Raw genomic sequence first — 55856 nt, forward strand, 5'->3', positions numbered from 1 at the left:
CCTCCACTCCAGCCAGCATCTTGAATCACAAAACAGATAAATCTGGAATCCCCTTTGATTCCGTCAAAGGGGGAACCGCTCTAGGCTGCTTTGCCCATGCGTCGCGCCAGCAACGACACGCGGCCACGCGCCTCGGCCGGCGCCAGGTCGAAGACCCCGCGCTGAAGGCGGTCGAGCAAGGCCTTGCGGTCGCGCAGCGGCTCCAGTTCGTCCCACCCCAGCGCATCGCCCACGCGCACGTCGATCGATTTGCCGGATAGGCGCGCAAATTCACGGATGAGCAGCGATGTGCGCAGCGTCAGCGAGGCCTTGCCGACGAATTTCGCGACACGCCCGTCGCGCTCGGCCATGTTCATCGGCCCGCTGACCAGATGGAACAGCCGACCGTTCTGGCCGGAAAAATGCATCGGGATGACCGATGCCTTGGCATCCTGGACGAGACGGGCCGGAAACATCTTCCACGGCAAATCGCGCGCCCAGCCAAATCCCTTCGGCGCGGTAGCCACGCCGCCGGCCGGGAAGACAACGATGCTGACGCCCTGCTTGAGCAGCCGCACCGCTTCATGGCGGACCGCCATGTTGTTCTTCAGCGCGTCCTTGGTCTCGGAAAAGTCGATCGGCAGCGAATAGGGCTCCATCTCGCGGATCTTGAGCAGATCCTTGTGGATCATGACGCGGAACGGCCGGCCGAGTTGCTCCGCCAGCGACAGCACGGCAATACCATCGCCGATGCCGAACGGATGGTTGACAACGATCACCAGCGGCGTGTCGGGCAGGTTTGCCGGCGGCCATTGACCGGCGGTCCGCACCCGGACATCGATCAGCTCCAGCATGCGGCTGAACACGCGCTCGCCGCTCGGCACCACGTGCCGGCGCCAGAAATCATAGAGTGCCGCGAAACGATCGCGTCCAGACAGGCCTTCGACCGATTGGATGAACCAGCGCGTCAGCGCCGGCTGATGCGGACTGGCATAGGAGAGCTCTGGAAATGGTCTTTCACGCATCTTCAGCTTGAGCATGGGGCTCGCTATACAATTGGCGTGACAGGCATATGAAAATGGCGGTGGATCGCTCCACCGCCATTCATTGCTGGTCGGCTGGTTCAGGCCGCGCGGCGCTTGCGGTCGGGTGTCACCGCCTCGTCGGCAAGCAGCTTTACGGCGGCTGCGAGGCCGAGCGATTCCTGATCGCGCGACCCGAGACGGCGGACATTGACCGTTTGTTCCTCGGCCTCCCGCTTGCCGCAAACGAGGATGACCGGGACCTTGGCAAGCGAATGCTCGCGAACCTTATAGTTGATCTTCTCGTTGCGCAGGTCGGCTTCGGCGATCAGCCCGGCCGCCTTCAGCTGCGCGACGACCTTTTGCGCGTAATCGTCGGCATCGGAAGTGATTGTCGCCACCACCACCTGCAGCGGCGCGAACCACAGCGGGAAATGGCCGGAATAATTCTCGATCAGGATGCCGAGAAACCGCTCCATCGAGCCGCAGATTGCGCGATGCACCATCACCGGCTGCTTCTTTTCCGAATCCGAGCCGATGTAGAAGGCGCCGAACCGTTCCGGCAGGTTGAAATCAACCTGCGTGGTGCCGCATTGCCAGTCGCGGCCGATGGCGTCCTTCAGCACATATTCGAACTTCGGCCCGTAGAACGTGCCCTCACCCGGATTGACGCCCGTCTTGATCCGGTTGCCCGACCGCGCCGCGATCTTGTCGAGCACATCCTGCAGCACGCCCTCGGCATGATCCCACATCGCGTCGGTGCCGACCCGTTTTTCAGGGCGGGTCGCCAGCTTGACGGTGATTTCGTCGAAGCCGAAATCGGCATAGGTCGACAGGATCAGGTCGTTGATCTTGATGCACTCGTCGGCGAGTTGTTCCTCGGTGCAGAAGATGTGGGCATCGTCCTGGGTAAAGCCGCGCACGCGCATCAGCCCGTGCAGCGCGCCGGACGGCTCATAGCGATGCACATTGCCGAATTCCGCAAGTTTTACCGGGAGATCGCGGTAGGACTTCAGCCCGTGCTTGAAGATTTGGACGTGGCCGGGGCAGTTCATCGGCTTCAGCGCAAACACCCGGTCGTCGTCGGTGTCGTCGCCAGCAACCGTCACCTTGAACATGTTGTCCCGGTACCAGCCCCAGTGGCCTGACGTCTCCCACAGGCTCTTGTCGAGCACCTGTGGTGCGTTGACTTCCTGATAGCCCTGCTCGTCGAGGCGGCGACGCATGTAATTGACCAGGTTCTGGAACATCCTCCAGCCCTTGGCATGCCAGAACACGACCCCGGGGCCCTCCTCCTGGAAGTGGAACAGGTCCATCTCACGGCCGAGCTTCCTGTGGTCGCGCTTCTCGGCTTCCTCCAGCATCGTCTGATAGGCTTCGAGCTGCGCCTGATCGGCCCAGGCCGTGCCGTAGATGCGCGTCAGCATCGGATTGTTGCTATCGCCGCGCCAATAGGCGCCGGCGACCTTCATCAGCTTGAAGGCGTTGCCGATCTGGCCGGTCGAGGCCATATGCGGGCCGCGGCAAAGGTCGAACCAGTCGCCCTGTGCATAGATCTTGAGATCCTGATCCTCGGCGATGGCGTCGATCAGCTCGAGCTTGTAGCGTTCGCCCTTGTCGGCAAAGATCCTTTTCGCCTTCTCACGCGACCAGACCTCTTTGGTGAACGGCTTGTTGCGCGCAATGATCTCGCGCATCTTCTTCTCGATCACCGGGAAATCGTCGGGCGTGAACGGCTCGTTGCGGGCAAAATCGTAGTAGAATCCGTTCTCGATCACCGGTCCGATGGTCACCTGCGTTCCCGGCCAAAGTTCCTGCACGGCTTCGGCCAGCACATGCGCCGCATCGTGGCGGATGAGCTCCAGCGCGCGCGGGTCCTCGCGGGTGATGATCTCGACTTTGCCCGATTTGCCGATCGGGTCGGAAAGGTCGCGCACTGTGCCGTCGATCGAATAGGCAACGGCCTTCTTGGCCAGCGACTTCGAGATCGATTCCGCCAGGCCGGCGCCGGTCATCGCCGCGTCGTAGTCGCGGATGGAGCCATCGGGAAATGTCAGGGAAACGGAATTCAGCATAAAATTCTCCTATCCAGTCCCGCAAACGAGCGCGGGTGGTGAAATGCATGTCGCCCAAAACTGCTTAGCGGTTTTTGGGGCTAAGACATGCATCAGTAAGAGCCGGATGCGTCCGGCGGCGAGCGGTCTTTTATGGACAGTTCTCGGCGCCGTAAAGCCGGATGTAGGTCACCTGAGGAGATTCGGCAGCTCTTTCAGGAACATCGCCCGCGTCTTGAGCCCCTTTGGCGTGTCGGAACGTTTCGTATCGACTACCAGGCGGGCAAAGACGATCTTGCGGGCATCGGTCTGCGCCCAGCCGACAAACCAGCCAAGCGAGCGCTTGTCGGCGCTGTCGCCGAGCTTGGTCGTTCCAGTCTTGCCCTGCACCGTCCAGCCGCCTACCCGGAAGGTCGGGACAATCGCGCTGGTCATCGCATCGGCGTTGTCCGAGACCGGCAGTTTCCGCGCCAGCAGCTTACGCAGAAAATCGACCTGTTCGACCGGCGATATCTCAAGCGAAGAGTTCACCCAGGAATGGGTGAGGCCGTCATTCTTGCCGGAATTGCCGGAGACGTCGGTGTTGCCATAGTCCAATCTGGACACATAGCTGGCAAACTGTTTGCTGCCGAGCCGGCGTGTAACCTCGCGTGAGAACCAAAGGACCGAATCCCTTTCCCAGATCGTCGGGTCGACGGTCTTGCGGTCCCGTTTCGGCGCATTGAACTCTGCCTTGTACTCCCAGCTTGGCGTGTGCTCGTCGCTCAGGATTCCAGCATCGTAGCCGATCAGCGCCAGCGGAACCTTGAATGTCGAGGCGGGGCTGAAGCGCTGGTCGCAGGTCCCTTGGCGATACAGCGTCTCGCCGCTGGCGGCGTCGACGATCAGCGTGCATTCGACGTCCCCGAGGGGCGCCGACTGCGCACGGATCGGAAAACCCAACAGCCACGCCAGGACATAGAGAACCACGGCGAAAACGAAAGGAAGACGATCTATCCGGCGCATTTGGTAATCTCTCCTGAAGGGTGTCAGGAGCGGCTTAGTGAGGTGTCTTGTCTCGATTTTGTCTCAAATGCGCGATGTCTGCGCAAGCTGCGGTTAACCCTACCAAATCGTAAAAGCGGTCCGGTTGTGCACTGAACAGTTGCGGTCAGCTGTCCAGGTCGCTACGTTTTTTCCCGATCAGTCAGTACCGCCATGGCGTGAACCAGAGGTAGCGATCCGCCAGCACCTTAGGCACGCGGTCGATGCCGTGCGTTCCGAACGGTCCGCAGCGCAGCACCCGGAAAAACCCCATCCAGCCGCCGGCCCACAGCCCGTGGCGGGCGATCGCTTCGTGCGCGTATTCGGAACAGGTCGGCAGATGCCGGCAGGAATTGCCGACGAAGCCGGACAGCGTCAACTGGTAGAACCGGACGAGCGCCGTGCCGACGACGCGGCCTGGCGTCTTGCGCCATGGGCCGGGCCAGTTGCGTCCTTGTCGAATCGGCCTGGCGCCGTGCGCATGCCGATGTTGGCCAACCACCGCAGTCTCCACATCGCGTTTTCCCTACGATAGATGTGCGCATCGGGCCAGGAACGCAATGCCGTCTGGCAATCCCGTCATGGCCTGGTACGGCGAACCGGGTAGCGGTCGGGCGTCGGCTTCCGACATACGGCGACGCTGGTCGGCCGCCTCTCCTCGCACCAATCCCTACGCGGTTTCTCGTCGTGCCATTGAAACGTCGCGATCCGCACAACGTCGCCCAGAATGTTGAGAAACTGGATTATGGCAGCACTCCTTGAGCACTGATTAGAGCCCCGCTGGCCTTGCTCTTCAAACGAGTATAACGTCCACGTCAGATAACTCTGAGTTATGCGAGTGAAGCGTGGACACCTGCCCCTGACGGCTCTCAGAAGCTTCGAAGCAGCCGGTCGTCACCTGAGCTTCAGCCGTGCGGCCGAGGAGCTTTACGTCTCGCAGGCAGCGATCAGCCGCCAGATCCGCGAGCTCGAAGCCTTCCTGCGCCAACCGTTATTCTTCCGCCATCATCGCCGCGTCGAGTTGACCGACACCGGCCGGCGGCTGCTCGACCAGTTGGTCAGAAGTTTCGAGGGCATCGACAGGCTGCTTTCGGAATTGACGGCGGCCCCGACGCAGTCCGTGGTCCGTGTCAGCGTCGAGCCATCGCTTGCATCCGTATGGCTGGTGCCGCGGCTCAACCGCTTTCGCGAGTTGCGACCCGATATCGACGTTTCCCTTGAGGTCAACCCGAGGTTGATAGAGTTTCGCAGCGATCAGCCCGAACTTGCCCTACGCTTCAGTGCGCACGCCACCTCATGGCCACGCAGCGAAGCCGAACAGCTTGCCGCGGTCGTCGATTCCCCGGTTCTGTCGCCGGCACTTCTTGCATCCGGCCCAGCTCTGGAAAAGCCGATCGACCTTGGTCGCTATACATTGCTGCACTAAGAAAACCGTCAGGCTTGGGCGCGCTGGTTCGAAGCGGCGGGCGTGACGGCTGATGCCGTGCCTGCGCGCGGCCCGATGCTCGCGGATGCTTCGCTTTCGAAGCAGGCAGCCTTGCTTGGACATGGTGTCGCGCTGGCCGATCTTTTGCAGATCGGCGAAGAACTTGCGTCCGGCGCGCTGATCAAGCCTTTCGACATCGACGTCGCGTCGGGCGCCTATTGGCTAGTGGCCAGAAGGCTGAATGACCTTTCAGAGCCGGCCAGGGCTTTTGCCGACTGGGTCCGGGCGGAATTCGCCGAAAGCCGGCGTTTTCTCGCCAAGGTTTAAGCCGCCTCTTCCGCCCGCTTCTTCTCGATCTGGCCTATGGCATCGACCACTGCGTCAAAGGTCAGCATGGTCGAGGCGTGGCGCGCCTTGTAGTCGCGCACCGGTTCCAGGTATTTCAGGTCGGCGAAGCGGCCTTCGGGCGGCGGGCCATTTTCCTTCAGCATCTTCAGCATCGTCTCGCGCACGCTGCGCAATTCTTCGGCGCTGGCGCCGACGACATGCTGCGCCATGATCGAAGACGACGCCTGGCCAAGCGCACAGGCCTTCACGTCATGCGCGAAATCGCTGACGACGCCGTCATCCATCTTCAGATCGACGGTCACCGTCGAGCCGCACAGCTTGGAATGTGCTCGTGCGGTTGCGTCGGGCCGGTCGAGCCGGCCGATCCGTGCGATGTTTCCGGCAAAACCCAGAATTTTCGCATTGTAGACATCGTCGATCATATTTTTCCAATCCGTCGCCGCCCAGCGAACAGTCATTGCCGCTCTGGCGTCTTCCTTTCGCTCGGTACGAACATATATAATGGCGGTAGTCGGGTATCGACAAGGCGACCACAAACCTCGTCATGCCCAATTCTGTTCACGCCACTTACGGGCTGGAAACCGGGCGAGTTTCTAACACCCGAAAGGTCGTGGTCCGTTCAACTCGTTCCTCCTGAGAGAGGAACTACGGGAGACGCCTTTATGGACGCCGTTATCAAGAAACTCATGCCGCGGTCTGCCTATATGGAAAAGCCGGTCACCGACCGGCCGAGCGAGGCCGAAGTCGAAGCCGCGGTGCGCACCTTGTTGCGCTGGACCGGCGACAATCCGGACCGCGAGGGCCTGATCGACACGCCGAAGCGCGTCACCAAGGCGTTCGGCGAAATGTTCAACGGCTATGATATGTGCCCAGCCGAGGAACTTGGCCGCACGTTCGAGGAAGTCGCTGGTTATGACGACCTCGTCCTCGTCAAGGACATATCCTTCCACTCGCATTGCGAGCATCACATGGTGCCGATCATCGGCAAGGCGCATGTCGGCTATCTGCCTGACGGCAAGGTTGTCGGCCTGTCCAAGATCGCCCGCGTCGTCGACATCTTCGCCCATCGCCTGCAGACCCAGGAAGCGATGACCGCGCAGATTGCCGGCGTCATCCAGGACGTACTCAATCCGCGCGGCGTCGCGGTCATGCTTGAGGCCGAGCATATGTGCATGGCCATGCGCGGCATCCGCAAGCAGGGCTCGACCACGCTGACCTCGACCTTCACCGGCGTCTTCAAGGACACACCCGAAGAGCAGGTCCGCTTCGTTACCATGGTGCGCGGCGGCAGGATCTGATCGGCCTGCCGGCTTCGCTAGATAAGGACCGGCGAATGTCGGCATTGGAATTCCCGAAAGCTCCAACAGACAAAAAGGCGCTTGAGGAAGGCAGGGTCCTTTCACCGCGCTTCGATTCCGGGGGCCTCGTCACCGTCGTCGTCACCGATGCCGAAGACGGCATGCTGCTGATGGTCGCGCATATGAATGCCGAGGCGCTGGCGCTAACCCTCGAGACCGGCGTCGCGCACTACTGGTCGCGTTCGCGCAATGCGCTGTGGAAGAAGGGCGAGACCTCTGGCAATGTCCAGCAGGTCGTCGAGATGCTCACGGATTGTGACCAGGACGCGATATGGTTGCGCGTCAAAGTGCAGGGTCACGAAGCAACTTGTCACACCGGCCGACGTTCATGCTTTTATCGGACGGTGGGGCTGAGCGATGGCAAAGGGACGCTTGCCAGCGACGGCAGCAAGCCGCTGTTCGATGCGGAAAAAACCTATCGAAAGCCCGATACACCATCAATATGAACCATTCGCAGCACTTCAGCCACGTATATTCATGATTTCGATACGGCCCGCCTGTAGGATGACCGTGGGACAAGGGAGATTGTGATGCTCGACTGGGCGTCATTGCGCAACAGACCTGACGTTCGGGAGGCCAATGGCCTCTCCTCGGCCGCGGGCGCATCCGAAACCAAATCCCCGGGCAAAACAGGGATTTCGCTGGCATTGGGTGGCGGCTGTGCGCGCGGCTGGGCGCATATCGGCGTGCTGCGCGCGCTTGACGAAGCCGGCATCGAAGTGTCGATGATCGCCGGCACCTCGATCGGCGCGCTGGTCGGCGGCTGCTATGTTGCCGGCAAGCTCGACGAGCTGGAAGAATTCGCGCGCAGCCTGACCAGGCGGCGCATTTTTGGTCTTCTCGACCTCAATCTACGCGGCAGCGGCCTGTTCGGTGGCATGAAGCTCGATGCGCGGCTGCGCGAGCACATAGCCGGCATCCGCTTCGAGGACCTGCCAAAACCATTCGTCTGCGTCGCTTCGGAAATCCGCACCGGCCATGAGATCTGGCTGTCGAGCGGCTCGTTGAGCACCGCCATGCGCGCCTCCTACGCGCTGCCCGGCGTGTTCGAGCCGGTCGCCTGCAATGGGCGTGTGCTGGTTGACGGCGCCCTGGTCAATCCGGTGCCGGTCTCGGTCTGCCGTGCCTACGAGCAGCCGCTCGTGGTTGCGGTGAACCTTCACTACGATCTGTTCGGCCGCGCCGCGGTGATCAAGCACAGTGCCGGCGAGCTGGTCATCGAGAAAGACGCGCCGCGGGCCGGCCACGCCGATCCCGAACGTCAGTCGCGCGAGACGCGGCTCGGCATTACCGGCGTCATGGTCGAAGCCTTCAACATCATCCAAGACCGCATCTCGCGCGCCAGGCTGGCCGGTGACCCGCCGGACATATCGCTGCAGCCGAAGCTCAGCCATATCGGCCTGACCGAATTCCACCGCGCCGACGAAGCGATCCGTATCGGCTACCAGGCAACGATGGCGCAGATCGGCGATCTGACCCGGCTGCAGACCGTCCTCGCTTAGGCAGAGCGGTCAGCGAGCTCTCAGGCAAGCGCCGCGTCGACGATACGAAATTGCACCGTGCGGTTGCCGTTCCAGTGGTTGCCCGACAGTGAGCCGGCTACATGCACCGGCTTGCCCCTGTTCTTGAACAGGAATTCGCCAAGAGCCGTGTCGATGGCGCGAAAGGCGATCGCCTGGATGCGGCCGCCGCTTTCCGACTGCAGTTCGGCGCGGATGTGGTTGCTGCCGACCGCCCGCGCATCGACAAGCCGGTGGCGCGGCAGCGCGAACACCGGCGCGACGTGCCCTGCGCCGAACGGCCCTGCCCTCTCAAGCGCATCGAGCAGCGCAAGCGTCGCGCCCTCGGCGGCAAGCGCGCCGTCGATCGCCAGGCTCTCCTCGCCTTGCAGGCGGAACACATCCACAGCCGCGCGCTCTTCGAAGAAAGCCCTGAGTTCGCCGAGCTTCGCCCGCTCGACAGTGATGCCGGCCGCCATTCCGTGGCCGCCGCCCTTGACGATCAGCCCAGCATCGGCAGCCTCGCGCACCAGCCGGCCGAGGTCGAAGCCCGACACCGAACGGCCTGACCCCGTACCGACACCATTGGCGTTGAAGGCGATGGCAAAGGCCGGCCGTCTTGCATGGTCCTTGAGCCGTGAGGCAAGCAGGCCGACAATGCCCGGATGCCAGTTGCTGCTGGCTGTGACCACGATGGCCGGACCATTGCCGCCGGCAAGCTCCGCGTCGGCCTCTGAGCGCGCCGCGGCCAGCATCTCCTGCTCCATGGATTGCCGCTCCTGGTTGAGCCGATCCAGCGTCTCGGCGATGGTGCGGGCTTCGACCGGGTCGTCGGTTGCAAGCAGGCGGCTGCCAAGTGCTGCGTCGCCGATGCGCCCGCCGGCGTTGATGCGCGGACCGATCAGAAAGGCCAGATGGAACGTGCTGATCGGCTCGCCTATACGCGAGACCCGCGCCAGCGCCGCCAGCCCTTCGTTTCTCTGCTGCCGCGCCACCTGCAGCCCCTTGACCACGAAGGCGCGGTTGACGCCGGTGAGCGGCACCACGTCGCAGACTGTGCCCAGCGCCACCAGGTCGAGCAGGGCAAGCAGGTCCGGCGGTGCGGCATCCGGCAAGCGGCTGCGGAGGATCTTCGCGGTCTGCACCAGGCAAAGGAAGACGACGCCGGCGGCACAAAGATGGCCCTGGCCGGAAAGGTCGTCCTCGCGATTTGGGTTGACGACCGCAGCCGCCCCCGGCAACGGCCCGCCGACCTGATGGTGATCGAGCACCACGACGTCGGCGCCGGCGGCCTTCGCCGCGTCGATGGAAGCAGCACTATTGGTGCCGCAATCGACGGTGACGATCAGCGTCGCGCCGCGCGAGACGAGTTCGCGCATCGCTTCCGGATTGGGGCCGTAACCCTCGAAGATGCGGTCCGGTATATAAATCTCCGACGGCACCGAGAAATGTGCGAGGAAGCGCTTGAGCAGCGCCGACGAGGCGGCGCCGTCGACATCGTAGTCGCCAAAGATCGCCACCTTTTCCCTGGCCATCACCGCCTGGGCGATGCGAGAGGCCGCCTTGTCCATGTCGGTCAGCGATGCCGGGTCGGGCAGCAGGTTGCGGATGGTCGGATCCAGAAACCGCTCGGTCTGCTCGGCGGTGACGCCGCGCCCGGCCAGCACGCGCGCCACGATATCGGGCACGCCATAACCTTGCGCGATGGCGAGCGCAGCCATGTCCTGGCGCTCGGTCAGCCGGTGTTCCCAGGAAACGCCGGTGGCCGATTGCCTGACATCGAGGAAAAAGCGTCTTTCCCCCGTCACGTGACGCGCCGTCTGCAATTTGTCATTGCGCACAATATGCAACGGCTAACTGAGTCGAAATCAAAACTTTTCCAGATCCTGGTGCCTGGCCTTGATCTCGCGCACGGTCCGCGATGACGAGCGCAGCACGATCGTATGCGTGGTGATGAAATTGCGGCCGAACTTGACGCCGGCCAGCATATTGCCGTCGGTCACGCCGGTCGCGGCAAACAGCACGTCGCCGCGTGCCATGTCTTGCGTGTGGTAGATCCGTTTGGGGTCGGAGATGCCCATCTTGGCGGCGCGCACCAGCTTTTCCGGCGTGTCGAGCATCAACCTGCCCTGCATCTGGCCACCGGTGCAGCGCAAGGCGGCAGCTGCGAGCACGCCTTCCGGCGCGCCTCCGGTGCCGAGATAGATGTCGATGCCGGTCTCGTCCGGGTCGGTGGTGTGGATGACCCCGGCGACATCACCGTCGCCGATCAGACGGATTGCGGCTCCGGTCGCCCGCACGGCTTCGATCAACGCGCCATGGCGTGGCCGGTCGAGAATACAGGCGGTGATCTCCGCCACCGGCACGCCCTTGGCCTTGGCCAGGCTGGCGATGTTTTCGGCCGGCGAGGCATCGATGTCGATGATGCCGTCGGCATAGCCCGGGCCGATCGCGATCTTGTCCATATAGACGTCCGGCGCGAACAAAAGGCTGCCTTTTTCGGCAATGGCAATAACGGCCAATGCGTTGGGCAGGTTCTTAGCGCAGATCGTCGTGCCTTCCAGCGGATCGAGCGCGATGTCGACAGCCGGGCCTTTTCGGGTACCGACCTCCTCGCCGATATAGAGCATCGGCGCCTCGTCGCGCTCGCCCTCGCCGATCACCACCGTGCCGTTGATGGCAAGACGGTTGAGCTCCTGCCGCATGGCATCGACCGCAACCTGGTCAGCGGCTTTCTCGTCGCCGCGTCCGCGCAATCTGGCGGCCGCGACCGCGGCGCGTTCGGTGACGCGCACCAATTCCATGGTCAGTATCCGGTCGAGGCCGGCGACAATGTTCTGGGCCACATTCATCGATGGACAATCCTCGTTGGCACTTTGTTTTTATGCATGTCGTTGTTCCAAAACCGCCGCACACTTTTGGGCGACATGCATTAGCCTCCCGCCGGAGACGCGCTTCTTGTGTCAAAGCCCCGTGACAACAGCAAGACCTGCGCTGGACCTTTTTGAAAGCGCAGCAATATCAATCGATTAAACGCAAAATGTGAGACTACTATCCGGCCCGCTCGATGCGGATGACTTGCGGCTTGTCGGTCAGAAGCCTGTCCCTGGTGATGCCGTCGACGGCCTTGCGCACCGCCGCCTCGGTCGTCTCGTGGGTCACCAGGATGACGGTCTTCTGTGCCTCGGTTTCCGGCCCAGCGGCATGCTGGACGATCGATTCCAGCGAAATGTCGTTGTCGGCCATGCGCTTGGCTATTGCCGCGAAAACGCCGAGGCGGTCGTGCACGGTCAGCCGGATGAAATAACCGCCGGCATGGCTGCGCATCTGCGCCTTCTTGTAGGGCTTCAATTCCTTCGCCGGCCGGCCGAAGACCGGACCATGCTGGAAGCCAGGCCGGCTCTTGGCGATGTCGGCAATGTCGCCGATCACCGCCGACGCGGTGGCGTTGCCGCCGGCGCCAGGGCCGGAAAGCAGCAATTCGCCGAGGATGTCGGTTTCTATCGCGACCGCGTTGGTGACGCCGTGCACCTGCGCGATGACCGAGGCCGTCGGCACCATGGTCGGGTGCACGCGCTGCTCGATGCCGCTTTCGGTGCGTTGGGCGACGCCAAGCAGCTTGATCCGGTAGCCGAGATCGCCGGCCGCGCGGATGTCGGCCTGGCTGATGTTGGAGATGCCTTCCATGTAAATATCGTTGGCGGCGATCCTCGTGCCGAAGGCAAGGCTGGTCAGGATCGACAGCTTGTGCGCGGTGTCGTGGCCCTCGATGTCGAAGGTCGGGTCGGCTTCGGCATAGCCCAGCCGTTGCGCATCCTTCAGGCAGGCATCAAAGGACAGGCCCTCGGCTTCCATGCGCGTCAGAATATAGTTGCAGGTACCGTTGAGGATGCCGAAAACGCGGGTCACCGAATTGCCGGCCATCGCCTCGCGCATTGTCTTGATGACCGGAATGCCGCCGGCCACCGCCGCCTCGTAATTGAGCAGCACGCCTTTCCTCTCGGCGATCTCGGCCAATGCCACCCCGTGCTTGGCAAGCAACGCCTTGTTGGCGGTGACGACATGGCGGCCGGCCTCGAGCGCCGCTTTGACGGACGAGCGTGACGGGCCTTCGTCGCCGCCGATCAGCTCGACGAAGACATCTATCTCGGCGGTCTGCGCCATCTTGACGGCGTCGTCGAACCACTGTGCTGTGCCAAGATCAACGCCGCGGTCGCGTTTGGGATCGCGGGCCGAAACCGCCGACACGACGATGTCGCGTCCGCACTGCCGCGTCAGTTCGGCCGCCTTGTCGCGCAGCACGCGGGCCACCGACGCACCGACGGTGCCCAGGCCGGCAATTCCAACACGCAACGCTTCAGCCATGTCCGGCGACGCCCCATTCGGTCGATTGATGTGTAAAAAATCAGCGATGCGCGGCGAGCGGTACGACGTTATTCGGCTGCTTGGCGCTGGACGCGAGGAAGCGCTTGATGTTGCGCGCCGCTTGCCGGATCCGGTGCTCGTTTTCGACCAGCGCGATGCGCACGTGATCGTCGCCATGCTCGCCGAAGCCGACGCCCGGCGCCACCGCGACGTCGGCGTGCTCGATCAGGAGCTTGGAGAATTCGAGCGAGCCGAGGTGCTTGAACGGTTCCGGGATCGGCGCCCAGGCGAACATCGATGCCGCCGGTGCCGGAATGGTCCAGCCGGCGCGGCTGAATGCGTCGACCATGACATCGCGGCGTTTGCGGTAGACGTCGCGCACTTCGGCGATGTCGGCGCCGTCGCCATTAAGTGCATGCGCCGCCGCCACCTGGATCGGCGTGAAGGCGCCGTAGTCGAGATAGGATTTCACGCGCGTCAGCGCCGAGATCAGCCGTTCATTGCCGACCGCAAAACCCATGCGCCAGCCCGGCATCGAAAAGGTCTTCGACATCGAGGTGAACTCGACCGCGACGTCTATGGCGCCCGGCACCTGCAGCACCGAAGGCGGCGGATTGCCGTCGAAATAGATCTCCGAATAGGCAAGATCCGACAGGATGATGATGTCGTTCTTCCTCGCGAAGGCCACCACCTCCTTATAGAAATCGAGCGAAGCGACCAGTGCCGTCGGGTTGGACGGATAATTGAGGATCAGTGCCAGCGGCTTCGGGATCGAATGGCGGATGCCGCGCTCCAATGCCGGGATGAAGCCGTCGTCCGGCTCGACCTGCAGCGAGCGGATGACGCCGCCCGACATAATGAAGCCGAAGGCGTGGATCGGATAGGTCGGATTGGGGCACAGGATCACGTCGCCGGGGGCGGTGATCGCCTGCGCCATATTGGCGAAGCCCTCCTTCGAGCCGAGCGTCGCCACCACCTGGCTGTCCGGGTCGAGCTTCACGCCGAAGCGGCGGGCATAGTAGTTGGCCTGGGCACGGCGCAGACCCGGAATGCCGCGCGACGACGAATATCGGTGCGTGCGCGGATCGCGCACCACCTCGCATAATTTGTCGACGATGGCCTTGGGCGTCGGCAGGTCCGGATTGCCCATGCCAAGGTCGACGATGTCGGCGCCGCGCGAACGGGCGCTTGCCTTCAGCCGGTTGACCTGTTCGAAGACATAGGGCGGAAGCCGGCGGACCTTGTGAAATTCTTCCATGGCAGTTCCAGACAGTGAGGTTGCGGTCGCGCGTATAAGCTTATTTGCAATTAGGGTCGAGAGCGGGGTCGCATTTGCCTTCGATCTGCTTCAGCGCCTCGGCGCCGTGTTTTTTTGCCAGCTGGTCCAGCGCTGCCTGGTCCGCGACCTTGACGCCGCCGCCCTTCGCGGCCTGGCTCTGCTCCTCGGCCTTCAACTGGGCGAGCTTGGCGTTCTTTTCCTCGTCGGTGAATTGCTCGGCCGCCACCTGCGGCCGGATGTTCAGGTTCGGGTAGGAACCGGTGTCCTTCGCGCCGACAAGGCCGGTGGCGGGCGCCGCACCTTCTATGTTGCTGCTCGTGCAGCCGGCCATCGCCAACAGGACGAGCCCCATGCGGCAAAAACGACCAGTGCCGGAAAAAACGTTCTTGCCAATATTAATCGTCATATTGTTTTCCTGGCGGCCGGGTTAGAGCACATTGGACCCTGTCCGATATCCCATGGTAATATGTCAACAAAACGCTTCGGGAGGAACCCGCGAACCATGTCCAAAACACCCGATTCGGGCAAAGCGGAAGATGACCAACCTTCGACCGTCGAGCAATATCTGGTGAAGGACCCGGAACGCTTCGCTCTGAACATGGCCCGCATGATCGAGCAGGCCGGCAAAGCCGCCTCGGCATGGGCCGAGCCGCGGGAAAAGGGCGAGGTGCGCGATCACGTCGCCGAGCCGGTCGTCGACATGGTGAAGACCTTCTCCAAGCTCACCGAGTACTGGCTCTCCGACCCGCAGCGCGCGCTGGAGGCGCAAACGCGGCTGTTTTCGGGCTACATGACCGTCTGGGCCAACTCCATCCAGCGCCTCAGCGCCGGCGCCGAGGACGCCGAAGATGCGGTCAGACCCGAGCGCGGCGACAAGCGTTTCCAGGACCCCGAATGGGGCCGCAACGCCTTCTTCGATTTTCTGAAACAGGCGTATCTGGTCACCTCGCGCTGGGCGGCCGAACTGGTTGAGCACGCCGACGGCCTGGACGAACACACCCGCCACAAGGCCAGCTTTTACGTCAGGCAGGTATCCAACGCCATCTCGCCGTCGAATTTCATCCTGACCAATCCGGAATTGTTCCGCGAGACCGTCGCCTCGAACGGCGAAAACCTGGTGCGCGGCATGAAAATGCTGGCCGAGGACATTGCCGCCGGCAAGGGCGACCTGAAGCTGCGGCAGGCCGATTATTCACCCTTCGAGATTGGCAAGAATCTCGCAACCACGCCCGGCAAGGTGGTCGGCCGCAGCGACGTCGCCGAAATCCTGCAATACGATCCTGCGACCGAGACCGTGCTCAAGCGGCCGCTGCTGATCTGCCCGCCATGGATCAACAAATACTACATTCTCGACCTCAATCCGCAAAAATCCTTCATTCGTTGGGCAGTCGAGCAAGGCCACACCGTCTTCGTCATCTCGTGGATCAACCCGGACGAGCGGCACGGCGCCAAGAGTTGGGAGGCCTACATCCGAGAGGGCCTGCAATACGGCCTCGACACGATCGAAAAGGCCACCGGCGAAAGGCAAGTCAACGCCGTTGGCTATTGCGTCGGCGGCACGCTTCTGGCGGCGGCCCTGGCTCTGATGGCGCAGGAAGGCGACCACCGCATCAAATCCGCCACCTTCTTCACCACCCAGGTCGATTTCACCTATGCCGGCGATCTAAAAGTGTTTGTCGACGAGGAGCAGGTCGCGGCCGTCGAAAAGGCGATGAACGAGAAAGGCTATCTCGACGGCACCAAGATGGCGACCGCCTTCAACATGCTGCGCTCGGGCGACCTGATCTGGCCCTATGTCGTCAACAACTACATGCGCGGCAAGGATCCCCTGCCCTTCGACCTGCTCTACTGGAATGCCGATTCGACCCGCATGGGCGCTGCCAACCATTCTTTCTATTTGCGCAATTGCTATCTCGAGAACAGGCTTTCCCAAGGCACGATGGAACTGGCTGGCCGCACGGTTTCGCTGAAGGACGTTACCATTCCGGTCTACAACCTCGCCTCTAAGGAGGACCACATCGCGCCGGCGCTTTCGGTATTCCTCGGCTCTAAATATTTCGGCGGCGAGGTCGACTACGTCATGGCCGGCTCCGGCCACATCGCCGGGGTCGTCAATCCGCCGGCGGCGCAGAAATATCACTACTGGACCGGCGGCAAGCCGGCCGGCGACTTCGACCAATGGCTCGCCGGGGCCACCGACCATCCCGGTTCCTGGTGGCCGCACTGGCAACGCTGGATCGAAGCCAGGGACAATACCCGCGTACCGGCCCGCAAACCGGGCGAGCATATGCAAGTTCTAGGCGAAGCCCCCGGCACCTATGTCAAGGTGCGCGTGTAACCATCTGTAATGTGTGGTGAGTTGACGCGCCGCCAAAAGCGGGCGAAATGGTGCCGTCAACCCTGAGCAGCCTTGATTCATCCTCTAGCCGCCAAATTACTTTGAGGCTTGCAGATTTGACACAGGTCTCGTTTCCGGTTCGGGGAACAAGGGTCATTTCGACGAGACGTTTCGACGCCGCGCCAATGACGAACCGGTCGGATATCGAGGGGGAATTTTGTTTTGAGATCAGCAGGATCGCGCCTCGCGAAGGGAGAAAGCCGCGCCATTGTGGCGGCGCTTTTCTCGGTGCTCCTGGCGTCCTGCACCTCTGCCGGCGACCCGACCATGTCGGTCGGCATGCCAGGCTATAATACCTCGACTACCGAAATCAGCACGGCCGCCGGTGCGCCCCAGGCCAGCACGGCCGCGTCATCGTCGCAGATGACAACCGCACAAATGACGATGAATGCAGAGGGCGACGCCAACCTTCCCGGGCAGGTCGCCTATGTGCCATTGGCCAAGCCAGGGGCCAAGCCCGATGCCGGCTTCCCGATCGCCGTTCCCACGGCAGCCGAGACGATCGCGGGACACACGCCGCAACCGCTGCATCCAAACGCCCAGACGGCCGATCCGGCCGTGGCACAGAACAGTGCCGGCGCATCGAAGCCCGACGCTAAGGCCGCCGCGCCGGCGATGAACAACCCGGTCTATGTGACCGCCGGCGAGATGCCGCAGCCACAGGCCTACGCACCGAAGAAAAACTTCCTGGCCTCGCTGTTCAGCGCCACCCCCGCTTCGGCAGCAGCATCGCCGGCCAACAGCAGATCAGGCGGGCAACCAACGGTCATGCAGGCCAAGGCGACGCCCGCGGCAAAACCCACCGTTACCCTGGCCTCGGCCAACCCGGCTGAAAAGCCGGTGCAGCTGGTGTCGACAGGCGATACCAGCCACTTCACGGCCGATGCGCTGCCCGGTGTGCGCCAGACGGCGCTGTTCGAGATCAAGCGCAAATCCGGCCTCGACGATGAGAGTGATGTCGATCTCAACGAAGACGAAGGTTCGGGTGGCGCCTACCAGGTCGCCTCCGCCGCCGGCCTCGCCCGGCTGGCGCCCAACGGTCTCCTGAAACAGAACGAAAGCGTCGACGTCGCCTGCTTGAAGCCGTCGCTGGTTCGCGTGCTGAAGACGATCGAAGGTCACTACGGCCGCAAGATGACGGTCACCTCCGGCTATCGCGATCCGGCCCGCAACCGCCGCGCCAATGGTGCCAAGAACTCGCTGCACATGTACTGCGCCGCCGCCGACATCCAGGTCCCCGGCGTCTCGAAATGGGAACTGGCGAGCTACCTCCGCACCATGCCGGGCCGCGGCGGCGTCGGTACCTACTGCCACACCGAATCCGTTCACGTCGATGTCGGACCGGAGCGCGACTGGAACTGGCGCTGCCGCAGGCGCGGCTAGGGCGAGGTTCTTCGGGCACTGCGAAGGCCCCCTCGGCGGCGTTGCATCATGCCGCAAAACCAGCTTGGCTGTCGGAAAGACGCAGTTTGGAGCCAAAGGAAAAAAGTTGTCGCAGCCGGCGGCAGACGGGTTGCCGGTTTGTCGCGACGCAACTATAAGCGCTCACATCTGAGCGCGCCCATCGTCTAGCGGTCAGGACACCGCCCTTTCACGGCGGTAACAGGGGTTCGATTCCCCTTGGGCGTACCAGCAATTTCAACTTGGCATATGTCTATCGCCAGCGTGATGCTGCGCAAGCTTTGCTGGACCCGCTACTCTGATGGGGATGTCGGCAAGAAGGCGCGAAGACAGACTGAAGATTGTGTCGAACGCTTCCTACGCCCGCAGTCCCCTCGCCTCGCCGCCGCGCTTGCGTGGAACCATCATGTCCCTGGCAAGCAGGCCGCTCACCCGGCAAAAGGCCATGAAGGCCCGCCATGCGTCTTCGGTCTCGACGATGTCCACCGTGGCACCAAAACAGGCGTTGAACGCGGCCTGGTAGGTTGGCCCCTTCCGGCGAACCGGCCACGTTTGCAGGAAATCGAGCGCCTGCTCGACACTATAGATTTCCTCGACCGGCTGGCCGGGCACAGGCGCGATCCGCACCGGCACCTCGAATTGCAGTCTGTCCATTCGATGTCTCCCGAACCGACGCCCCCGCAGCAACGCCGTTCGTCGCAAAAAAATTGCCGTGGCGGCTTAATGCTTGGGCCGCTTCTCGCCTAGAAATGTGTCGTCACTACGGTAGCCAATGAACCCGGCGGAAGCATGGGCCGCTACACGCAAGGAGAATGCCCCCAGGGCGTGAATATCGCCGGTCTTCGGCCGTCGCCGGCAGTTCGTCCTTGAACCTTGCGCTTTCCAGTGCCAAATCTGGGGAGATTTCTCTCGCGGAGGCTCATCCAGCCTCGCATCTCTGCAAGACGGATAAAAATGGTCACCTATCTCGACGCCGCCACGGCACCGCTCAGAAACACCGGCCAGATCCGTCTTTACGACGAGGAAGGTTTTGTCGGCATGCGCAAGGCTTGCGATCTCACCGCGCGCTGCCTCGACGAACTGGTGACGATGGTGGCGCCCGGCGTCACCACCGAAGCGATCGATCGCTTCGTCTTCGAGTTCGGCATGGACCATGGCGCGCTTCCGGCGACGCTCAACTACCGCGGCTACACGAAATCATCCTGCACCTCGATCAACCACGTCGTCTGTCACGGCATACCCGACAGCAAGCCGTTGAAGGATGGCGACATCGTCAATATCGACGTCACCTATATCCTCGACGGCTGGCATGGCGACTCCTCGCGCATGTATCCGGTGGGCACGATCAAGCGTGCCGCGGAGCGGCTGCTTGAAGTCACGTACGAGTGCCTGATGCGCGGCATCGCGGCAATCAAGCCGGGCGCCCGCACCGGCGCCATCGGCGCCGCCATCCAGACCTACGCCGAAGCCGAGCGTTGCTCGGTAGTGCGCGATTTCTGCGGCCACGGGGTCGGCCGGCTGTTTCACGACGCGCCGAACATCCTGCATTACGGCAGCGCCAGCGAAGGGGTCGAGATGCGGCCGGGGATGATCTTCACCGTCGAGCCGATGATCAATCTCGGTCGGCCGCATGTAAAAGTGCTGTCGGACGGCTGGACCGCGGTGACGCGCGACCGTTCGCTGTCGGCGCAGTACGAGCACACGATCGGCGTCACCGAGAGCGGCTGCGAGATCTTCACGCTGTCGCCAAAAAACCTCGACCGCCCCGGCCTGCGGGCCTAGTGTCTGGCAGATCGGGCGTTACCGTGCCCGGCAAATGCTGGGTGGGGCAGCCATGAACGGTGACGACGACGAGCGGGCCTTCTTTCCCGAAAGGCCGGTGCGATCGCCCGCCAAGGCGGTGGCCGCCGACAAGCCGCATTATCTCGGCCATCGCGACCGCTTGCGCGAGCGCTTCGCCGCCGGTCCCAACACCCTCCCCGAGGTCCTCGGCGCGCCCGTCGAGCGCCTGCAGGAGGTGAAGGGCATCGGCCCGGCGGTGGCGCTCGACCTCAAGGTGGTTGCGGCAACGGCGCAGCGCATGGCGCGCGGCGAGATCGCCGGCCGCGAGCTGTTGTCGACCTGGACGCAGGTTCTCGAATACTGCCGGTCGGTGATGGCCTTCGAGGAGCGCGAGCAGTTCCGCATCCTGTTCCTCGACAAGAAAAACGCGCTGATCGCCGACGAAGTGCAGCAGGTCGGCACGGTCGACCACACACCGGTCTATCCGCGCGAGGTGGTCAGGCGCGCTTTGGAGCTCTCCGCTACGGCGATCATTCTGGCGCATAACCACCCGTCGGGAGACCCGACGCCGTCGCGCGCCGACATCGAGATGACCAAGCTGATCATCGAGACGGCCAAACCGCTGGGCATTGCCGTTCACGACCACATCATCATCGGCAGGAAAGGCCACTCCAGCATGAAGGGCCTGCTGCTGATTTGATCGAGAATGCCTGCATCACCGCGAACAATCAGAACCAAGCTGTGTATTTCCCCAGCGTATGCCATCAGGGCAAGACCGCCAGCAGCAAGCGTCAGGCCGAAGCCGAGGACATAAGCTGGCCGCATCAGCCTGAGCACAGCCGAAGTCAACAATGATCCCACGATGAAGCCGAGCCCGGCCGGGATGCTCCAGAGGCCCGCTTCCAGGGGGGTTAGCCCCAAGACCAACTGGAGATACTGGGCGACAAGAACGAGAATTCCGAAGCCAACGAAGAAGTCGAGGACGTTAATGCCGAGCGCCGCCACCACAGCCGGCCGCTTGAACAGGCGCAAGTCAAGCAGCGGATCGGGCAAGCTCATCTGCCGCCTTGCGAACACCACTCCGAACAACAGGCCTAGTGCGACCGCGGATGCCGCCCACACGACACTGCCGCCCTCAGCAACTAGCTTGATCCCGAAGACGATCGGCAACACAGCTGCCAGAGACAAGGCAGCACTCAGGATATCAAGTCGCCCGGCGTTTGGGGTCCTGTGCTCGGGCAGCAATACCGGTCCGACTATCAGCAGAAGCGCCGTAATGGGGAGAGGCACCAGAAACACGGCTCCCCACCAGAAGTGTGATAGAAGCAGACCACCAACGACCGGGCCGATCGCGCCGCCAAACGAGAAACTCGCGACCCAGACGCTTACAGCGAAGGTCCGCTGACGGTCATAGCGGAACATGTTGCTGATGAGAGATAGCGTCGAGGGCGCCAGCGTTGCGCCAGCAATCCCGAGCAGCGCCCGAGCCAGGATGAGCATCTCGGCACTGCGCGCAAAGGCTGCGACCAGCGACAGGAGCCCGAAAGACGTAGATCCAATCAGCAGCAGCTTCCGCCGGCCGATGCGATCGCCAAGAGCTCCCATGATGAGGAGCGACCCGGCCGCCAGAAAGCCGTAGATGTCCACGATCCAGAGCAGTTGCGCGGCCGTGGGCTTGAGGTCGGCGCTTAGCGATGGCACGGCCAGGTTCAGCACGGTCAGATCCATCGCGTAGAGTATGCAGGGCAGCGCGATGATGGCGAGGCCGATCCATTCGCGATGCGTGGCTCGGCCCGCGTGCAGGCCGGTGGTGTCGGATGTGCCCATTGCCATCTCCCGATTGTTGAAGTCCGCTGACGGATTGCCTGGCTGCTTACGCCGCTATCATTCAAAGCGAAGACACGCGCGGCTTTGTGGCCTCCAAGGCCTCACCAGCGGACCAAAGCGCAACCCCGAGAAGGGTCAGGTCCTTGACGATGAAGGCGCCAAGCGCCGGGTCGAGTTGCGGCGTGGTGACGAGGAAACTCAGCGTGACCACCAGCGAGGCAGCGATGCCGTAACTGCCAATTGCCGAGACCCATGGCGTAAAGGGACGCGAGGCCATCATGAGAGCCAAGGCGATCTCCACAACGCCGATGAGGTCCGAGGACAGCTGCTGATTAAGCAGTCCGGGGAGCCAGAATAAGAACGGGCTGTGAACAAGCAACGGATGAATCGCCGTCGCTTCGGCCGCAGTGAACTTCGCCACTCCGAACAACGCGAAAAATAGGACAACGCTATATCGAGCTACCACCTGCCCTGCCACCAGGGTCCATTTCTGCAAAGTTGTCATGACTTTTTTCCTTGATAAGTGCGTGCTACACGCACATAATAAGTCATATAATCGCTAGCGCCGTCAACCCCTCATGATAAAGACTGCCGCCATGACACGTTTGAGAACCGCCAATATGCTTGCCGCCTTCGCTGGCGAAATCGCTGAACGCGTGGACGCGACCCTCAAAAGTCACCCCAACCAAACCGACTCTGCCTCAGCTGCGCTCAACATCATGGGCTTTTGGGAGGGCATCACCAACGCGCAGCTCGCGCGGGCGCTAAACCTCTCGCACACTGCGACGGTGCGTCTGGTCGACAAGCTTGAGGCTCAGGGTTTCGTCGAAGCTCGCAAGGGTGAAGACAAGCGTGCTACGCACCTCCACGTCACTCCGGCCGGCCGCGAAGCCGTATTGCCCGCTCTTGTCGCACGTTGCGCGGCGGTCAACGACTATCTTGGGGTCCTCACCGCGGCTGAAGAAAAACAACTCACCGGCCTTCTCGAAAAGCTAATGCGCCCACTAGCGACGGATGCATACGGGGTCAGCCATTTTTGTCGCCTCTGCGAATTTGCGGCGTGTCCCGGGGACCAGTGCCCGATGCACGCCAACATAGAGTCTTGGCCCGAAATTTGACGGACCATGTACCTTGCGTCGCTGCTGCTGATTTGAGGTTTGTTGTTTTGAGCTTTGTTGCGCGGATGTACCGTGAGGCTCAAGGCAGGTCGGGTCGATAAACTCCGGCGCCGAGGCTCAGCTGGCCGTGCGCAGGCGCCGCGTTCGGACAAAGGTCTTAAGTCCCTCGGAATCAAACGCGTGGCCGAAGGCATAACCCTGCAATATGTCGCAGCCCAGGCCCTTGAGTATCCGTGCATGCTGCATCGTCTCGACGCCTTCCGCGACGACCTCGATACCCAGCGACCTGCCGATTTCAATGATCGACGAGACAACCTGCCTTCTCTGCGGCGATTTGACGATTGGGGTAACCAGCTGCCGATCTATCTTCAGCCGGCGAGGCTGCAACTTCAGCAAACTGACCATCGAAGCGTAGCCGGTACCAAAATCGTCTATTTCGACGTCAATCCCCAGTTCTTTTATCTGCTCGATGTTCCAGGTGACAAGATCGTCGTTCTCGTCCAGGAAAATCGACTCAACGAGCTCAAACGAAACTGTTCCTTTCTTGATATTTTGTTCTCGCAGGCTCTTGATGAGCTCTTCGTCTTGAAGGCGCCTCGCCGAGACATTGACCGACACCCGTGGAATGTTAAGTTTTGCAGCGGACCACTCTTCGAAATCCGAAAGCGATTGCTTCAATATGGCTTGATCGATGATCGAGACGACGTTCAGTTCTTCTGCAATCCTCAGGAAGACGTCGGGCGCCAAAATACCCTTTACTGGATGTCGCCACCTCGCCAGCGCCTCAACCCCAACGATTTCGAGCGTCTTTGCGTCAAATTGGGGCTGGTAGAACGGGATGAACTCGTTGCGCTCGAGGCCGCCGAGAATTTCGTCGGCAATCCGCTTTGTATCGACGATTTCGCTTTGCATCGCGTCGGTGAAGAATTCGTATCGATTGCGCCCACGCCTCTTTGCTCGGTAAAGCGCAATATCGGCGTTCACCAGCAGGTGTTTTGCTTCGACATCTTTTCCGTTGTCGACAGCTATACCCACGCTGACGCCAAAACGGCATCGATGGCCCTGATAGTAGACGGGTTCGCGCATCTGGCTGATGACCCGATCGGCAAGCAGCGCCAGTTGCTTGGTATCGTCGCGTACCACGCACAGAACGATGAATTCGTCTCCTCCGATTCGGGCGACGAATCCTTCGTCGCCGACCTTCGATCTGAGGACTGTCGACGCGTGAACCAACATCGCGTCACCGGCGGCGTGGCCCAGCGTATCGTTGATGTGCTTGAACCGATCCAGATCGATGTGAAGCAGTGCCGCACGCCCGCCGGAGCGCCTGGCGTTTGCCGCGTAGTCTTCCAGTACCTGGTCGAGGTAGCGTCGGTTGGGCAAGCCGGTCAGCGAGTCATGAAGCGCGATGTGCTCTATGCGCGCCTTGGCCGACTCGAGTTCTGCATTTTTCGACTCGGACAGCTGTTTTGCGCGAACCAGATCCTTGTTCAGCAGGACGTCGGCAGTCACGTCCCATTCCGCGCCGATCATTTTTGGGGTGTCGTTTGCGGCCCGGTAAAGGATCGCCTTGGAGCGGACATGACGGACTTCGCCATTCGGGCGCACAATCCGGTACTCCGACAAATATGGTCGTCCGCTGGCCACCGCCCTATCGAAATCTGCATTGGCGCCAGCCAGATCATCTGGATGGATCGCTCCCGCCCAGTCTGTGTAACCCCGGTGCTCCCCCGCTGGTTTGCCATATATTTCATTGACGCGTTCATCCCATGTAAGCTCGTTGGTCGCGAGATCGTGTTCCCAAACCCCAATAGCCGAGGCTTCCAGAGCGAGTTCAAGGCGTCGTGACAATCGGCGCAATTCCGCATAATTGCGCTGTCTTTCGCCTATCAGACGACCCGTGACCAGGAAGGGGAACACAACCAAGGCCCCGGCCGTCGCCATGATCGCGCGCAGCAACCATGCATTACTTGGCGTCGAAGGCCAGCCGTTCTTGGGAATGGCAGCGAGCTGCCACGAGCCGGAAGGAAGCAAAACGTCAGCCGTCACCGGATCGCTTTTGCTGATCTCCTCATTGCCGTAGAATTGACCACCACGGTGACCGAGGGCGTCCCTGCCGATCAGCGCGACGTCGATCCCGAGATCGTCGTCAAGCATGCCGCTCGCTCTGTAAAGGCGCTGCACGTCGACAACGGCGGAAATAATGCCCCAGAACCTTTCCGTGTTGCCCGCGCTCGGCACGAAAACCGGAAAGCGGCCAATGAAGCCTTGTCCTCCCTGCTTCAGCTCGACGGGACCGGCAAGCACCAGCTTGCGTTCGTCTCGCGCCCTTAGCGCAGCCGCACGTTGCCGCTCGTTCTTGCGGTAGTCCAGGCCCATCGCCTGCTCGTTACCCTCCATCGGGTACATCAGGGAAACGACCAGATCGGGCGCGCCGGCAATATTGTTCAATTGCGAGTCGGCGCCAAACAGATTGCTCGCCAGCGAGGCGAAGCGTTGCTGTCCCATATAGGGCTCGGTCACGACCGCGGCGACCAATCCACGCACGAGTTGAAGGTTTCCGTTGATATTGCCTTCGAGCTTGGCACGGATGAGATTGACCTTGGTCAGCACGTCCGCACGGACGGCCTGGTCCGAGACGACTTTGTTCTGGTGCTCCGCGAACGCTGCGCTGATAAGTATGACGACAAGCGCGATCGCCGCCGGAATATTTGCCGACGAAAAGACGACCTCCTTGATGCCGCCGAACCTAGCGCGGAAAAAAGCCAATAGGCGATTCCTCAAGTGCCATTTCAGGTTCCCGGGTCGACCCGATGAGGAACATTAGCTTTCAATGTTTAATTTGACCTTCACGCTCCTTAGAGCTTTTGCACTTTCCGACCGTTGCTGATGTTGCAGGCCCGAGCGGCTGGAGCCAGCTGCCGATTTCCACTGCCATCGTCCCACTGATTGCGATGCGCTGGCGCCGGGGATCCAGCGTCTGCTGACCATTCGCGAGGAGATCTGATGCGAGCGGGAAACGGCGGCCGGCCGCCGTTCCCTGCTCATCTCATGGCGTTCGTCTGTGGAAGCGGACCGACAGAGAGGCCAGCTAGACCAGGCTTGCTCGGAAGATCGAGGAGCGCGAGCGCGATTGCACACTTCGACGCTCCGACCCGAGTACTCAAGAGTGTTGGCCTGGACTAGTGGCCCTCAATCGCCTTGGGAGACACAAAGTATGGTATCTTGCCGACGCTGCGCTTCGTCGCGCCAATGGAATAGGCCATCGGTATCTTGGGAGAGTTCTCGGGCAGGCCGTACATATCCTTGCCGGCCCGCACTGCAAATGAAAAGTGCTGCCACGAAGCCGTGTCATGCTCATTGAGAAAATCGAGCGTCAGACCCGCTGAAATCAGCGCATTCACCACGTCACTGATCGGGTGGATCCACTCATAATAGCGAGGATGCTTCAAGATGCGGTCATCGCCGGTGTAGGTCAGTTCCTCGTTCCAGGCGAGCGGCCGAGCTATCGGCGTTCGCCAGTCGTGCTTCAATTCCAGGGCCGCGGCCTTTCGATCGCACTGAAACATCAATGGATGGCCCTCGGCCATGTAGAGGCGGCCGCCGGGTCGCAGGAGATCGGCAACCACCCGCGCCCAACGGAACACGTCGTCCAGCCAGTTTACCGAACCCCAAGTAACGTAAGCGATGTCAAAGGTCCGACCGAGCGCTTCCACCGCCTCGAACAGTGGCGCTTCCACGAAGCGCACGTCGGTGCCTGCCTTCGCAGCAAAATCCCGCGCCGCGGCGATCGCGGTCGGTGAAAAGTCGAGCCCGGTCACACTGCCCGCGCCGAGATTCTTAAGGCTGATCGTGTCAAGACCGATGTGACACTGCAGGTGGACGATATCCTTGCCGGCGATATCGCCGAGCTCGCGCGTTTCCAGCTCATAGAGATTGGATCCGCCGGCCAGCACATTCTCGATGTGGTAGCTGCCCGTTGTGTCGGTCGAGTGCAGTTCGGCCCGATCATCCCAATTAAGGCGGTTCGCGCCCAGAAACCGTTCCAAATTCCCCCCACCCCTGACTGACGCATGGTAAACAAGTCGTTAAAGTACCTTTGCAGCGAAAGTATCGCGCGTCAATCCGGACCGGGCGGCAGTGCGCCAGCGCTCGCAAAAGCCATGGCCCAGGAAGGCTTGCTGCTGATCAAAGGCTTCTGGCGCAATCGCCGCGCCCGGCGACAAGACCCCGCAGGCGCTCCCTGACGCCGCCGTCGTGGTCTGCATGTGGATTAGTCGGTTCCTCAGCCCCCGCGGCCACCATCGCGATGTTTCTGGAGAGCTCGTTTGCGGGGTCAACTGCGTCTGCTGTGCCGCTCGTGAGTGCTCGGTAGAGTGCCACATAATCGCTGCACATGCGCTCGACCGTGAACCGCTTCTCGAACGTCTGCCGCACTCGTGCGCGCTCGAGGCTGTCTATCCGCCGGAGCGCGCCCACAGCTTCCTCCACCGTATCCACGATCCATCCGGACACACCGTGATCGATGATCTCCGGGACGGCGCCACGCCGGAACGCAATCACCGGCGTACCACAGGCCATTGCTTCGATCGTTACGAGCCCGAAGGGTTCCGGCCAGTCGATCGGGAACAAAAGCGCTTTCGCATTGCCCAGAAAATCCGCCTTTTGCCGCTCATCGATCTCGCCAATGAACTCCACGTTCGAATGCCGCAGCACTTGCGGCTCGACCCTTTCCTTCCAGAACGACTGGTCCACCTTGTCGATCTTGGCGGCGATCTTCAGGGGAAACCCGGCTCGCGCTGCTATTTCTATGGCCGTTTCCGGCCCCTTTTCCGGCGAGATACGACCGAGAAATGCAAGATAGCCAGAGGTGTTCGGGTGGAATGGCAAAAGATCGCGGGGCAGGCCGTGATGCACGGTTCCAACCCAATTGACGGGCGGCATGGGCCGGCGCTGGTCGAAGGAAATCGAGACCAGGGGAACGTCGTCGAACATCGCATAAAGCTGCGCCACATCGGGCAGGTCGAGCCTGCCGTGAAGCGTGGTAACCGTTCGTCTGGCAAAATCCCGAATTATGGGGAAGTGCAGAACATCGACGTGGAAATGCAAAACTTCGAATTCATCGGCTCGCCGGCGCACCCGTTCAAGCATCATGACATGGTGCGGAACACCGTCCAGAACCCTGGGATTCAGGCGCAACGCGACCTCGCAACACGGCACCAGCTCGGCTGAGGTACGAGAATCGCCGCTGGCGAACAGCGTCACCTCGTGGCCCTGTCGGACAAGTTCTTCGGTCAGATACGACACAATTCGCTCGGTTCCACCGTAGGTTCGGGGCGGCACGGATTCGGTTAGCGGCGCGATCTGGGCTATTTTCATTTAGAAAATCTTTTCGGCGGCAACCGCCGTCTTTCAAACAAGCTTCGGCGGCAACCAAGACAAGCGAGAGCTTCCCGTTGCAAAGTATTCTATGCAGAGCGTATTTATAGTTGTGCCGTCCGTGCTCCTCCCGCGCAATTAGGTTGCCCTTATTCAATTCCTCTGGATCCAAGAACTGCGATCGCCGAGAAATGTTTCACCGGCTCGATAAAAAGACAGAATGAGCTACGCGCCGCCGCCCCGCCGCCCCTGACCAGGCAGCTTTGGATTTGCTCGATCACCATCAATTGATCCAGGCGTGTCGGTGCCCAATGGAACATAAAGCCCGGAAATCAGTTAGATAGCCGGATTTGACTGGAGTTCGCCAGATGCGCAACTCCGGCCGGGCAAGGGCACTGCCGTGACACGGAGTGAGCGGCTTCGGGCGTATCGCGCCGAGGCACCACCTTGCCGAACTCGGGAGCCATAAACGCTCCCTATGGAGGATGCCATGAACCAGTGGACAAACGCCAGGCTCTGTGACGTAGCCAACCTGATCCTTGGGGCAATTCTGTTCTTTTCTCCCTGGATCTTCGCCTTTGCGGCAGGCCCGCAGACGCAGAACGCCCTCGGCAGTGGAATCTTGATCGTCGTGCTTTCGATTGCCGCCCTCGCGGCATTTGCCGTGTGGGAAGAGTGGGTGAATCTGGTCGTCGGACTGTGGGTCCTCGTGTCTCCCTGGGTGCTTGGATTCCAGGCGACAACGGCGATGACCGTGCATGTCGTGATCGGCATTCTGGTCGCCGTCCTGGCCGCGATCGAGCTCTGGATGATGTACCAGAACCCTCCGACCCAGTCCGCCGCCTAGCAGGCGCAGCCACCCGGCGCCCTTTTTAGGCCTGACGGATCGATGGGTCGTCTGCCGGCCTCTCGGCAACAGCCGCCGGAGGCCGGATGGCAGTTTGTTTGGACGAGTCCCGAGAAGGATGGCGCATTAGGGTCGGTGACAATCCGCGTTCGACGGCCAGGATTGCGGGACATCCCATTCATCCGATGCGAAGGACCGCCAGCACAGAGAAATGGTATTTTTGCCCTTCCCACAGCCGGCTCTAGAATTTTCATCGCAAATCAAGTTATGATGCACTTGGTATTTCCCGGGACGGCTTTGCGCCGCTTGGAATACCGGGAGGAACCGGGACATGGCCGTTGCGCTTGTACTCGTTCTGATAGTCGTGGGCTCGGTGTTGTTCCACTTCCTGAGCCCATGGTGGTGGACGCCGATTGCCTCAAACTGGGACTATATCGACAACACCATCATTATAACTTTCTGGATCACCGGCGTCGTCTTCGCCGCCGTGGTTCTTTTCATGGCCTATTGCGTCTTCCGCTTCCGTCATCGGGAAGGCAATCAGGCGGCATATGAACCTGAGAACAGGCGGCTCGAATCCTGGCTGACGGTCGTCACCGCGGTTGGCGTCACGGCTTTGCTGGTTCCCGGCCTGTTCGTCTGGAGCCGGTTCGTTACCGTTCCAAGCGACGCAACCGAGGTCGAAGTCGTCGGCCAGCAGTGGCAATGGAGTTTCCGCCTCCCCGGCAAGGACGGCAAGCTCGGCACATCGGACACCCGCGACGTCAACGCTGAAAATCCACTCGGCGTGATCGCCGCCGATGCCAACGGCCAGGACGATGTCGTAGTGGAAGCGGCCGACCTGCACCTCCCGGTTGGCAAACCGGTCAAGATGCTGCTCCGCTCGATCGATGTGCTGCACGATTTCTACGTGCCGGAATTCCGCGCCAAGATGGACATGATCCCGGGCTCGGTCACCTATTTCTGGTTCACTCCGACCAAGACCGGAACCTTCCAGGTCCTGTGTGCCGAACTCTGCGGCCAGGGACATCCGATGATGCATGGCGTGGTCATGGTCGATACTCAGGAAGACTATCTGGCGTGGCTTGGCCAGCAGCAGACTTTTGCGCAGCTGTCCGCGCCCCAGCAGATGGGCTCGGCAGAGTAGGAAACCGGAACGACGGCGCGCCGTCGGGATTGAAAATAGTGCGGCAAGCCCGAACTGTCGGGCTGGCCGAAAAGGGCACGGAGGTGTTCCTATGGTCGATATCACACCTGCAGATGCGGTACCGCCGGCCGAAGTCGCGGAAATGGAACTTTACCATCCGCACAGCTGGTGGACGAAATATGTCTTCTCGCAGGATGCCAAGGTCATCGCCATCCAATATTCGGCGACGGCGACGGCGATCGGCATGGTGGCGCTGGTGTTGTCCTGGCTGATGCGGCTGCAGCTCGGCTTCCCCGGCACGTTCGACTTCATCACTCCGGAAGCCTACTACCAGTTCATCACCATGCACGGCATGATCATGGTGATCTACCTGCTCACCGCACTCTTCCTGGGCGGCTTTGGCAACTATCTGATCCCGCTGATGGTTGGCGCTCGCGACATGGTCTTTCCCTATGTCAACATGCTGAGCTACTGGATCTATCTGCTCGCCGTGCTGGTCCTGGTGTCGAGCTTCTTTGCGCCCGGCGGACCGACGGGTGCCGGCTGGACGCTCTATCCGCCGCAGGCGATCATGACCGGTACGCCAGGCGGCCAGGACTGGGGCATCATCCTGATGCTCGTCTCGCTGATCCTGTTCATCGTCGGCTTTACCATGGGCGGCTTGAACTATGTCGTGACGGTGCTGCAGGGCCGCACGCGCGGCATGACGCTGATGCGCCTTCCGCTCACCGTCTGGGGTATTTTCACCGCCACGGTCATGGCTCTGCTCGCCTTCCCGGCGCTGTTCGTCGCCTGCGTGATGATGCTGCTCGACCGGGCGCTCGGCACCAGCTTCTTCATGCCGGCGATCGTCGAGATGGGCGAACAGTTGCAGCATGGCGGCGGCAGCCCGATCCTGTTCCAGCATCTGTTCTGGTTCTTCGGCCATCCCGAGGTCTACATCGTTGCGCTTCCGGCCTTCGGCATCGTGTCCGACCTGATCAGCACCCATGCGCGCAAGAACATCTTCGGCTACCGCATGATGGTCTGGGCCATCGTCGGCATCGGCGCGCTGAGTTTCGTGGTCTGGGCGCACCATATGTATGTCAGCGGCATGCATCCCTATTTCGGCTTTTTCTTCGCCACCACGACATTGATCATCGCAGTTCCAACAGCCATCAAGGTCTACAACTGGGTACTGACGCTGTGGCGCGGCGACATCCATCTCACCATACCGATGCTTTTTGCCCTGGCCTTCATCGTCACCTTCGTCAATGGCGGGTTGACCGGGCTATTCCTCGGCAATGTCGTCGTCGACGTTCCGCTGTCGGACACAATGTTCGTCGTCGCCCATTTCCATATGGTCATGGGGGTCGCCCCGATCATCGTGATTTTCGGCGCGATCTATCACTGGTATCCGAAGGTCACCGGTCGGATGCTGAACGAGACACTGGGCCGGTTCCATTTCTGGGTCACCTTCCTCGGCGCCTATCTGATCTTCTTTCCCATGCACTATCTCGGCTTGATGGGCGTGCCGCGGCGCTACAACGAATTGACCGACATGACGGTGATGACGGAATCGGCCCACCACCTGAACTCGTTCATCAGCATCATGGCTTTTATCGTCGGTTTTGCCCAGATTGTGTTTCTGTTCAATCTCATCTGGAGCATCCGCCATGGCCGTGAGGCTGGCGGCAATCCGTGGCGGGCAACGACGCTTGAGTGGCAGACGCCCGAAACACCGCCCGCCCACGGCAATTTCGGCAAGGATCTGCCGATCGTCTATCGCTGGGCCTATGACTACAGCGTGCCGGGAGCCAAGGAGGACTTCATACCGCAAAACGTTCCGGGCTCCTTCGCGCCCTCCAGGGAGCCGGCATGAGCGTAATCCTGGTTTTCCTGCTCGTGATCGCCGGTATTGCTGGGTGGTGGCTTTCCCATCAGCGGCTAATGACGAAGCCGTGGCTCGAGCAAGGTATGATCGGGGATTTTGTCGCCCTGGACCGATCGGCGCTGCCGACCGCAAAGATCGGTCTCGGCGTCTTCCTTGCCGTCGTCGGCTGCCTGTTCGCGCTGTTCACCAGTGCTTACTTCATGCGCATGGCGCTGTCGGATTGGCGGCCGCTGCCCATCCCGCACCTGCTCTGGCTTAACACCGGCGTACTGGTCTTGAGCAGCATTGCGATACAGTGCGCTTCGCTCGCGGCGCGCAAGGGTCAAGTGGACATGGTCAGGCTCGGCCTCGCCACCGCTGGGCTCACAGCGCTCGTCTTCCTGATCGGACAGCTTGTGGCATGGCGGGAACTGAGTGCGGACGGCTATTTTCTGGCGTCCAATCCGGCCAACAGCTTCTTCTACCTGCTAACGGGAATGCATGGCCTGCATATACTGGGGGGGCTGGTCGGGTTGGGCAGAACGAGCGTCGGCGCCTGGAACGGAGCGCCGCCGCACCGGCTTCGCCTCAGTGTCGAGCTGTGCGCCATGTACTGGCATTTCCTGCTTTTCGTCTGGCTCGCCATCTTTGCTCTTCTGGCCGGCTGGGCTTCGACTTTAATCGACATTTGCCGAGGGTTGCTGACCTAGGAGGAACGGGCGGATGGCAGAGACGACACTGACCCACATCGGCCGAACGGGGCCGCGCCCCCCAGGCTGGCAAGGCATCGCCGCCGACTGGTCCTCGGATCAGCGGGCGTTCAAAAACGTGTCCTGGGGCAAGGCCATGATGTGGATCTTCCTGCTCAGCGACACGTTCATCTTCGGCTGCTTCCTGCTCTCCTACATGACCGCGCGTATCTCAACACGCGTGCCGTGGCCCAATCCGAGCGAGGTCTTTGCCCTGCGCATCGGCGGCTCCGACATTCCGTTGATCCTTATCGCCATAATGACCTTCGTGCTGATCTCAAGCAGCGGAACGATGGCCATGGCGGTCAATTTCGGCTATCGCCGCGACCGCCGCAAGACTGCAGTCCTGATGCTTTTGACCGCAGCACTCGGCGCGACCTTCGTCGGCATGCAAGCCTTCGAATGGACCAAGCTGATCACCGAAGGCGTCCGGCCTTGGGGCAATCCATGGGGCGCTGCACAGTTCGGCGCATCCTTTTTCATGATTACCGGCTTCCACGGCACGCATGTGACGATCGGGGTGATCTTCCTGATCATCGTGGCGCGAAAGGTCTGGCGCGGGGACTACGACGTCGGACGGCCCGGCTTCTTCACCAGCCGGAGGGGCCGCTACGAGAACGTCGAAATCATGGGGCTTTACTGGCATTTCGTCGACCTGGTCTGGGTGTTCATTTTCGCATTTTTCTATCTTTGGTGAGAGGCAGGACATGGCTGAAGCAACCGCAAACGGCCTGGGACAGCATACGCTGGACCGCGCCCATACCCATGATGCGACGACGACCGGCGTTACCCCGGCGGAGGTTCATCAGGAGCACCCGATCAAGCTCTATTTGGTGGTCTGGGCGTGGTTGTTCATCCTCAGCACCTGCTCCTATCTGGTCGACTATTTCGGCCTCCACGGCTATCTCAGATGGTCGCTGATCCTGATCTTCATGATCCTCAAGGCCGGGCTGATCGTCGCCATCTTCATGCACATGGCCTGGGAACGGCTGGCGCTGACATATGCGATCATCCTGCCGCCGGTGCTGGTTCTGGTGTTCGTGACGATGATGGTCTTCGAAGCGGACTACACGCTTCTCACCAGAATGGCGTTTTTCGGGGCCGGGCCCTGACATGCAATCCGGATCCAGGCCGTCCGGTCCTGGAGCCTTCGCCTTGAAACAATCCACGGCTGGTCCATTTCTGTTGGTATCGGAAACGACTGGCCATGCCGGCGTTTCCACATGCGTCGCGAACACCAGCAAGGGGCGCCCAAGATGACCATCGCAAACAGACTGAAGGACTTCATCGATAGGAAAGGAATTTCCTACGACACCGTCGAGCATCACCGCACGGCGACAAGCAGACAATCCGCCATTGCGGCACATGTGCCTGGCAGCATAATGGCCAAATCGGTTGTCGTTCACCACGACCGTGGCTACGCGCTGGCCGTGGTTCCAAGCACGCACAGGATAGAACTCGCGACATTGCAGGATGTCATGGACAAGCCCCTTGGATTGGCCTCTGAAGACGAGGTGGTCTCGTTGTTCGGCGATTGCGACGTCGGCGCCGTGCCGCCGATCGGCGCTGCCTATGATGTGCCGGTGGTCCTCGACGAAAGCCTCGGCGACGCTCCCGAAGTCTATTTCGAGGGCGGCGACCACAAGACGCTTGTGCATGTGAGCGGCAAAGATTTCCGCGACCTGACAAAGGACGCGCGCCAGGCCCGTTTCAGCCACCCCGCCTATTGAAAGCTCTGCCCCACCCTGCCCGCACCGGCATTTCGCCGGTACGGGCACGGCAGGTTTTCAGCTCACGGTCTGGTGGCCGGCGGCGATTCCACAACTTTCCGATAGACATGCCAGGTGGCATGACCAAGGATCGGCAGCACGACTGCCAACCCGGCGAACACTGGCAGCGAGCCGATGATCAGGGCGACGGCGACGATAAGGCCCCACACCGCCATCACGATCGGGTTGGCCAGGACAACGCGCACCGAGGTGTGGATGGCTTCGTAGGCCCCGACATCGCGGTCGAGCAACAACGGGAATGCGACGACCGTGGTGCACAACACAACCGCGGCGAACACGAAGCCGATGGCGTGACCCAGGATGATGAGCGTCCAGCCGCGTCCCGTGGCGAATATTTCACTGATGAAGCTGGACAGCGATTGCGGTGGCGCCGGGCCGAACAGGGTCTGATAGAAAATCTGGGCCGTCAAAAGCCAGGCGATGAAGATCGCAAGCAGCATGATGCCGACCGCTGCAATAGCCGGCAGTGCCGGAGAACTCCTGACCTCAAAGGCGTGTCTCCACGAGGCATCGAGCCCGGCTTCCCGTCGCCGGCTGATCTCATAGAGGCCGATCGCCGCGAACGGACCAATCAGTGCAAAGCCGGACACAAGCGGAAACAGCAATGGCAGCGTGTTGTTGCCTGATGTCCAGACAGCAAGCACGATTCCCGCAAGCGGATAGATCAGGCAGAGAAAAACGATGTGCGACGGCTTGACCATAAAATCATCGACCCCACGCCTGAGCGCATCAAAAAGATCGGAGACACCGATTTTTCGAACTCTGGTGTGTTCCAGCGTCTCGCTGGCACCTGCTATCACGTGAAAGCTTGCCATGACCATTCCTCCAGACCAGGTCCGGTAAGGTCGCGTTTTACTGTGCTGCCGTTCTGCATGATTGGCCCACGCAAACCGCGACCTGCACCATGATCAATATACTCTCATGCGGGGGACTTGTCGCGCTTTGTAGGAAGGCCGGGAGTAAGGGTCCCGGGTAGCCTGACTAGCTCCAGACGCCGTTTTTCGATATGCTCTTCTAGTCGAAGGTGAAGGTCATGGATGGAAGGACAGTTCTCATACTCGGCCTTGGCGTCGTTATTCTGCTGTTGCTGGGATTTTGTGCTCTGCCGACGTGATGTTTTGGAGCAGGTGTCAATAGCCGGCTGACGCGACCACTCGCATTACAATGGTGTCGGCAAGCAGCGCCGCAAAGATTGCGAAAAGATAGACAATCGAATACGCAAACAGCGCCTTTGCCGGCTTCATCTCCTTGTCGGCGACGAGAACCTTCCAGGCCTGCCAAATGAAACCTGCGCCCAATGCGGCTGAAACAGTGCCGTAATATCCGCTCGCGAAGCCAAAGCCCCAAGGGAGAACGCCGATTGGCGCCAAGAGCAGCGAATAGGCGAAGATTTGTTTTCTGGTCGAGTGCTGGCCGGCCGCATTCGGCATCATCGGGATACCCGCCGCGGCATAGTCGCCGACCTTGAAAAGGGCCAGCGCCCAGAAATGAGGCGGCGTCCAGAGGAAAATGATCAGAAACAGGATGAGACTTTCAATACCGATAGCGCCGGTTGCAGCCGCCCACCCGATCACCGGAGGAAGGGCGCCTGCCGCGCCGCCTATGACGATGTTCTGTGGCGTCGAGCGCTTCAGCCACATTGTGTAGATAACGACGTAGAAAAAAATGGTGAACGCCAACAGCGATGCGGCAAGCCACCCCACCAGCACGCCGAGCGTCATGACCGACAGTGCGGAAAGCACCAGACCGAAGCCGAGAGCTTCGCCAGGCGTGACGCGACCGGACGGAATTGGTCGCTTGGACGTGCGAGACATCAAGGCGTCTATGTCTGCGTCGTACCACATATTGAGCGCGCCGGCGGCTCCTGCTCCGACCGCAATTGCGCCGATGGCGATTACGGCGATAACTGGATTCATTACGCCGGGCGCCATCATCAGGCCGACGAAGGCGGTAAAAACGGCAAGCGCCATGACTCGCGGTTTCAAAAGCGCAAAGAAATCACCCGCCGTCGCCTCCGAGAGGCGGATGCCGGTATCCTTGAGACGGCTTTCTTCAGTCGACATTCAGACGACCACCGATGGGAACGGCAGCCTAGCCGGCCAATGTCTTTTTTGCAACGAGCCGCCTCCCCACCTGACGCTGCCGGCAGATTGCGGCCGAGGCTATGCCTCGACCTGTTTGCGATACCAAGATCCGGCGGAAGAGCCGCGTTATTTGGAGAATTGCTTCAGGTAGGCAATGACATTGGCGATGTCCTCGTCTTTCTTGAGGCCGACAAACGCCATCTTCGTTCCTTTGACCATCGCTTTCGGATCGTGAAGGTAGGTGGTCAGCGTGGCCTCATCCCATTTGACGCCGGACTTGCCGGCCTCGGTCATCGCCTTGGAATAGCTGAACCCCGGATGCGTCCCGGCCGTTCGGCCGATGACGCCGTTCAAGGACGGACCGATCTTGTTCTGGTCCTTGTCTGCCACGTGGCAGACCTTGCATTTGGCGAAGACCTTCTCACCCGCCGCGGCATCCTGGGCCCACGAGGGGCCGGCAATGACGGTCGCGACGGACATGACGATAAAAAACACAATGGCACGCATGGCATTTCCTCCCTGATCGCCAATTTGCCCTGGCTGACCTGCACAGGCCGACATCTAGTCCGCTGGCATGCGCTCTTGAATGGCAGAACGGATATCCACTGCCTGGAGTTGCGGCACCTACATACCACAGAACCCGGCCGGCAGGTAGAGTTCGATCATTGAATGGATTAATGCGGATAATCCGCGCTCAAGGCAATTTGGTGTTGCAGGTGGTGGCGATCCGGCCGACCGCCTCTTCAACTCCGGCTAGGTCAAACTCGGCTTTGCCGCGCCCCGACAGCAGCCCGAACCGCCAGGACAGCAGCAGCCGGTCCGCGGAAATCAGTCGCCTGATGCCGTCGGCACCGTCGCGGACCAGCATCCTGCTGCGCGGGCCGACCGACCAGCTTTCGTTGAGCTTGCCGGATTGGCCGACAGTCACCGACATGGCGATGGTTCGGCTGGCGGAAACGGTGTCGCTCAGCTGCAGCCATTCGCTCCAACGCGGTTCGCCGGCGGTCCGGCAGGCGATCGTCAATACCGGGCTGTAACTCAATGCGCCGCCGCCGGTGATGAGCTTGTTGGTCGCGTAAAGCGAGGCGGTGACAAGGCCATCGCTGGTCTTGTCGAACCGCCAGTTGTCGAGAACCGTATCAGCCTGAGCGATCCCGCAGACCGACGCAAGCAGGAATGCCGCCGCCATCACGCTTCCGATACCGAAGAACTGTCTCAACGATGCCTCCAACAACCGCTGCGGTCAGCAACCCTGCGCAGATAATCATCAAAGCTTCGTATCGCCACCTCGACCGCCAGATGCGTGAAATCCGTTGCGTCTGCGCCACAACGAAAAAGGCCGCCTCGAGAAGGCGGCCTTTCGGAATTCAGCAGGGACGTTATTCAGCGTCCTTGGCGGCCTTCTTCTTCGGCGCGGCCTTTTTCTTCGGCTCTTCAGCGTCGTCGTCGGCCTTCTTGGCGTCGGCTTTTTTCGCGGCCGGCTTCTTCGCCGGCTTTGCCTTGGTCGTCTCCGTATCCTCGTCGTCGGCCAGCAGTTCTTCCTTGCTGACCTTGACATCGGTGACCGAAATCTGGCCGAGCAGATGGTCGACCACCTTCTCTTCGAACATGGGCGCGCGCAACGTATTCAGCGCTTCGGGATTGTTGCGATAGAATTCGAAGGCTTCCTGCTGCTGGCTGGCCGGATAGCGGCGTACCTGCTCGAACAGGCCGCGCTGCAGTTCCTCGTCCGTCACCGTGACGCCTGCCTTCTCGCCGATTTCGGCGAGAACCAGGCCGAGACGCACGCGGCGTTCGGCAAGGCGCATATATTCGGCGCGCGCTTCTTCCTCAGTCGTCTCTTCGTCGGCGAAGGTGCGTCCGGCGGCTTCGAGATCGCGGTTGACCTGGTTCCAGATGTTGTTGAACTCGGCCTCGACGAGCTTGGACGGCGCCTCGAACGAGTAGGCGGCGTCGAGCTGGTCGAGCAACTGGCGCTTGACCTTCTGGCGCGTCATCGAGCCGAACTGATTTTCGATCTGACCGCGCACCACCACGCGCAGGCGCTCCAGCGACTCCAGGCCGAGGTTTTTGGCCATCTCGTCGTTGATCTCAAGTTCGCCGGGCTTCGACACTTCCTTGACGGTCACGTCGAAAGTGGCTTCCTTGCCGGCCAGATGCGCCGCCTGGTAGTTTTCCGGGAAGGTTACCGTGATCTGCTTCTCGTCGCCAGCCTTGCTGCCGACCAGCTGGTCCTCGAAGCCGGGGATGAATTCCTTGGAGCCGAGTACCAGCGGCTGATCGGTGCCGGCGCCGCCGTTGAAGGCTTCGCCGTCGATCTTGCCGACATAATCGATGGTCACGCGGTCGCCCTCGGCGGCCTTGCCGGTCTTCGGCTCGTAGGTGCGGGCGGATTCAGCGACACGCTTGACCTGCTCGTCGATCTCTTCATCCGGCACGTCGAACACCTGGCGCGTCACCTTGATGTCGGAGAAATCCTTGATCTCGATCGGCGGAATGACCTCATAGTTCAAGCGGAACTCGAAGTCGGCGCCGCCTGCCAGAATCTTCTCGGCCTCCTTCTCGTCCTCCGTCATGATCACTTCGGGCTGCATGGCGGCCTTTTCGCCGCGCCCGGTGATGATCGAACGGGTCGAATCGTTGAGGATCTCGTTGACCACTTCGGCCATGAACGATTTGCCGTAGACCTTGCGCAGGTGCTGCACCGGCACCTTGCCCGGGCGGAAGCCGTTGATGCGGACCTTGTTCCTGGCATCGGAGAGCCGCGCCATCAGCTTGGCTTCCATGTCACCGGCCGGCACGGTGATCTTGATCTCGCGCTTGAGACCGGAGTTGAGCGTTTCGGTGACCTGCATCATAAAACCTTTGTTTCCACCAATGAGGCCGTCAAACGGCCCCTGCCGTTTACAGCCTGCCGGTATGATCTTGCCGGGAATGGCTTTTGGTGCGGGACTTGGCGATCTGTCCGCCCAACGCGGCACAAATCCTCCAGAAATACGCTCCAAAATGTGAATAAGTCTTTGTTTTTCCTACTTCTTATCACATTCTGCAGAAGCGGATCGTCGCGTCCCGTCACATTCGACACGCCTTTTGTCACAGGCGACGCTGATTTTCAACCATCTTTGCATTCCGGCCAATGATGCCGATATCGGCCCTGACATTGACAGAATGATGGCTACATGGGATTGGCCGGGCAATGCGGATGTGGCGGAATTGGTAGACGCCCTGGATTTAGGTTCCAGTGCCGAAAGGCGTGGGGGTTCGAGTCCCTTCATCCGCACCACCCTTCGCTCTTCGAGCTTCGGGTGGCAGGCCACTCGAAGCTCCTCTGAAGCCTTGGCGAAGGAGGATCATTGCCAAGGCCGTAGCGCGATCTAGTAAAGCGGCTCCTCGAACAGTGTCTTGTCGCCGTCCACCAGCGCTTTGATCTGCGCCGTGCCGTTGGCCGCGATCGCCACGCGGATGCCGAACGGCCGCACCCGCATATCGTTCTGGATCGCGATCCCCTCGCCTTCCGGCAGATAGAAGCGCTCGATGCCGTACTCCGGCGCGATCGTCGTTGCTCCCTGGCTGATATCCCAGCCCTCGGAGACGTGTCCGACGATATCGGCTTCGCCGGATGCTGCCGGCACCGGCGCTTGCCCGAACCAAGCCGCGGTCGGCCCCCAATAGCCATCGGCGCCCTGCTTCAGCCTGACCACGATCGACGTTTCCTCGCTGGAAAGCTTGCCGGCCGGAATGTTGCCGATCAGCTTCACCGGTATGCGCGAAATCTCGTAGCCAAGCGAGATATAGTCACCGCGCAAGAGATCGCGCGGATCGATCGGCTCGACCCTGAGCAGGACCTGCTTGCCGTCGCGCAGGATCGCCGCGCGTCCGGCGATGATCCAGCTCAGAAAGCCGATCTGGACGAGCGCCAGGACCAGCGCCGAGATGATCAGTCTTTTGCCGGTCATCATGCCGCCGCTCCTGTCATGTTCGAGGCGTTCATGCGCTTTTCTATGCGGATGATAATAAAGGCCAGAACGGCGAGAAGCACCGCCGCCGCAAGGAAGAAGCCTGCCGTGTCGAGCATTGATTGCAGCATCACCACATAGATGATGGCGAGTTCGAAGGCGAAGCCCGCATAGGCAACCCAGCGCAGCCCCCGGCTCTCGCGGCCGCCCAGCACGATCGCCGCGACGATGCCGGCCAGCGCAACAGCCGAGGCAATGGCGAAGCCGCTGCTGTAGCTGCTTTCATCCGCCAGTTCGAACTGGATCATCGCCAGGCCGGTGAGAAAGCCGATCAGCGCATGCAAGGGCAACCTGCCGCCGAGTTGCAAAACACTCTCGACCGGCCCGGCAGCAAAGATCGCAGCGGTAAAAAGCAGCACCGACGCGGCAACGAGCGGGATGGCGACTTGCAGCGTGTCGTACTCCATGACCAACAGCACCAGGTAGAAAAGGACCGACAGGATGATCAGGTGGCGCGCCGCCTGGCTGCGCGTCCAGAACGAAACGGCGAACAGCACCAGCGCCATGACGACGAAGAGATGCGGAAATTCCGTGCGCCGGAAGTAGTCGAACCCTCTCAGGAACAGCCAGGCATCGGCGATGCCGACGGCAGCGACGGTCAGCGGGTTTGAGCGCAGCGCCACCGCCGCCAGCGCCGTGCCGACGCCCCAGGTGATCAAGGCCGAGGCCTCGTCGCCCGACAAATGATACATCTGGCCGATCAGCGCGATCGATCCGCCGAATGCCGCCGCTGCGACGATCCACAGCGCCTCGCCGATCGCCGCATGGTCGCGCATCTTCAGCACCGCGCCGCCGACATAGCCGGCAAGGATAACGGCAAAAAGTGCCGCGACCCGCACCAGCCGCGGGATGACTTCCCAGTTGGCGGCGATAAAAATCAGGATAGCCGCGCCGAACAGCAGCGCCGCCATCATCGCCAGGATCGAGCCGAAGCTCAGCGATTTGCGTTCGTTGGCCTCGACGTCGCGCGTCAGCGCATCGGCTGTCGGCGCGTCGATCAGGCCGGCCTGCTGCCATCGCGCGATATCCGACCTGACCCGTGACGAATAGCTCGCCATTGCCCCTCCCCTTTCGCTTCGTCCTTTTAGCTCGTGCGCCCAAGCGTTTGACCTTACGGCATTTTCCGATTTGGGCGGAAAGCCGGACGCGCGTTAATGTTGCATTGCACAATTTGCATTGCTGCCATGCACCAATAGCGCTTTTAAATCGATATGATCCCACCTATTTTCACGGTGCACACAAAGACGGAATGATCCGAAAGAAAGACGAAACGAGAATACCATGAACCTGATCCGCAACTATCGCAACTGGCGCCGCTATAGGGACACCGTGTCCGAGCTGAGCCGCCTGAGCACCCGTGAACTGACCGACCTCGGCATCAGCCGCAGCGACATTCACTACGTCGCCCGCAAGGCGGTCTAATCCTTCGGGCCGCAAATGGTCCGACCAGTTTTGAAAAGAGAACGACAATGAACCTGATCCGCAACTATCGTAACTGGCGCGTCTACCGCGAGACGGTTACCGAGCTGGGTCGCCTGTCGAACCGCCAGCTCAACGATCTCGGCATCGTCCGTGACGAGATCAAGATGGTCGCTCGCAGGGCGATCTAACCACAAGAATTTCGCCAGGGTCGACCTCCTCCCCGACCCTGACGGATACGGTCAGCCTTCACCTCCTCCCGAGGGTTGACCACAAAAACGGCGCCCGCCGGACCTCCTCCCTCGGCGGGCGCTGTTTCTAAGTTGTTTCTAAAAAGGGTTTCGCGCCCTTTCAAATGGCGAAAAGAATTTCGTCAAAGCCGACCTCCTCCCCGGCGATGACGAATACGGTCGATCTTCACCTCCTCCCGAGGATCGACCAACAAAACGACACCCGCCGGACCTCCTCCCCCGGCGGGTGTTGTTGTTTTCAGGTCTAGGCACTCCGAAGCTGCTTTGGGGAGAGCCGTCTTTGCGGGACGGCCCTATCGTCAGTCCAGCGCCCCGCTTTTCAGCACGCCCCGTTCCTTCCACTGGCTCAGCGGAAAGATGTCCGGCGCGCCGCCCATCGGCGCATACCAGGAATCCACCACCCATTCCGTATCGCCGCGGTCGCTGATCACCGCCGTCCAATGCGGATAGCGCCCGTCGACAAACAGGCCTCGCGAGGCCTTGTCCTCGACCTTGTGAAACCTGAGCAGTTTTCGCTCGGCAAGATAGACCAGCAACGCATGCGTATTGGTCGATTCGTCGACACAATCCATTTGGCCCCTGATGCGCGAGGCACCGAATTCTGACTGCGGCTGGTCACGAATGCCGATGGCCTGGAAAATGCGTTGCTCGAAATAGCGGACCGCCTTGGAAATAGCGGAACGCTCGGCCTGGGGCGAAGCCGCACCCGCACGCAGGATAGAGCGGAAACGCGCACCGTCACTCGGGCCAAGCGCGAGCATTGTGCGATAGTTGCAACCGTAGCCGTGACATATGGGGATCCGTTTGGGAGCCGTCGCGGCCAGTTCGCCGGCGGCCGCTGATCCGCCTACCGCGGTCACGACTGTCAGAAATGTCGCTCTGGCAAAGACCCCGAGACTCCCACCCATTCGCGATAGTAGACGATTGCAGCGCGTGGCGGCAACAGCGCGGCTCATTCGTGTAATTGCAATCCTCGCGCCAAGCGACTATTTCGGCGCTCATGGACAAGAATCCCATTCACGTCATCGGCGGCGGTCTCGCCGGCGCCGAAGCCGCCTGGCAGGCGGCCGAAGCCGGCGTCCCCGTTGTCCTGCATGAAATGCGTCCCGTCCGCGGCACCGAAGCGCACAAGACCGACGGGCTGGCCGAGCTCGTCTGTTCCAATTCCTTCCGCTCGGACGATGCGCAAACCAATGCCGTCGGCCTGCTGCACGCCGAAATGCGGCTGGCCGGTTCACTGATCATGAGCGCCGGCGATGCGCACCAGGTGCCGGCCGGCGGTGCGCTGGCCGTCGACCGCGACGGATTTTCCGAAGCGGTCACCAGGAAGCTCGAAGCCCACCCGCTCATCACCATCCGACGCGAGGAAGTGCCCGGCCTGCCGCCGGCGGACTGGGACCAGGCAATCGTTGCCACCGGCCCGCTGACCGCGCCTTCGCTCGCCCGATCGATAGCGGAAGTGACCGGCGCCGACGCGCTCGCCTTCTTCGATGCCATCGCGCCGATCGTCCATTTCGACACGATCGACATGGACATCTGCTGGTTCCAGTCGCGCTACGACAAGGTCGGGCCCGGCGGTACCGGCAAGGACTACATCAATTGCCCGATGGACAAGGAGCAGTACCTTGCCTTCGTGCAGGCGCTGGTCGACGGCCAGAAAACCGAATTCAAGCAGTGGGAAGGTACGCCCTATTTCGACGGCTGCCTGCCGATCGAGGTGATGGCCGAGCGCGGCGTCGAGACATTGCGCTACGGGCCGATGAAGCCGATGGGGCTGACCAATGCGCATAATCCGTCCGTAAAGGCCTATGCCGTCGTTCAGCTTCGCCAGGACAACGCGCTGGGCACGCTCTACAACATGGTCGGCTTCCAGACCAAGCTGAAGCACGCCGAGCAGGTGCGCATTTTCCACACCATCCCCGGGCTGGAGAATGCCGAGTTCGCCCGCCTCGGCGGCCTGCACCGCAACACCTACATCAATTCGCCGACGCTGCTCGACGCTTCGTTGCAGTTGAAGTCGCGACCCGGCCTGCGTTTTGCCGGCCAGATCACCGGCTGCGAGGGCTATGTCGAGAGCGCCGCCATAGGCTTGCTTGCCGGGCGCTTCGCCGCCGCAGAACGGCTCGGCCACGCGCCGTCGCTGCCGCCCTTGACCACCGCGTTTGGCGCGCTGCTCAACCACATCACCGGTGGCCATATTGTCTCCGACGACGAGCCTGGAAAGCGCTCTTTCCAGCCGATGAACGTCAATTTCGGCCTGTTCCCGCCCGTGGACACGCCGAAGATCGAAGGCAAGCGGCTGCGCGGCAAGGACAAGACGGTCGCCAAGCGGCACGCCGTGACGTCGCGCGCGCTGGCCGACTGCCGCGAATGGCTGGGGCTGCCTTCCCGGGCGGAAGCTGCGGAATAGTGCCGATCTCCGCTCTTGCGCGTTGCGCGGCGGAGAAGTAGGATATTATCCTACTTTGTATCGCGAGGCCAAAATCCCATGGAATCCGCTGAGAAACTGTCCGTCACCGTAACGCCCGCCATGGCGCGTATGATCCGCGAAAAGGTCGAGGACGGCTCCTACGGATCGGCGAGCGAGGTCATCCGCGCGGCACTTCGCGCTTTCCAGCGCGAAGAGGAAGAACATGCCGAGCGCATGGCCTCGATCCGGGCGCGCGTGAAGGCCTCGATCGAGGACACAAGGCCTGACGTTCCGCTGGACCAGGCAATCACGAGAGTGAAGAGCAGGATTTCGGAGTTGGCGAGGGGGAACGATGATCCAGCGTCTCGCCGTAGTTCTTAGCGAAGGCGCGATCACGGATTTGGTATCGATTGCCGGCTATATCGTCAACCGCGGTGCGAGCGAAGCGGCTGCGGACAATTTCGTCGACAGGATCAAGCTGCGTTGCGGAAACATCGGCAATGCACCGCGTGGCGGCCGGCCGCGCGACGACATTGCACCAGGATTGCGAACGGTGCCGTTCGAGCACTCGGCTATTATCGCCTATGTTGTCAGCGACGATCTCGTTCGCATCGTCAACATCTTCTATGGCGGTCGCGATTATGAAACGCTGATGCGCGATGGCGGGTCGAGTGATCCATCGTGATGGAAGCTACTCGGCCGGGCCGATGCTCGCCGCCGGCAGTCCCGGCTTGGCGGCCGGGCCGGATTTCCTCATTAGCAATCAGCCTTCACACCGCCGGCCAGCCCCGCGTCGCGCGCCGGAACAAAAGCCAATGCCGGCGCAAGGCCGAAAGCCGCACCGCGCCATCAAGCGGTGAATGGCGGGAGCCGTCAATCTTGCTGAGATAGGCGCTCGACAACGCCAGCGGCAGAAAGGCCGGGCGCAGCGAAACCGGCAGAGCGGACGCCCCCTGCGTGAAAGCGGAAAGATGCTCGCGTGCCAGCGCGATCATCGCGGCCACTGCGCGTTCCGCGCCCGGCCCGCCGTCGCCTGTAACGAATTCTTGCGGCGACGATCCCGCCGCCGCCAAAATGTCGGCCGGGACAAAGCATTGCCCTCGCTTGCGATGCAGCGGCAGTAGAAGCAGGAGACCGGTCATTGCCTGCGCACAACCTGCCCTGCCAGCAAGTTCGGCAAAGCGCGGTGCTTCGACCGGATCGAGCACCATCGCCGCAAGCTGGATAAGTGCTGCGGCAGTCTCGCCGCAATAGCCTTCGAGGTCGGTGCGCGACGGCATCGGGTCGTCATAGAGATCGAAGATGCGCGCGTCGAGCATATTGTCGAAAGCGGCCTTGGGCAGGCGGTGAGCGGAAATAGTCGCCCTCAGCGCGTCCGCCACGGGATGGCCGACCTTAGCGCGATCCTCTTCGGCGGCGATGATGTCTCGCCACCATTGCAGCCGGACTTCACCCGGCAGCGCTTCGCGGATGCGATCGCGTATGCCGGCAATTTCGGCGTTGAAGGCATAGAGCGAAAACACCGCGTCCCGCTTGTCTTCGGGCGCGTAGAGCGCGGCGAGATAGCGGTCATGGTCGGCGGCGCGCACCGTCTCCATGACGGCTTTGGTGTTTTCGGCCACGTCAGTCGACGGCGATGAGCGCTGCGGCCACGGCGCGGTCTTCCGCCAGCAGCACATTATAGGTCCGCACCGCCGCCCCGGTCGACATCGGATCGGCGGAAATGCCCGCTTCTTTCAGCGCCGTACGCAGCGCGGCCGGCAACGGCCTCAGATCCCTGCCGCTGCCGACCAGCAGGATCTCGACCTTGTCGGCCTCATTGAACAGCTTGGCGAAATCCGCTGCCGTCAGCGCCAGCGGATCGGCCGGCTCCCAGCCGTATATGCCCGAAGGCAGGCACAGCAGCGAGCCGCGATGCGACATGTCGGCAAAGCGGAAGCCGCCATTGCCGTAAGCCTCGATCGGTGCGCGGCCCGGGAAATGCGCCTCGCGGATGACGATGCCCTTGGCCACTTTTGCGGCAAGCCGTCAGGTGGCTATGGCTTTGCCGCCGCCCACCGGCTTTTCCTCATCGGATGCTGTGGCCTGCGGCCGCAGCTTGAACAGGATAAGCAGTGGCGCGGCGATAAAGATCGACGAATAGGTGCCGAACACGACGCCGAACAGCATCGCCATGGTGAACGAGCGGATCACCTCGCCGCCGAACAGCACCAGCGCCAGCAGCGCCAGGATCGTCGTCACCGAGGTCAGCGTCGTCCTCGACAGCGTCTCGTTGATGGCGTTGTTCAGCAATTGCGGCAGCGACATTCGCTTGTATTTTCGCAGATCCTCGCGAACACGGTCATAGACGACGATGGTGTCGTTGAGCGAATAACCGATGATAGTGAGGATCGCCGCCAGCGACGACTGGTTGAATTCGAGGCCGGTGATGACGAAGAAGCCGATCGTCATGACCACGTCGTGCACGGTCGCAACGATGGCGCCGACCGCGAACTGCCATTCGAAGCGGAACCAGACATAGATCAGGATGCCGAGCAGCGCGACAAGCATGGCAATGGTGCCTTGCTTGGCAAGTTCGCCCGAAACCGTTGGCCCCACCACTTCGACGCGGCGAAAATCATACTGGTCCTGCAGTTCGCCGCGCACCTTGTCGATGACGGTCTGTTCGGCGTTCTCGCCACCCTCCTGGGTACCGACGCGGATCAGCACGTCGTTCGGCTCGCCGAACTGCTGAACCTGCACCTCCCCGATATTCAGTTCCGTCAGTCTGCCGCGGATGTCGGCCAGATCGGCATTGCCGGCCTTGGACTGCACCTCGATCAGTGAGCCGCCCTTGAAATCGATGCCGTAATTGATGTCGATGGTCATGAAGCCGATGACCGACAACACCGAAAGCACGCTGGACAGTGTGAACGTCCAGCGGCGGATGCCCATGAACGGAATTTTCGTGCCGGGCGGAATGAACGTCACAGGCGCCCGCGGCAACTCCTTCGGACGGGCGCGGCGAAGCCAGATCGACACCAGCAGGCGGGTGAAGGTGAAGGCGGTGAAGACCGTGGTCAGGATGCCGATGGCATAGGTGACGGCAAAGCCCTTCACCGGTCCGGTTCCGAGCCAGAACAGCACCACGGTCGCGATCAGCGAGGTGACGTTGGAATCGACGATGGTCGCCAGCGCCTTGCTGAAACCGGTGTCGATCGCCTGGATCACCGAGCGGCCGTTACGCCGCTCCTCGCGGATGCGCTCATAGATGAGAACGTTCGAATCGACCGCCATGCCGATGGTCAGCACGATACCAGCGATACCGGGTAGGGTCAGCGTTGCGCCAAGCAGCGACAGCAGCCCGACAATCATCGCCACATGCACCGCCAGCGCGATGTTGGCGAGGAAGCCGAGGAAACCGTAGGCGACGAACATGAATGCCACCACCAGGATCGACCCGATGATGCCGGCGACCTTGCCGGCATGGATGGAATCCTGGCCAAGTCCCGGCCCCACCGTGCGTTCTTCGATCACCGTCAGCGTCGCAGGCAAGGCGCCGGCACGCAGCAACACGGCGAGGTCGTTGGCGCTCTCAGCGGTGAAATTCCCCGATATCTGGCCGGTACCGCCGGGGATCGGTTCACGGATCTGCGGCGCCGAAATCACCTGGTTGTCGAGGATGATGGCAAACAGCTTGCCGACGTTCTGCGATGTCGCCTGGCCGAACCGCTGCGCCCCTTTCGAATCGAAGCGGAACGAAACAACCGGCTCGTTGTTTTGGGAGTTGAAGGTCGCCTGGGCATCGACGAGGTTTTCACCCGAAACGATGACGCGGTTCTCGATCAGATACGGTACCGGCGGGTCGTCCTGCGAATACAGCACCGAGGATCCCGGCGGCGGACGGCCGTTCAGCGCGTCCTGCACCGGCATCGATTGGTCGACCATCTGGAAAGTCAGCTTTGCGGTCTGGCCAAGAATTTCCTTCAGCCGCTGCGGGTCTTGGAGACCAGGCACCTGCACCAGGATACGGTCGTCGCCTTGGCGCTGCACGATCGGCTCGGTGGTGCCGAGTTCGTTGACGCGACGCTCGACAACCTGGATCGCCTGCGTCAGCGCCGTCGAGGTGCGATATTTGATCCCCGCATCGGTGACGGCAAATTTGAGCAGGCCGGGCTCGGAATCATCCAGCGTCATCTCCTGGATGGAGCCGCCGCTGAACAGGCCTGCGGCCACCGGATTGGTCAATGGTTTCAAGGCTGTCTTGGCAGCCTCGATCTGTGCGGGATCGGTGATGCGGACCTGCACCGTACGGCCCGTTCCGGAAAGGCCGGTATAGCCGATCTTGGCATCGCGCAGCAGCGTCCTGATTTCGTCGCGCGTCGTCTCCAGCCGATCCTTGATCAGATCGTTCGGATCCATCCTGAGCAGGATGTGCGAGCCGCCCTGCAGGTCGAGGCCGAGCGTCATCTGCCGCTTCGGCAGCCAGTCGGGCAACTTGGCCAGCGTGCTGGCGGAAAAAAGGTTGGGCGCAGCGAGGACCACTGTGGCGGCCACGGCCAGCCAGATCAGGATCATCTTGAAGCGCGAAAAATAAAGCATATGGCGTCGTCCGTCAGGGCGTGCTGGCGGATCGTTCCGCCGACAATTCGGTTATTTCTTGGCGTTCTGGTTCGCCACCGGTTCGCCCTTGACGCGCACGTCGGCGAGTGTCGAGCGCAGCGCCGTCACCTTGGTGCCGCCGCCAAGGTCGATTTCGAGCTCGTTGTCGTCGATCACCTTGGTCACCTTGCCGACGAAGCCGCCGCCGGTGACCACCGTATCGCCGCGGCGAACCGCCGCCAGCATCTCGCCGCGCTTCTTCAGCTGCGTGCGCTGCGGCCGGATGATCAGAAAATACATGATCACGAAAATCAGAGCAAACGGCACGATCTGGATAAACATTGCGGACGAGTCCCCGCCGATGCCTTGGGCGTATGCCGGTGTCACGAACATCGAGGTACTCCTGAACTTTGAAAAACAGCCGCAAGGCGGCCCCGCCAAATTTGGCCGGAATATAGTCGGTAACGTTGCCAATGCAACTGCGCCGCCGGGCAAATCGGCTGCTTTTCCGGGCTGGTGAGCCGTGTTAGAGGGTGATCCCGAAAAGCGACGCTCGGTTTTCGCAAAAGATCATGCCCGAACAAATGCTTGGGACGAGTTTCGAAACCGCTGAAATCAGGTAGGTTGGCCTGCCGCACGTCCCGAATGCGAAACAAAAAAGACAAGAGATGACCGACAGCACCATCGATACCCTGAGCCAGAAGCTCGACCGCCTGATCGAGGCGGTCGCCCGCCTCGCGCCGCCGCCGGTGCCGCAAACCGACCTCGGCGAAGCCGATTGCTTCGTCTGGCAGGCCGATCCCGGCTATCTGGAGCCGGTGCGCAAGGTCAACCGCGTCGACATCGGCCTGATACGCGGGGTCGATCGCGTCCGCGACATATTGGTCGACAACACCGAGCGCTTCGCCTCCGGCTATGCTGCCAACAACGTGCTGTTGTGGGGCGCGCGCGGCATGGGCAAATCGTCGCTGGTCAAGGCGGTGCACGCCGCGGTCAACGCTTCGACCAAGCTCAACCTGCCGCTCAAGCTTATCGAGATCCATCGCGAAGACATCGACACGCTGCCGAAGCTGATGGGACTGCTGAAGGCCGCGCCGTTCCGCTTCATCCTGTTTTGCGACGACCTGTCATTCGACCATGACGACACGTCCTATAAATCGCTGAAGGCAGCTCTTGAAGGCGGCGTCGAGGGCCGCCCGGCCAACGTCATCTTCTACGCCACCTCGAACCGGCGGCATCTGTTGCCGCGCGACATGATCGACAATGAGCGCTCGACGGCGATCAATCCGTCCGAAGCGGTCGAGGAGAAGGTTTCGCTGTCGGACCGTTTCGGCCTGTGGCTTGGCTTCCACAAATGTTCGCAGGATGAATATCTCGACATGATCGACGGCTATGTCCGCCATCACGATCTCGCCATCGATCCCGAGACGCTGCGCGCCGAGGCGCTGGAATGGGCGACGACGCGCGGCAGCCGTTCGGGCCGCATCGCCTGGCAGTTCACCCAGGATCTGGCAGGCCGGCTCGGAAAATCGCTCAAGGATTAGCCGCTCAAGGACTAACAGCAGAAGAAGCCCGCACCTTGCGGAGCGGACTTCCTCGGCGGGCTGAAGGTCAGGCGGCCCGCAAATTGCTTTTCGTCTTCTATTCGAGATAGGTCGAAGGATCGACCGGCGCCGAGTTCTTCCGCACTTCGAAATGCAGTTTCGGCGAGTCGGTGGTGCCGCTCATGCCGGACAGGGCGATTTCCTGGCCGCGCTTGACCTTCTGGCCGCGCTGCACCTCAATCGAGCTGGCGTGGCCGTAGACGGTGACCAGACCGTTTTCGTGCCGCACCAGCACCGTGTTGCCGAATTCCTTGAGGCCGTCACCGGCATAGATGACGACGCCGTTTTCGGCCGCCTTGACCGGCGTCCCCTCGGGCACGGCGATGTCGACGCCGTCCTTGCCGCCGCCGAAGCTTGAGATCACACGGCCGCGCACCGGCCAGCGCATCTTGCCGATGCCGGTTGCGTCCGGCGCCACCGCATCGTCGTCCTCGGCCTGCTGGATGACTTTCGCGTCCTTCTTCGGCGGCGTGTAGGAGGCGAGCGTCTGCGTCGGCGTTGTCTTGGCAGGCGGCTGGGTCGTGGCCGTCGTCACCGGATCGACCTTTGCCGGCTTCGCACCGGCGACGACAGCGGTTCCGCCTGCCGGCACTTTCAGGGTCTGGCCGATCTTGAGCAGTCCATCCTGCATGCCGTTCGCCTGCTTCAACGCGACGACGCCGACGCCGGTCTTTCTGGCGATGGCGGACAGCGTATCGCCTTGCTGAACCGTGTAGGTACCGCCGGCACTGGCCGGCTTGGCCGTCGCCGAAGCCACCTTCGCCGCGGCCTTTCCATCCTTCGGCTGGCTTGCGGCAGCCGAGGCGTCCACCTGCGCGGTAGACTTGCCTTCCCTAAGCTTCGGCTGCTGCGGCAGCACGGCCACCTTCTCCGGCGCGTCGGCCGGCTGGTCGTGCCTGGTGCCGTTCGCGGGCTTGGCGTCGGCGACTTTCGGCGCGGCACCGTTGCTCGAATACGCATAGGCCGGGATGACGAGCTTCTGGCCGGTCTTCAGCCCCTTGGTCGCGCTCAGCCCGTTGACTTTCATGATGGCATCGGCCGGCACGCCGTAGCGCCGGGACAGGCCGGAAATGGTCTCGCCATCCTTGACGACGATCTCGGTCGCATGTGGTGCGCCGGCGGCCGTCGCCATGCGCGGCGCGTCGGGCTCGGCGTTCTTGAATGGCCTTGCCGCCGGAGCGACGGTGCCGGTTGCCGTCCTATCGACACGAGGAGCGGCAGGCGCCAGGGCCGGCGCGGCAGCGGTGCGCACCGGACGGGCGGCAGGCGCCAGGGCGGGAGCCGGAGGCGGCAATTGCTGCGCCGTGACCGGTTCGATGCTTGAGCGGCTGACCGACTGGGTGTGGCTGCCGTCGATCGGCGCGGCCGCAACATCGCCCGGATAGGGCTGAGCAGCATCCTGCTTGTCGATGATGGCGCGCTGGTTGTTGGTCGAGGCGGTGAACACGTCGTCGACGCTGTTGAACCGCGCCACCTGGGAACTACACCCCGTCGCAGCGCCTGCGATCATGAGGACGGCGCAGCCACGCGCCAGATTGCGTCCGTTTGCCTTCAAAACACTGAATTGCATCGCACTAACCCGCACAGACCCGGTACATCTGAGTGTGATTAAAGCGCGTTAATGTTACCGGTCGGTTAAACCTGTAGAATCAGGCGCAAATTTTCTTAAAATATTCGAGGAAGGCTCTCAGCTTCGTCATCCTAGGGCGGAGCAGGAGCGGAGCTTCCGTCGCGGAGACCCTGGGATCCATTCCGTGACGTTGGCCGAAGAATGCGGCGGAGCAGAATTCTGCTGCGCCCTAGGATGACGAAACACCCGGCTTCGGCTGCCCCCAAGCGGCCGACGGTTAGGATATCAAATCACCGCGGCGACGCCGCGCAGGATCGGCTGCAGGCGCACCAGGCCGATATCCTCGCGTTCGAAGCGGCTGCCGACCTTGGTCAGCTTGGCCAGCACCTGCTCGCCTTCGTCGGGTCCGATCGGCGCGATGACGATGCCGCCGCTCGACAATTGATCGAGGAGAAAGCGCGGCAGGCTGTCGAAGGCCGCCCAGGCGACTATGCGGTCGAACGGCGCTTCGTTGGCCAGCCCGTTGGAACCGTCGGCCTGGCGCACGATGACATTGCCGATGGCGAGTGCCTCGAGGCGCTGCCGGGCCTGTTCGGCCAGCGTCTTGTAACGGTCGATGGTGACGATCCGAGCGGCAAGCCGCGACATCACCGCCGCCGTATAGCCGGACCCGGTGCCGATCTCGAGCACCCGGTTGCCCGGCTCGATGGCAAGTGCCGCGATCACCGCCGCCTGCAGGTCGGCACCTTCGATGGCCTCGCCGCATTCGATCGGCAGCATACGGTCCGACCAGGCGATCGAGTGAAAATGCGGAGACAGAAAGCCGCGCCGCGGCGTCGCCTCGAAGGCGGCGATCAGCGCCTTCGGCACTGTGCCCCTGCCTCGCAGGCGAAGCAGGAAGGCAGCGAAACCTTCGCGCTCGTCGACCGTTGCAGCGTGGTTCAAGTTCATGCGAGCGCCTTGGCCAGTTGATCGCGGATTTCATGCGCGGTGAGATCGAGCTGCAGCGGCGTCACCGACACCTGCCGATTGCGCAAGGCATGGAGGTCGGTGCCTTGCTTGCCCTCGACCGGCTCGCGGCCGAAGCGCAGCCAGTAGTAAGGCAAGCCGCGCCCGTCGCGCCGCTCGTCGACCCACAGGCTGTGGACCAGCTTGCCCTGCGAAGTGACCACAGTTCCGGCGATCTCTTCCGGCGCACAATTCGGAAAATTGACGTTGAGCAGCACGCCGTCCGGCAACGGCATGGCGACGAGCTTTTCGAGCAGCGCCGGCGCCAGCGCTTCGGTGGTCTCGTAGGGAACGACGCGGTCCTCGCCGACATAGGAATAGGCCTGGCTGATGGCGATCGATCGCACGCCGAGCAGCGCGCCCTCCATGGCGCCGGCGACGGTGCCCGAATAGGTGACGTCGTCGGCGATGTTGGCGCCGGAATTGACGCCGGACAGGATCAGGTCGGGCGCTTCGGGCAGGATCTTCTTCACGCCCATGATGACGCAGTCGGTCGGCGTGCCGCGCACGGCAAAGTGCTTTTCGCCGATTTTCCTGAGCCGCAGCGGCTCCGAGATCGACAGCGAATGCGCATAGCCGGACTGGTCCTGTTCCGGCGCCACCACCCAGACGTCGTCCGACAGCGTGCGGGCGATGCGTTCGAGTGATGCAAGGCCCTCGGCATGGATGCCGTCGTCGTTGGTCAGAAGGATGCGCATTATTTCGATTCGATCTTTTGCAGACCGCCCATGTAAGGCCGAAGCGCTTCAGGAATGGTTACGCTGCCGTCCTCATTCTGGTAATTTTCGATGACGGCGATCAGAGCGCGGCCGACGGCGGTGCCCGAACCGTTCAGGGTGTGGACGAAGCGGTTGCCCTTGCCGTCCTTGTCCCTGTAGCGGGCGTCCATGCGCCGCGCCTGGAAATCGCCGCATACCGAGCACGACGAGATTTCGCGATAGGCATTCTGGCCCGGCAGCCAGACCTCGATATCGTAGGTCTTGCGCGCGCCAAAGCCCATGTCGCCAGTGCACAGCGTCATGGTGCGGAAAGGCAGGCCGAGCCGCTTCAGCACCTCCTCGGCGCATTCGGTCATGCGCTCATGCTCGGCAACCGAAGTCTCCTGGTCGGTGATCGACACCAGCTCGACCTTGTAGAACTGGTGCTGGCGCAGCATGCCGCGCGTGTCGCGCCCAGCCGAGCCCGCCTCCGAGCGGAAGCACGGCGTCAGCGCGGTATAGCGCAGCGGCAGTTTTTCGTGCGGCGTGATTTCGTCGCGAACGAGATTGGTCAGCGGGACTTCGGCGGTTGGTATTAGGCCAAGCCTGCCGTCCCCATGCCGAACGAAGAATAAATCCTCCTCGAATTTTGGCAGTTGCCCGGTCCCGAAAAGCACCTCGTCGCGTACCATCAACGGCGGCTGGATCTCCACATAGCCGTGCTCGGTCGTGTGCAGATCGAGCATGAACTGGCCGAGCGCGCGTTCCATCCGCGCCAGGCCGCTTTTCAGCACGGTGAAACGCGAGCCGGAAAGCCGTGCTGCCCGCTCGAAATCCATCATGCCGAGCGCTTCGCCGATCTCGAAATGCTCCTTGACCCAGTTCGGCCGCGTCGGCACCTCGCCGACGACGCGCTTGACGACGTTGTCGTGCTCGTCCTTGCCGACCGGCACGTCGTCGAACGGCACATTTGGCAGCACTGCCAACGCATCGTTCAGCGCCTTGTCGAGCTCGCGTTCGCGCGCCTCGCCATTCTGGATGAAGGCCTTGATCTCGCCGACCTCGGCCTTCAGCCTTTCGGCAAGAGCGGCATCGCCCGAGCGCATGGCATTGCCGATCTCCCTCGATGCGGCGTTGCGGCGTTCCTGCCGGGTCTGCAGCTCCGTCAGATGCTCGCGCCGCGCCTCATCCGCGCCGATCAGGTCGTCGACCGTGGACTGCGCCGCCTCAGCCGACCACGAGCGCTTCTGGAGCGCCTCGACAAGGGCCTTCGGGTTGTCGCGAATCCATTTGATGTCAAGCATGGTCTGTTCGTCCTCAGAGGGCATGTCGCCCAAAATGCGCAGCGGTTGTGGGGCAACGAGATGCCCAAAACAAAGACCAGAGGGCGTAAACCGCATCTTTCGTTGATGCAAGATGTCAGGCCGAGTTCCTTCGCGCCCCCCTCTGTCCTGCCGGACATCTCCCCCTCAAGGGGGGAGATCGGCAGCTTTGGGGACAGCGCCCTTTCTGCATCCTATGAGATTGGCGAAAGCGGCAAGGACAGCCGATCTCCCCGCCTGTGGGGGAGAT

Annotated in this window: 53 protein-coding genes, 2 tRNA genes and 1 pseudogene; 24 read left to right on the top strand and 32 right to left on the bottom strand. The window is 61.8% G+C overall.

What is annotated here, in order from left to right; all coding sequences use genetic code 11:
• Positions 1 to 80: 80 nt before the first annotated feature.
• The 4 genes from NKH70_RS27125 to yidD form a co-directional block, all read right to left on the bottom strand.
• On the bottom strand, positions 81 to 1019 hold the full coding sequence (locus tag NKH70_RS27125) for a lysophospholipid acyltransferase family protein (protein WP_353026582.1): 939 nt from the start codon (positions 1017 to 1019) through the stop codon (positions 81 to 83).
• Positions 1020 to 1102: 83 nt separating this feature from the next.
• Complete coding sequence (gene thrS, locus NKH70_RS27130) at positions 1103 to 3076, bottom strand: threonine--tRNA ligase (RefSeq protein ID WP_353026584.1); 1974 nt, start codon at positions 3074 to 3076, stop codon at positions 1103 to 1105.
• A gap of 168 nt (positions 3077 to 3244) precedes the next feature.
• Positions 3245 to 4060 carry a class D beta-lactamase gene (blaOXA, locus tag NKH70_RS27135; protein ID WP_353026586.1) on the bottom strand — a complete coding sequence of 272 codons (816 nt, stop codon included), beginning with the start codon at positions 4058 to 4060 and terminating at the stop codon, positions 3245 to 3247.
• Positions 4061 to 4241: 181 nt separating this feature from the next.
• On the bottom strand, positions 4242 to 4580 hold the full coding sequence (yidD, locus tag NKH70_RS27140; protein ID WP_353026588.1) for a membrane protein insertion efficiency factor YidD: 339 nt from the start codon (positions 4578 to 4580) through the stop codon (positions 4242 to 4244).
• Between the two features lie 336 nt (positions 4581 to 4916).
• Here yidD and NKH70_RS27145 point away from each other — a divergent pair.
• Positions 4917 to 5831: pseudogene (locus tag NKH70_RS27145) on the top strand (LysR substrate-binding domain-containing protein).
• On the opposite strand, the gene NKH70_RS27150 reads toward NKH70_RS27145, so the two are convergent.
• The gene (locus NKH70_RS27150) at positions 5828 to 6274 is read right to left on the bottom strand and encodes an iron-sulfur cluster assembly scaffold protein (RefSeq protein ID WP_023678879.1); all 447 of its coding nucleotides are present in this window, start codon (positions 6272 to 6274) and stop codon (positions 5828 to 5830) included. The pseudogene NKH70_RS27145 and the gene NKH70_RS27150 overlap by 4 nt on opposite strands.
• A gap of 240 nt (positions 6275 to 6514) precedes the next feature.
• On the opposite strand from NKH70_RS27150, the gene folE reads away from it, so the two are divergent.
• The 3 genes from folE (at position 6515) to NKH70_RS27165 (ending at position 8712) form a co-directional block, all read left to right on the top strand.
• Positions 6515 to 7150 carry a GTP cyclohydrolase I FolE gene (folE, locus tag NKH70_RS27155; protein ID WP_352719227.1) on the top strand — a complete coding sequence of 212 codons (636 nt, stop codon included), beginning with the start codon at positions 6515 to 6517 and terminating at the stop codon, positions 7148 to 7150.
• 35 nt (positions 7151 to 7185) lie between these two features.
• Positions 7186 to 7656 carry a phosphoribosyl-AMP cyclohydrolase gene (gene hisI / locus NKH70_RS27160; protein ID WP_353026590.1) on the top strand — a complete coding sequence of 157 codons (471 nt, stop codon included), beginning with the start codon at positions 7186 to 7188 and terminating at the stop codon, positions 7654 to 7656.
• An 84-nt stretch (positions 7657 to 7740) separates the two neighbouring features.
• On the top strand, positions 7741 to 8712 hold the full coding sequence (locus NKH70_RS27165) for a patatin family protein (RefSeq protein ID WP_352466977.1): 972 nt from the start codon (positions 7741 to 7743) through the stop codon (positions 8710 to 8712).
• A 20-nt stretch (positions 8713 to 8732) separates the two neighbouring features.
• Here NKH70_RS27165 and recJ read toward each other — a convergent pair whose 3' ends face one another.
• The 5 genes from recJ to NKH70_RS27190 all read right to left on the bottom strand — a co-directional run bounded on the left by recJ (position 8733) and on the right by NKH70_RS27190 (position 14759).
• Positions 8733 to 10517, bottom strand: coding sequence for a single-stranded-DNA-specific exonuclease RecJ (recJ, locus tag NKH70_RS27170; protein WP_353026592.1), 1785 nt, complete (start codon positions 10515 to 10517; stop codon positions 8733 to 8735).
• Between the two features lie 60 nt (positions 10518 to 10577).
• Entirely contained in the window at positions 10578 to 11561 is a 984-nt protein-coding gene (gene glpX, locus NKH70_RS27175; protein ID WP_352719224.1) for a class II fructose-bisphosphatase, read from the bottom strand.
• Positions 11562 to 11760: 199 nt separating this feature from the next.
• Positions 11761 to 13074, bottom strand: a complete 1314-nt coding sequence (locus tag NKH70_RS27180; RefSeq protein ID WP_352719223.1) for a homoserine dehydrogenase — start codon at positions 13072 to 13074, stop codon at positions 11761 to 11763.
• 40 nt (positions 13075 to 13114) lie between these two features.
• Positions 13115 to 14332 (bottom strand): LL-diaminopimelate aminotransferase, encoded by a 1218-nt coding sequence (locus tag NKH70_RS27185; protein ID WP_353026595.1) that lies wholly within the window; start codon positions 14330 to 14332, stop codon positions 13115 to 13117.
• Positions 14333 to 14372: 40 nt separating this feature from the next.
• Positions 14373 to 14759, bottom strand: coding sequence for a hypothetical protein (locus NKH70_RS27190; RefSeq protein ID WP_353026597.1), 387 nt, complete (start codon positions 14757 to 14759; stop codon positions 14373 to 14375).
• A 96-nt stretch (positions 14760 to 14855) separates the two neighbouring features.
• Between NKH70_RS27190 and phaC the strand changes: the two genes are divergently transcribed.
• From phaC to NKH70_RS27205, 3 genes are all read left to right on the top strand, one after another.
• On the top strand, positions 14856 to 16691 hold the full coding sequence (gene phaC, locus NKH70_RS27195; RefSeq protein ID WP_353026599.1) for a class I poly(R)-hydroxyalkanoic acid synthase: 1836 nt from the start codon (positions 14856 to 14858) through the stop codon (positions 16689 to 16691).
• Between the two features lie 327 nt (positions 16692 to 17018).
• Positions 17019 to 18134 carry a YcbK family protein gene (locus NKH70_RS27200; protein ID WP_353026639.1) on the top strand — a complete coding sequence of 372 codons (1116 nt, stop codon included), beginning with the start codon at positions 17019 to 17021 and terminating at the stop codon, positions 18132 to 18134.
• A gap of 174 nt (positions 18135 to 18308) precedes the next feature.
• Positions 18309 to 18383, top strand: a tRNA-Glu gene (locus NKH70_RS27205).
• Positions 18384 to 18509: 126 nt separating this feature from the next.
• Here NKH70_RS27205 and NKH70_RS27210 read toward each other — a convergent pair.
• Positions 18510 to 18806, bottom strand: coding sequence for a DUF982 domain-containing protein (locus tag NKH70_RS27210; RefSeq protein ID WP_023678889.1), 297 nt, complete (start codon positions 18804 to 18806; stop codon positions 18510 to 18512).
• Positions 18807 to 19106: 300 nt separating this feature from the next.
• Here NKH70_RS27210 and map point away from each other — a divergent pair, with 300 nt between their 5' ends.
• Entirely contained in the window at positions 19107 to 19934 is an 828-nt protein-coding gene (gene map / locus NKH70_RS27215) for a type I methionyl aminopeptidase (protein ID WP_353026601.1), read from the top strand.
• Positions 19935 to 19968: 34 nt separating this feature from the next.
• A complete protein-coding gene (radC, locus tag NKH70_RS27220; RefSeq protein WP_502908404.1) occupies positions 19969 to 20634 on the top strand; it encodes a RadC family protein in 666 nt (221 codons plus the stop codon).
• On the opposite strand, the gene NKH70_RS27225 is transcribed toward radC, so the two are convergent.
• Together NKH70_RS27225 and NKH70_RS27230 are read right to left on the bottom strand one after the other, a co-directional pair.
• Entirely contained in the window at positions 20571 to 21761 is a 1191-nt protein-coding gene (locus NKH70_RS27225; protein ID WP_353026605.1) for an MFS transporter, read from the bottom strand. The two genes, radC and NKH70_RS27225, sit on opposite strands and share 64 nt — an antisense overlap.
• 61 nt (positions 21762 to 21822) lie before the next feature.
• Positions 21823 to 22266, bottom strand: a complete 444-nt coding sequence (locus tag NKH70_RS27230; RefSeq protein WP_352719184.1) for a DUF417 family protein — start codon at positions 22264 to 22266, stop codon at positions 21823 to 21825.
• 91 nt (positions 22267 to 22357) lie between these two features.
• On the opposite strand from NKH70_RS27230, the gene NKH70_RS27235 reads away from it, so the two are divergent.
• Complete coding sequence (locus NKH70_RS27235; protein WP_352667981.1) at positions 22358 to 22879, top strand: MarR family winged helix-turn-helix transcriptional regulator; 522 nt, start codon at positions 22358 to 22360, stop codon at positions 22877 to 22879.
• A gap of 117 nt (positions 22880 to 22996) precedes the next feature.
• On the opposite strand, the gene NKH70_RS27240 is transcribed toward NKH70_RS27235, so the two are convergent.
• The 3 genes from NKH70_RS27240 to NKH70_RS27250 form a co-directional block, all read right to left on the bottom strand.
• Positions 22997 to 25576, bottom strand: a complete 2580-nt coding sequence (locus NKH70_RS27240) for a bifunctional diguanylate cyclase/phosphodiesterase (RefSeq protein WP_353026641.1) — start codon at positions 25574 to 25576, stop codon at positions 22997 to 22999.
• Between the two features lie 485 nt (positions 25577 to 26061).
• Positions 26062 to 26928, bottom strand: coding sequence for a class I SAM-dependent methyltransferase (locus NKH70_RS27245; protein WP_353026608.1), 867 nt, complete (start codon positions 26926 to 26928; stop codon positions 26062 to 26064).
• Positions 26929 to 27067: 139 nt separating this feature from the next.
• Positions 27068 to 28258, bottom strand: coding sequence for a glycosyltransferase family 4 protein (locus tag NKH70_RS27250; RefSeq protein WP_352719182.1), 1191 nt, complete (start codon positions 28256 to 28258; stop codon positions 27068 to 27070).
• A gap of 490 nt (positions 28259 to 28748) precedes the next feature.
• Here NKH70_RS27250 and NKH70_RS27255 point away from each other — a divergent pair, with 490 nt between their 5' ends.
• From NKH70_RS27255 to NKH70_RS27285, 7 genes are all read left to right on the top strand, one after another.
• Positions 28749 to 29105, top strand: a complete 357-nt coding sequence (locus tag NKH70_RS27255; RefSeq protein WP_051409696.1) for an SPW repeat protein — start codon at positions 28749 to 28751, stop codon at positions 29103 to 29105.
• Positions 29106 to 29436: 331 nt separating this feature from the next.
• Positions 29437 to 30252, top strand: a complete 816-nt coding sequence (gene coxB, locus NKH70_RS27260) for a cytochrome c oxidase subunit II (protein WP_352719181.1) — start codon at positions 29437 to 29439, stop codon at positions 30250 to 30252.
• Between the two features lie 91 nt (positions 30253 to 30343).
• Positions 30344 to 32113, top strand: a complete 1770-nt coding sequence (ctaD, locus tag NKH70_RS27265) for a cytochrome c oxidase subunit I (RefSeq protein ID WP_352466989.1) — start codon at positions 30344 to 30346, stop codon at positions 32111 to 32113.
• Entirely contained in the window at positions 32110 to 32814 is a 705-nt protein-coding gene (locus tag NKH70_RS27270) for a cytochrome c oxidase subunit 3 (protein WP_352719180.1), read from the top strand. Before ctaD ends, NKH70_RS27270 begins: the two co-directional genes overlap by 4 nt.
• Before the next feature lie 13 nt (positions 32815 to 32827).
• Positions 32828 to 33550 carry a heme-copper oxidase subunit III family protein gene (locus NKH70_RS27275; protein ID WP_352719179.1) on the top strand — a complete coding sequence of 241 codons (723 nt, stop codon included), beginning with the start codon at positions 32828 to 32830 and terminating at the stop codon, positions 33548 to 33550.
• A gap of 10 nt (positions 33551 to 33560) precedes the next feature.
• Positions 33561 to 33965, top strand: coding sequence for a cytochrome C oxidase subunit IV family protein (locus tag NKH70_RS27280; protein ID WP_353026611.1), 405 nt, complete (start codon positions 33561 to 33563; stop codon positions 33963 to 33965).
• Between the two features lie 144 nt (positions 33966 to 34109).
• Positions 34110 to 34583, top strand: a complete 474-nt coding sequence (locus tag NKH70_RS27285) for an aminoacyl-tRNA deacylase (RefSeq protein WP_352466993.1) — start codon at positions 34110 to 34112, stop codon at positions 34581 to 34583.
• 62 nt (positions 34584 to 34645) lie between these two features.
• Here NKH70_RS27285 and NKH70_RS27290 read toward each other — a convergent pair whose 3' ends face one another.
• From NKH70_RS27290 to tig, 5 genes are all read right to left on the bottom strand, one after another.
• Entirely contained in the window at positions 34646 to 35458 is an 813-nt protein-coding gene (locus NKH70_RS27290; protein WP_352719177.1) for a DUF2189 domain-containing protein, read from the bottom strand.
• Between the two features lie 315 nt (positions 35459 to 35773).
• Positions 35774 to 36706 carry a heme o synthase gene (locus NKH70_RS27295; protein ID WP_353026614.1) on the bottom strand — a complete coding sequence of 311 codons (933 nt, stop codon included), beginning with the start codon at positions 36704 to 36706 and terminating at the stop codon, positions 35774 to 35776.
• Between the two features lie 147 nt (positions 36707 to 36853).
• Positions 36854 to 37234 carry a c-type cytochrome gene (locus tag NKH70_RS27300; protein ID WP_352719175.1) on the bottom strand — a complete coding sequence of 127 codons (381 nt, stop codon included), beginning with the start codon at positions 37232 to 37234 and terminating at the stop codon, positions 36854 to 36856.
• 187 nt (positions 37235 to 37421) lie between these two features.
• Positions 37422 to 37946, bottom strand: coding sequence for a hypothetical protein (locus NKH70_RS27305; RefSeq protein ID WP_352719174.1), 525 nt, complete (start codon positions 37944 to 37946; stop codon positions 37422 to 37424).
• 160 nt (positions 37947 to 38106) lie between these two features.
• Positions 38107 to 39582: a trigger factor gene (tig, locus tag NKH70_RS27310; protein ID WP_352719249.1), complete on the bottom strand. Its 1476-nt coding sequence runs from the start codon at positions 39580 to 39582 to the stop codon at positions 38107 to 38109.
• A gap of 343 nt (positions 39583 to 39925) precedes the next feature.
• Here tig and NKH70_RS27315 point away from each other — a divergent pair.
• A tRNA-Leu gene (locus tag NKH70_RS27315) sits at positions 39926 to 40010 on the top strand.
• A 91-nt stretch (positions 40011 to 40101) separates the two neighbouring features.
• Here NKH70_RS27315 and NKH70_RS27320 read toward each other — a convergent pair.
• Positions 40102 to 40686: a GDYXXLXY domain-containing protein gene (locus NKH70_RS27320; RefSeq protein ID WP_352719173.1), complete on the bottom strand. Its 585-nt coding sequence runs from the start codon at positions 40684 to 40686 to the stop codon at positions 40102 to 40104.
• Positions 40683 to 41801, bottom strand: a complete 1119-nt coding sequence (locus NKH70_RS27325) for a DUF2157 domain-containing protein (protein WP_352719172.1) — start codon at positions 41799 to 41801, stop codon at positions 40683 to 40685. The genes NKH70_RS27320 and NKH70_RS27325 overlap by 4 nt, the downstream gene beginning before the upstream one ends.
• A gap of 223 nt (positions 41802 to 42024) precedes the next feature.
• Here NKH70_RS27325 and NKH70_RS27330 point away from each other — a divergent pair, with 223 nt between their 5' ends.
• Together NKH70_RS27330 and NKH70_RS27335 are read left to right on the top strand one after the other, a co-directional pair.
• Complete coding sequence (locus tag NKH70_RS27330; protein ID WP_091596947.1) at positions 42025 to 42165, top strand: DUF1127 domain-containing protein; 141 nt, start codon at positions 42025 to 42027, stop codon at positions 42163 to 42165.
• 47 nt (positions 42166 to 42212) lie between these two features.
• On the top strand, positions 42213 to 42353 hold the full coding sequence (locus tag NKH70_RS27335; RefSeq protein WP_023678914.1) for a DUF1127 domain-containing protein: 141 nt from the start codon (positions 42213 to 42215) through the stop codon (positions 42351 to 42353).
• Between the two features lie 359 nt (positions 42354 to 42712).
• On the opposite strand, the gene NKH70_RS27340 is transcribed toward NKH70_RS27335, so the two are convergent.
• Positions 42713 to 43174 (bottom strand): hypothetical protein, encoded by a 462-nt coding sequence (locus NKH70_RS27340; protein ID WP_352719171.1) that lies wholly within the window; start codon positions 43172 to 43174, stop codon positions 42713 to 42715.
• A gap of 239 nt (positions 43175 to 43413) precedes the next feature.
• On the opposite strand from NKH70_RS27340, the gene trmFO reads away from it, so the two are divergent.
• The 3 genes from trmFO (at position 43414) to NKH70_RS27355 (ending at position 45508) form a co-directional block, all read left to right on the top strand.
• A complete protein-coding gene (trmFO, locus tag NKH70_RS27345; protein ID WP_353026617.1) occupies positions 43414 to 44823 on the top strand; it encodes a methylenetetrahydrofolate--tRNA-(uracil(54)-C(5))-methyltransferase (FADH(2)-oxidizing) TrmFO in 1410 nt (469 codons plus the stop codon).
• A gap of 78 nt (positions 44824 to 44901) precedes the next feature.
• Positions 44902 to 45204, top strand: coding sequence for a type II toxin-antitoxin system ParD family antitoxin (locus NKH70_RS27350; protein ID WP_352719169.1), 303 nt, complete (start codon positions 44902 to 44904; stop codon positions 45202 to 45204).
• The gene (locus NKH70_RS27355) at positions 45176 to 45508 is read left to right on the top strand and encodes a type II toxin-antitoxin system RelE/ParE family toxin (RefSeq protein WP_352719168.1); all 333 of its coding nucleotides are present in this window, start codon (positions 45176 to 45178) and stop codon (positions 45506 to 45508) included. The genes NKH70_RS27350 and NKH70_RS27355 overlap by 29 nt, the downstream gene beginning before the upstream one ends.
• A gap of 85 nt (positions 45509 to 45593) precedes the next feature.
• Here NKH70_RS27355 and NKH70_RS27360 read toward each other — a convergent pair whose 3' ends face one another.
• The 4 genes from NKH70_RS27360 to yajC are packed head-to-tail and all read right to left on the bottom strand — an operon-like array spanning position 45594 to position 49797.
• Positions 45594 to 46421, bottom strand: a complete 828-nt coding sequence (locus NKH70_RS27360; RefSeq protein WP_502908405.1) for a phytoene/squalene synthase family protein — start codon at positions 46419 to 46421, stop codon at positions 45594 to 45596.
• A gap of 25 nt (positions 46422 to 46446) precedes the next feature.
• A complete protein-coding gene (locus NKH70_RS27365) occupies positions 46447 to 46836 on the bottom strand; it encodes an Mth938-like domain-containing protein (protein ID WP_352719166.1) in 390 nt (129 codons plus the stop codon).
• A gap of 15 nt (positions 46837 to 46851) precedes the next feature.
• Positions 46852 to 49404: a protein translocase subunit SecDF gene (gene secDF, locus NKH70_RS27370; RefSeq protein ID WP_352719164.1), complete on the bottom strand. Its 2553-nt coding sequence runs from the start codon at positions 49402 to 49404 to the stop codon at positions 46852 to 46854.
• A gap of 51 nt (positions 49405 to 49455) precedes the next feature.
• A complete protein-coding gene (gene yajC, locus NKH70_RS27375; RefSeq protein WP_352719163.1) occupies positions 49456 to 49797 on the bottom strand; it encodes a preprotein translocase subunit YajC in 342 nt (113 codons plus the stop codon).
• Positions 49798 to 50072: 275 nt separating this feature from the next.
• On the opposite strand from yajC, the gene NKH70_RS27380 reads away from it, so the two are divergent.
• Positions 50073 to 50948 (top strand): ATP-binding protein, encoded by an 876-nt coding sequence (locus NKH70_RS27380; RefSeq protein WP_353026622.1) that lies wholly within the window; start codon positions 50073 to 50075, stop codon positions 50946 to 50948.
• Positions 50949 to 51045: 97 nt separating this feature from the next.
• On the opposite strand, the gene NKH70_RS27385 is transcribed toward NKH70_RS27380, so the two are convergent.
• From NKH70_RS27385 to serS, 4 genes are all read right to left on the bottom strand, one after another.
• Entirely contained in the window at positions 51046 to 52578 is a 1533-nt protein-coding gene (locus NKH70_RS27385; protein ID WP_353026624.1) for a peptidoglycan DD-metalloendopeptidase family protein, read from the bottom strand.
• Between the two features lie 285 nt (positions 52579 to 52863).
• Positions 52864 to 53529 carry a protein-L-isoaspartate(D-aspartate) O-methyltransferase gene (locus NKH70_RS27390; RefSeq protein ID WP_352914978.1) on the bottom strand — a complete coding sequence of 222 codons (666 nt, stop codon included), beginning with the start codon at positions 53527 to 53529 and terminating at the stop codon, positions 52864 to 52866.
• Positions 53526 to 54284: a 5'/3'-nucleotidase SurE gene (surE, locus tag NKH70_RS27395; RefSeq protein ID WP_352719159.1), complete on the bottom strand. Its 759-nt coding sequence runs from the start codon at positions 54282 to 54284 to the stop codon at positions 53526 to 53528. Before surE ends, NKH70_RS27390 begins: the two co-directional genes overlap by 4 nt.
• The gene (gene serS / locus NKH70_RS27400; RefSeq protein WP_352719158.1) at positions 54284 to 55588 is read right to left on the bottom strand and encodes a serine--tRNA ligase; all 1305 of its coding nucleotides are present in this window, start codon (positions 55586 to 55588) and stop codon (positions 54284 to 54286) included. The genes surE and serS overlap by 1 nt, the downstream gene beginning before the upstream one ends.
• Between the last annotated feature and the right edge of the window lie 268 nt (positions 55589 to 55856).

It is taken from the genome of Mesorhizobium sp. M0991, assembly GCF_040318915.1.
Lineage (GTDB): Bacteria > Pseudomonadota > Alphaproteobacteria > Rhizobiales > Rhizobiaceae > Mesorhizobium.

Coding starts and splice junctions, on each gene's coding strand:
- NKH70_RS27125 (WP_353026582.1), bottom strand. CDS start 1,019: ATGCTCAAGCTGAAGATGCGTGAAAGACCATTTCCAGAGCTCTCCTAT.
- thrS (WP_353026584.1), bottom strand. CDS start 3,076: ATGCTGAATTCCGTTTCCCTGACATTTCCCGATGGCTCCATCCGCGAC.
- blaOXA (WP_353026586.1), bottom strand. CDS start 4,060: ATGCGCCGGATAGATCGTCTTCCTTTCGTTTTCGCCGTGGTTCTCTAT.
- NKH70_RS27150 (WP_023678879.1), bottom strand. CDS start 6,274: ATGATCGACGATGTCTACAATGCGAAAATTCTGGGTTTTGCCGGAAAC.
- folE (WP_352719227.1), top strand. CDS start 6,515: ATGGACGCCGTTATCAAGAAACTCATGCCGCGGTCTGCCTATATGGAA.
- hisI (WP_353026590.1), top strand. CDS start 7,186: ATGTCGGCATTGGAATTCCCGAAAGCTCCAACAGACAAAAAGGCGCTT.
- NKH70_RS27165 (WP_352466977.1), top strand. CDS start 7,741: ATGCTCGACTGGGCGTCATTGCGCAACAGACCTGACGTTCGGGAGGCC.
- glpX (WP_352719224.1), bottom strand. CDS start 11,561: ATGAATGTGGCCCAGAACATTGTCGCCGGCCTCGACCGGATACTGACC.
- NKH70_RS27180 (WP_352719223.1), bottom strand. CDS start 13,074: ATGGCTGAAGCGTTGCGTGTTGGAATTGCCGGCCTGGGCACCGTCGGT.
- NKH70_RS27185 (WP_353026595.1), bottom strand. CDS start 14,332: ATGGAAGAATTTCACAAGGTCCGCCGGCTTCCGCCCTATGTCTTCGAA.
- NKH70_RS27190 (WP_353026597.1), bottom strand. CDS start 14,759: ATGACGATTAATATTGGCAAGAACGTTTTTTCCGGCACTGGTCGTTTT.
- phaC (WP_353026599.1), top strand. CDS start 14,856: ATGTCCAAAACACCCGATTCGGGCAAAGCGGAAGATGACCAACCTTCG.
- NKH70_RS27200 (WP_353026639.1), top strand. CDS start 17,019: ATGTCGGTCGGCATGCCAGGCTATAATACCTCGACTACCGAAATCAGC.
- NKH70_RS27210 (WP_023678889.1), bottom strand. CDS start 18,806: ATGGACAGACTGCAATTCGAGGTGCCGGTGCGGATCGCGCCTGTGCCC.
- map (WP_353026601.1), top strand. CDS start 19,107: ATGGTCACCTATCTCGACGCCGCCACGGCACCGCTCAGAAACACCGGC.
- radC (WP_502908404.1), top strand. CDS start 19,969: ATGCTGGGTGGGGCAGCCATGAACGGTGACGACGACGAGCGGGCCTTC.
- NKH70_RS27225 (WP_353026605.1), bottom strand. CDS start 21,761: ATGGGCACATCCGACACCACCGGCCTGCACGCGGGCCGAGCCACGCAT.
- NKH70_RS27230 (WP_352719184.1), bottom strand. CDS start 22,266: ATGACAACTTTGCAGAAATGGACCCTGGTGGCAGGGCAGGTGGTAGCT.
- NKH70_RS27235 (WP_352667981.1), top strand. CDS start 22,358: ATGACACGTTTGAGAACCGCCAATATGCTTGCCGCCTTCGCTGGCGAA.
- NKH70_RS27250 (WP_352719182.1), bottom strand. CDS start 28,258: ATGAAAATAGCCCAGATCGCGCCGCTAACCGAATCCGTGCCGCCCCGA.
- NKH70_RS27255 (WP_051409696.1), top strand. CDS start 28,749: ATGAACCAGTGGACAAACGCCAGGCTCTGTGACGTAGCCAACCTGATC.
- coxB (WP_352719181.1), top strand. CDS start 29,437: ATGGCCGTTGCGCTTGTACTCGTTCTGATAGTCGTGGGCTCGGTGTTG.
- ctaD (WP_352466989.1), top strand. CDS start 30,344: ATGGTCGATATCACACCTGCAGATGCGGTACCGCCGGCCGAAGTCGCG.
- NKH70_RS27270 (WP_352719180.1), top strand. CDS start 32,110: ATGAGCGTAATCCTGGTTTTCCTGCTCGTGATCGCCGGTATTGCTGGG.
- NKH70_RS27275 (WP_352719179.1), top strand. CDS start 32,828: ATGGCAGAGACGACACTGACCCACATCGGCCGAACGGGGCCGCGCCCC.
- NKH70_RS27280 (WP_353026611.1), top strand. CDS start 33,561: ATGGCTGAAGCAACCGCAAACGGCCTGGGACAGCATACGCTGGACCGC.
- NKH70_RS27285 (WP_352466993.1), top strand. CDS start 34,110: ATGACCATCGCAAACAGACTGAAGGACTTCATCGATAGGAAAGGAATT.
- NKH70_RS27290 (WP_352719177.1), bottom strand. CDS start 35,458: ATGGCAAGCTTTCACGTGATAGCAGGTGCCAGCGAGACGCTGGAACAC.
- NKH70_RS27295 (WP_353026614.1), bottom strand. CDS start 36,706: ATGTCGACTGAAGAAAGCCGTCTCAAGGATACCGGCATCCGCCTCTCG.
- NKH70_RS27300 (WP_352719175.1), bottom strand. CDS start 37,234: ATGCGTGCCATTGTGTTTTTTATCGTCATGTCCGTCGCGACCGTCATT.
- tig (WP_352719249.1), bottom strand. CDS start 39,582: ATGCAGGTCACCGAAACGCTCAACTCCGGTCTCAAGCGCGAGATCAAG.
- NKH70_RS27320 (WP_352719173.1), bottom strand. CDS start 40,686: ATGATGACCGGCAAAAGACTGATCATCTCGGCGCTGGTCCTGGCGCTC.
- NKH70_RS27325 (WP_352719172.1), bottom strand. CDS start 41,801: ATGGCGAGCTATTCGTCACGGGTCAGGTCGGATATCGCGCGATGGCAG.
- NKH70_RS27330 (WP_091596947.1), top strand. CDS start 42,025: ATGAACCTGATCCGCAACTATCGCAACTGGCGCCGCTATAGGGACACC.
- NKH70_RS27335 (WP_023678914.1), top strand. CDS start 42,213: ATGAACCTGATCCGCAACTATCGTAACTGGCGCGTCTACCGCGAGACG.
- NKH70_RS27340 (WP_352719171.1), bottom strand. CDS start 43,174: ATGCTCGCGCTTGGCCCGAGTGACGGTGCGCGTTTCCGCTCTATCCTG.
- trmFO (WP_353026617.1), top strand. CDS start 43,414: ATGGACAAGAATCCCATTCACGTCATCGGCGGCGGTCTCGCCGGCGCC.
- NKH70_RS27350 (WP_352719169.1), top strand. CDS start 44,902: ATGGAATCCGCTGAGAAACTGTCCGTCACCGTAACGCCCGCCATGGCG.
- NKH70_RS27355 (WP_352719168.1), top strand. CDS start 45,176: ATGATCCAGCGTCTCGCCGTAGTTCTTAGCGAAGGCGCGATCACGGAT.
- NKH70_RS27360 (WP_502908405.1), bottom strand. CDS start 46,421: ATGGAGACGGTGCGCGCCGCCGACCATGACCGCTATCTCGCCGCGCTC.
- secDF (WP_352719164.1), bottom strand. CDS start 49,404: ATGCTTTATTTTTCGCGCTTCAAGATGATCCTGATCTGGCTGGCCGTG.
- yajC (WP_352719163.1), bottom strand. CDS start 49,797: ATGTTCGTGACACCGGCATACGCCCAAGGCATCGGCGGGGACTCGTCC.
- NKH70_RS27380 (WP_353026622.1), top strand. CDS start 50,073: ATGACCGACAGCACCATCGATACCCTGAGCCAGAAGCTCGACCGCCTG.
- NKH70_RS27385 (WP_353026624.1), bottom strand. CDS start 52,578: ATGCAATTCAGTGTTTTGAAGGCAAACGGACGCAATCTGGCGCGTGGC.
- NKH70_RS27390 (WP_352914978.1), bottom strand. CDS start 53,529: ATGAACTTGAACCACGCTGCAACGGTCGACGAGCGCGAAGGTTTCGCT.
- surE (WP_352719159.1), bottom strand. CDS start 54,284: ATGCGCATCCTTCTGACCAACGACGACGGCATCCATGCCGAGGGCCTT.
- serS (WP_352719158.1), bottom strand. CDS start 55,588: ATGCTTGACATCAAATGGATTCGCGACAACCCGAAGGCCCTTGTCGAG.